49 protein-coding genes, 5 tRNA genes, 2 rRNA genes and 1 pseudogene are annotated in these 46,516 nt (G+C 35.2%); 39 read left to right on the top strand and 18 right to left on the bottom strand.

Annotated elements, in window-relative coordinates; all coding sequences use genetic code 11:
- The first annotated feature begins 23 nt into the window (after positions 1–23).
- From rrf (IKV95_RS01270) to IKV95_RS11170, 3 genes and pseudogenes are all read left to right on the top strand, one after another.
- A 5S ribosomal RNA gene (rrf, locus tag IKV95_RS01270) occupies positions 24–139 on the top strand.
- Positions 140–142: 3 nt separating this feature from the next.
- Positions 143–258, top strand: a 5S ribosomal RNA gene (rrf, locus tag IKV95_RS01265).
- A gap of 389 nt (positions 259–647) precedes the next feature.
- Positions 648–758, top strand: a pseudogene (locus IKV95_RS11170) (IS3 family transposase); the annotation flags it as partial.
- A gap of 134 nt (positions 759–892) precedes the next feature.
- On the opposite strand, the gene IKV95_RS01260 reads toward IKV95_RS11170, so the two are convergent.
- Complete coding sequence (locus IKV95_RS01260; RefSeq protein ID WP_029091348.1) at positions 893–1,357, bottom strand: helix-turn-helix domain-containing protein; 465 nt, start codon at positions 1,355–1,357, stop codon at positions 893–895.
- Between the two features lie 253 nt (positions 1,358–1,610).
- On the opposite strand from IKV95_RS01260, the gene trhO reads away from it, so the two are divergent.
- The gene (gene trhO, locus IKV95_RS01255) at positions 1,611–2,573 is read left to right on the top strand and encodes an oxygen-dependent tRNA uridine(34) hydroxylase TrhO (protein WP_029091349.1); all 963 of its coding nucleotides are present in this window, start codon (positions 1,611–1,613) and stop codon (positions 2,571–2,573) included.
- A 23-nt stretch (positions 2,574–2,596) separates the two neighbouring features.
- Here trhO and IKV95_RS01250 read toward each other — a convergent pair whose 3' ends face one another.
- From IKV95_RS01250 to hemQ, 5 genes are all read right to left on the bottom strand, one after another.
- A complete protein-coding gene (locus tag IKV95_RS01250; protein WP_287451324.1) occupies positions 2,597–3,133 on the bottom strand; it encodes a GNAT family N-acetyltransferase in 537 nt (178 codons plus the stop codon).
- 11 nt (positions 3,134–3,144) lie between these two features.
- Positions 3,145–3,699 (bottom strand): DUF420 domain-containing protein, encoded by a 555-nt coding sequence (locus IKV95_RS01245; RefSeq protein WP_029091350.1) that lies wholly within the window; start codon positions 3,697–3,699, stop codon positions 3,145–3,147.
- Between the two features lie 23 nt (positions 3,700–3,722).
- Complete coding sequence (thiD, locus tag IKV95_RS01240) at positions 3,723–4,535, bottom strand: bifunctional hydroxymethylpyrimidine kinase/phosphomethylpyrimidine kinase (RefSeq protein WP_069131418.1); 813 nt, start codon at positions 4,533–4,535, stop codon at positions 3,723–3,725.
- Positions 4,536–4,567: 32 nt separating this feature from the next.
- Positions 4,568–5,440 (bottom strand): Cof-type HAD-IIB family hydrolase, encoded by an 873-nt coding sequence (locus IKV95_RS01235; RefSeq protein WP_069136672.1) that lies wholly within the window; start codon positions 5,438–5,440, stop codon positions 4,568–4,570.
- 88 nt (positions 5,441–5,528) lie between these two features.
- Entirely contained in the window at positions 5,529–6,272 is a 744-nt protein-coding gene (gene hemQ, locus IKV95_RS01230; protein ID WP_029091353.1) for a hydrogen peroxide-dependent heme synthase, read from the bottom strand.
- A gap of 191 nt (positions 6,273–6,463) precedes the next feature.
- Here hemQ and hemH point away from each other — a divergent pair, with 191 nt between their 5' ends.
- The 3 genes from hemH (at position 6,464) to IKV95_RS01215 (ending at position 9,225) form a co-directional block, all read left to right on the top strand.
- On the top strand, positions 6,464–7,396 hold the full coding sequence (gene hemH / locus IKV95_RS01225) for a ferrochelatase (protein ID WP_029091354.1): 933 nt from the start codon (positions 6,464–6,466) through the stop codon (positions 7,394–7,396).
- A complete protein-coding gene (gene hemG, locus IKV95_RS01220) occupies positions 7,393–8,748 on the top strand; it encodes a protoporphyrinogen oxidase (protein WP_287451323.1) in 1,356 nt (451 codons plus the stop codon). Before hemH ends, hemG begins: the two co-directional genes overlap by 4 nt.
- Before the next feature lie 243 nt (positions 8,749–8,991).
- A complete protein-coding gene (locus tag IKV95_RS01215) occupies positions 8,992–9,225 on the top strand; it encodes a hypothetical protein (RefSeq protein WP_029091356.1) in 234 nt (77 codons plus the stop codon).
- A 249-nt stretch (positions 9,226–9,474) separates the two neighbouring features.
- Here the strand turns inward: IKV95_RS01215 and pta are convergent, their stop codons facing one another.
- From pta to IKV95_RS01200, 3 genes are read right to left on the bottom strand one after another with little or no spacing between them, the layout of a single operon-like run.
- Positions 9,475–10,452 carry a phosphate acetyltransferase gene (gene pta / locus IKV95_RS01210; RefSeq protein ID WP_036027201.1) on the bottom strand — a complete coding sequence of 326 codons (978 nt, stop codon included), beginning with the start codon at positions 10,450–10,452 and terminating at the stop codon, positions 9,475–9,477.
- Between the two features lie 21 nt (positions 10,453–10,473).
- On the bottom strand, positions 10,474–10,857 hold the full coding sequence (locus IKV95_RS01205; protein WP_029091358.1) for a DUF423 domain-containing protein: 384 nt from the start codon (positions 10,855–10,857) through the stop codon (positions 10,474–10,476).
- A 39-nt stretch (positions 10,858–10,896) separates the two neighbouring features.
- Complete coding sequence (locus IKV95_RS01200) at positions 10,897–11,154, bottom strand: hypothetical protein (RefSeq protein WP_029091359.1); 258 nt, start codon at positions 11,152–11,154, stop codon at positions 10,897–10,899.
- A 163-nt stretch (positions 11,155–11,317) separates the two neighbouring features.
- Between IKV95_RS01200 and IKV95_RS01195 the strand changes: the two genes are divergently transcribed.
- From IKV95_RS01195 to IKV95_RS01185, 3 genes are all read left to right on the top strand, one after another.
- Entirely contained in the window at positions 11,318–11,767 is a 450-nt protein-coding gene (locus IKV95_RS01195; RefSeq protein WP_069129093.1) for a thioredoxin family protein, read from the top strand.
- A gap of 80 nt (positions 11,768–11,847) precedes the next feature.
- Positions 11,848–12,897 (top strand): lactonase family protein, encoded by a 1,050-nt coding sequence (locus IKV95_RS01190; RefSeq protein WP_287451322.1) that lies wholly within the window; start codon positions 11,848–11,850, stop codon positions 12,895–12,897.
- A 12-nt stretch (positions 12,898–12,909) separates the two neighbouring features.
- Positions 12,910–13,383 carry a hypothetical protein gene (locus IKV95_RS01185; RefSeq protein WP_069126343.1) on the top strand — a complete coding sequence of 158 codons (474 nt, stop codon included), beginning with the start codon at positions 12,910–12,912 and terminating at the stop codon, positions 13,381–13,383.
- A 429-nt stretch (positions 13,384–13,812) separates the two neighbouring features.
- Here the strand turns inward: IKV95_RS01185 and IKV95_RS01180 are convergent, their stop codons facing one another.
- A complete protein-coding gene (locus tag IKV95_RS01180) occupies positions 13,813–13,968 on the bottom strand; it encodes a hypothetical protein (protein ID WP_162919442.1) in 156 nt (51 codons plus the stop codon).
- A 33-nt stretch (positions 13,969–14,001) separates the two neighbouring features.
- Entirely contained in the window at positions 14,002–15,780 is a 1,779-nt protein-coding gene (locus tag IKV95_RS01175; RefSeq protein WP_287451321.1) for a LysM peptidoglycan-binding domain-containing protein, read from the bottom strand.
- Between the two features lie 362 nt (positions 15,781–16,142).
- Between IKV95_RS01175 and IKV95_RS01170 the strand changes: the two genes are divergently transcribed.
- Complete coding sequence (locus IKV95_RS01170; RefSeq protein WP_287451320.1) at positions 16,143–18,563, top strand: preprotein translocase subunit SecA; 2,421 nt, start codon at positions 16,143–16,145, stop codon at positions 18,561–18,563.
- 146 nt (positions 18,564–18,709) lie between these two features.
- On the opposite strand, the gene IKV95_RS01165 is transcribed toward IKV95_RS01170, so the two are convergent.
- Positions 18,710–19,090, bottom strand: a complete 381-nt coding sequence (locus IKV95_RS01165; protein WP_029091363.1) for a hypothetical protein — start codon at positions 19,088–19,090, stop codon at positions 18,710–18,712.
- A 219-nt stretch (positions 19,091–19,309) separates the two neighbouring features.
- Here IKV95_RS01165 and IKV95_RS01160 point away from each other — a divergent pair, with 219 nt between their 5' ends.
- From IKV95_RS01160 to IKV95_RS01115, 10 genes are all read left to right on the top strand, one after another.
- The gene (locus tag IKV95_RS01160) at positions 19,310–19,789 is read left to right on the top strand and encodes a DUF6530 family protein (protein ID WP_029091364.1); all 480 of its coding nucleotides are present in this window, start codon (positions 19,310–19,312) and stop codon (positions 19,787–19,789) included.
- A 39-nt stretch (positions 19,790–19,828) separates the two neighbouring features.
- Positions 19,829–21,553, top strand: coding sequence for an ABC transporter ATP-binding protein (locus IKV95_RS01155; RefSeq protein ID WP_069118917.1), 1,725 nt, complete (start codon positions 19,829–19,831; stop codon positions 21,551–21,553).
- Positions 21,550–23,358, top strand: coding sequence for an ABC transporter ATP-binding protein (locus tag IKV95_RS01150; RefSeq protein ID WP_051535965.1), 1,809 nt, complete (start codon positions 21,550–21,552; stop codon positions 23,356–23,358). Before IKV95_RS01155 ends, IKV95_RS01150 begins: the two co-directional genes overlap by 4 nt.
- A gap of 167 nt (positions 23,359–23,525) precedes the next feature.
- Positions 23,526–24,257, top strand: coding sequence for a MurR/RpiR family transcriptional regulator (locus IKV95_RS01145; protein ID WP_029091367.1), 732 nt, complete (start codon positions 23,526–23,528; stop codon positions 24,255–24,257).
- A gap of 266 nt (positions 24,258–24,523) precedes the next feature.
- Complete coding sequence (locus IKV95_RS01140) at positions 24,524–25,969, top strand: glycoside hydrolase family 1 protein (RefSeq protein ID WP_069126354.1); 1,446 nt, start codon at positions 24,524–24,526, stop codon at positions 25,967–25,969.
- A 648-nt stretch (positions 25,970–26,617) separates the two neighbouring features.
- Complete coding sequence (locus IKV95_RS01135) at positions 26,618–26,923, top strand: PTS sugar transporter subunit IIB (protein ID WP_029091369.1); 306 nt, start codon at positions 26,618–26,620, stop codon at positions 26,921–26,923.
- A gap of 56 nt (positions 26,924–26,979) precedes the next feature.
- A complete protein-coding gene (locus IKV95_RS01130) occupies positions 26,980–28,317 on the top strand; it encodes a PTS sugar transporter subunit IIC (RefSeq protein WP_029091370.1) in 1,338 nt (445 codons plus the stop codon).
- A gap of 79 nt (positions 28,318–28,396) precedes the next feature.
- Positions 28,397–29,227 carry an ROK family protein gene (locus tag IKV95_RS01125; RefSeq protein ID WP_051535968.1) on the top strand — a complete coding sequence of 277 codons (831 nt, stop codon included), beginning with the start codon at positions 28,397–28,399 and terminating at the stop codon, positions 29,225–29,227.
- Positions 29,228–29,230: 3 nt separating this feature from the next.
- Positions 29,231–29,542, top strand: coding sequence for a PTS lactose/cellobiose transporter subunit IIA (locus IKV95_RS01120; RefSeq protein WP_029091372.1), 312 nt, complete (start codon positions 29,231–29,233; stop codon positions 29,540–29,542).
- A gap of 107 nt (positions 29,543–29,649) precedes the next feature.
- Positions 29,650–30,429 (top strand): GNAT family N-acetyltransferase, encoded by a 780-nt coding sequence (locus IKV95_RS01115; protein WP_119905266.1) that lies wholly within the window; start codon positions 29,650–29,652, stop codon positions 30,427–30,429.
- A gap of 46 nt (positions 30,430–30,475) precedes the next feature.
- Here IKV95_RS01115 and IKV95_RS01110 read toward each other — a convergent pair whose 3' ends face one another.
- Both IKV95_RS01110 and IKV95_RS01105 read right to left on the bottom strand, forming a co-directional pair.
- Positions 30,476–31,315: an alpha/beta hydrolase gene (locus tag IKV95_RS01110; RefSeq protein WP_069126357.1), complete on the bottom strand. Its 840-nt coding sequence runs from the start codon at positions 31,313–31,315 to the stop codon at positions 30,476–30,478.
- 17 nt (positions 31,316–31,332) lie between these two features.
- Positions 31,333–32,157 carry an alpha/beta hydrolase gene (locus tag IKV95_RS01105; RefSeq protein WP_081312172.1) on the bottom strand — a complete coding sequence of 275 codons (825 nt, stop codon included), beginning with the start codon at positions 32,155–32,157 and terminating at the stop codon, positions 31,333–31,335.
- A gap of 171 nt (positions 32,158–32,328) precedes the next feature.
- Here IKV95_RS01105 and IKV95_RS01100 point away from each other — a divergent pair, with 171 nt between their 5' ends.
- Both IKV95_RS01100 and IKV95_RS01095 read left to right on the top strand, forming a co-directional pair.
- Positions 32,329–32,952, top strand: a complete 624-nt coding sequence (locus IKV95_RS01100; RefSeq protein ID WP_287451319.1) for a copper homeostasis protein CutC — start codon at positions 32,329–32,331, stop codon at positions 32,950–32,952.
- A gap of 34 nt (positions 32,953–32,986) precedes the next feature.
- The gene (locus IKV95_RS01095; protein ID WP_029091376.1) at positions 32,987–33,448 is read left to right on the top strand and encodes an S-ribosylhomocysteine lyase; all 462 of its coding nucleotides are present in this window, start codon (positions 32,987–32,989) and stop codon (positions 33,446–33,448) included.
- A gap of 82 nt (positions 33,449–33,530) precedes the next feature.
- Here the strand turns inward: IKV95_RS01095 and IKV95_RS01090 are convergent, their stop codons facing one another.
- Positions 33,531–34,526, bottom strand: a complete 996-nt coding sequence (locus IKV95_RS01090) for a Gfo/Idh/MocA family protein (RefSeq protein ID WP_069126360.1) — start codon at positions 34,524–34,526, stop codon at positions 33,531–33,533.
- Positions 34,527–34,725: 199 nt separating this feature from the next.
- Here IKV95_RS01090 and IKV95_RS01085 point away from each other — a divergent pair, with 199 nt between their 5' ends.
- From IKV95_RS01085 to IKV95_RS01045, 9 genes are all read left to right on the top strand, one after another.
- Positions 34,726–35,262, top strand: a complete 537-nt coding sequence (locus IKV95_RS01085) for a YceI family protein (protein ID WP_069126362.1) — start codon at positions 34,726–34,728, stop codon at positions 35,260–35,262.
- Positions 35,263–35,598: 336 nt separating this feature from the next.
- Entirely contained in the window at positions 35,599–36,234 is a 636-nt protein-coding gene (locus IKV95_RS01080; protein ID WP_051457388.1) for a response regulator transcription factor, read from the top strand.
- Between the two features lie 269 nt (positions 36,235–36,503).
- Positions 36,504–37,019 (top strand): CDP-diacylglycerol--serine O-phosphatidyltransferase, encoded by a 516-nt coding sequence (gene pssA / locus IKV95_RS01075; protein ID WP_051457389.1) that lies wholly within the window; start codon positions 36,504–36,506, stop codon positions 37,017–37,019.
- Between the two features lie 3 nt (positions 37,020–37,022).
- A complete protein-coding gene (locus tag IKV95_RS01070) occupies positions 37,023–37,511 on the top strand; it encodes a DedA family protein (RefSeq protein WP_029091380.1) in 489 nt (162 codons plus the stop codon).
- Positions 37,504–38,268, top strand: coding sequence for an archaetidylserine decarboxylase (asd, locus tag IKV95_RS01065; protein WP_029091381.1), 765 nt, complete (start codon positions 37,504–37,506; stop codon positions 38,266–38,268). Before IKV95_RS01070 ends, asd begins: the two co-directional genes overlap by 8 nt.
- A gap of 15 nt (positions 38,269–38,283) precedes the next feature.
- On the top strand, positions 38,284–38,832 hold the full coding sequence (locus IKV95_RS01060; RefSeq protein WP_069126365.1) for a DJ-1 family glyoxalase III: 549 nt from the start codon (positions 38,284–38,286) through the stop codon (positions 38,830–38,832).
- A 207-nt stretch (positions 38,833–39,039) separates the two neighbouring features.
- Positions 39,040–40,770, top strand: coding sequence for a pyruvate oxidase (locus IKV95_RS01055; RefSeq protein WP_069126366.1), 1,731 nt, complete (start codon positions 39,040–39,042; stop codon positions 40,768–40,770).
- 151 nt (positions 40,771–40,921) lie between these two features.
- Positions 40,922–41,527 carry a TetR/AcrR family transcriptional regulator gene (locus IKV95_RS01050; RefSeq protein ID WP_029091384.1) on the top strand — a complete coding sequence of 202 codons (606 nt, stop codon included), beginning with the start codon at positions 40,922–40,924 and terminating at the stop codon, positions 41,525–41,527.
- The gene (locus tag IKV95_RS01045) at positions 41,520–42,860 is read left to right on the top strand and encodes an MATE family efflux transporter (RefSeq protein WP_287451318.1); all 1,341 of its coding nucleotides are present in this window, start codon (positions 41,520–41,522) and stop codon (positions 42,858–42,860) included. Before IKV95_RS01050 ends, IKV95_RS01045 begins: the two co-directional genes overlap by 8 nt.
- 71 nt (positions 42,861–42,931) lie before the next feature.
- On the opposite strand, the gene IKV95_RS01040 is transcribed toward IKV95_RS01045, so the two are convergent.
- Positions 42,932–43,105: a hypothetical protein gene (locus IKV95_RS01040; RefSeq protein WP_154657734.1), complete on the bottom strand. Its 174-nt coding sequence runs from the start codon at positions 43,103–43,105 to the stop codon at positions 42,932–42,934.
- Positions 43,106–43,270: 165 nt separating this feature from the next.
- Here IKV95_RS01040 and IKV95_RS01035 point away from each other — a divergent pair, with 165 nt between their 5' ends.
- Together IKV95_RS01035 and IKV95_RS01030 are read left to right on the top strand one after the other, a co-directional pair.
- A complete protein-coding gene (locus IKV95_RS01035) occupies positions 43,271–43,552 on the top strand; it encodes a hypothetical protein (RefSeq protein ID WP_069126369.1) in 282 nt (93 codons plus the stop codon).
- 23 nt (positions 43,553–43,575) lie between these two features.
- Positions 43,576–44,544, top strand: a complete 969-nt coding sequence (locus tag IKV95_RS01030) for an NAD(P)-dependent oxidoreductase (protein ID WP_069126371.1) — start codon at positions 43,576–43,578, stop codon at positions 44,542–44,544.
- 12 nt (positions 44,545–44,556) lie between these two features.
- On the opposite strand, the gene IKV95_RS01025 is transcribed toward IKV95_RS01030, so the two are convergent.
- Positions 44,557–45,042, bottom strand: a complete 486-nt coding sequence (locus tag IKV95_RS01025) for a GNAT family N-acetyltransferase (RefSeq protein ID WP_183117358.1) — start codon at positions 45,040–45,042, stop codon at positions 44,557–44,559.
- 229 nt (positions 45,043–45,271) lie between these two features.
- Here IKV95_RS01025 and IKV95_RS01020 point away from each other — a divergent pair.
- The 5 genes from IKV95_RS01020 to IKV95_RS01000 all read left to right on the top strand — a co-directional run bounded on the left by IKV95_RS01020 (position 45,272) and on the right by IKV95_RS01000 (position 45,724).
- Positions 45,272–45,343: transfer RNA gene (locus IKV95_RS01020), tRNA-Glu, on the top strand.
- 30 nt (positions 45,344–45,373) lie between these two features.
- Positions 45,374–45,446, top strand: a tRNA-Val gene (locus tag IKV95_RS01015).
- A 31-nt stretch (positions 45,447–45,477) separates the two neighbouring features.
- A tRNA-Tyr gene (locus IKV95_RS01010) sits at positions 45,478–45,558 on the top strand.
- A gap of 9 nt (positions 45,559–45,567) precedes the next feature.
- Positions 45,568–45,642, top strand: a tRNA-Gln gene (locus IKV95_RS01005).
- 9 nt (positions 45,643–45,651) lie between these two features.
- Positions 45,652–45,724 (top strand) — tRNA-Lys (locus IKV95_RS01000).
- Positions 45,725–45,900: 176 nt separating this feature from the next.
- Here the strand turns inward: IKV95_RS01000 and IKV95_RS00995 are convergent.
- Positions 45,901–46,516, bottom strand: a 616-nt coding sequence (locus IKV95_RS00995; protein ID WP_287451317.1) for an SDR family oxidoreductase, incomplete at its 5' end; no start/stop codon positions are given.

Raw genomic sequence — 46,516 nt, 5'->3', positions numbered from 1 at the left:
CTTAGATAAAATTCAAAAAAACGTTTGGTGACGATAGCAAAGAGGATACACCTGTTCCCATCCCGAACACAGTAGTTAAGCTCTTTAGCGCCGATGGTAGTTGGGGGTTTCCCCCTGTGAGAGTAGGACGTTGCCAAGCAAGTTTGGTAGTAATAGCAAGAAGGATACACCTGTTCCCATCCCGAACACAGTAGTTAAGCTTTTTAGCGCCGATGGTAGTTGGGGGTTTCCCCCTGTGAGAGTAGGACATTGCCAAGCAAACTTAAAATACCCTTATGGGTATTTTTTTTTCGAAAATATTAACCGCTCCCCAAAAAATTAGACCTGAAAATATTTATATATTATGAAAAAATAACTCAGGGAGTTTGCTTATTAAGAAACTTTATTTAAATCCATTCATGAAGATGTATAATAACGAGATTTTCTCTTCTGCAATTTCAGTGAAGCCAAGAGATCATTCGGTTATGACTGCATTGAAGTAAACAATTGAGAAAAAAAGTGATTGTACTTATCATTGAACTTTTTATTCAAATAAAGGATGGAGATAGCAAATGAAAGTTTTTAACAATGAACTAAAAAAAGCATATTTTTCAAAGTATGTCTCGTAAACGAAACTGCTTAGAAATTATCCATAGGAGAATTTCTTTAGCATACTCAAACTAGAACTTTACCAGGGCATTATCTATAAAAAATATCAGGAATTAAAATCAGGGATTGAAAATTATATAGCATACTATCATCATTCTCAAATGAAATAAAAATTAAACTAGCAAAGTGTGGCTCAATTCATAAAGAAAATGAGCGGAACTACGTAAAAAAACAGAGTAGAAAATCTACTCTGTAAAAAGTCTAGCTTTTTTGGTTACTACATTAAGTGTTTTTATTTTCTAAATTAATTAACTGGAGACATAAAATCAGTTTTGTTTAGTTCCCCGTTGAATTTTTGAATGAGGCCAGAGAATTGGAGGCGCTCTGCTTCAGACCATTCATCTAATAGGCTTTCATAAATTTTATGGCGTGCTTGATGAGCTTTCTTTAAAAAATAACGTCCGCTTTCTGTTAAAGAATATTTTTTTGACTTTTTATCTTCGATGCTAGTTTCGACACGAAGGACACCTTCACTAACCATATCTTTTAGTTGTTTTTTGACTTTTTCTAATTCTATATGATAAATTTCTGAAATTTTATCAGCAGATAATTTTGGTGTTTCAGCTAACAAATCAAGAATCAAATACGTAGACCATTTTAAGTTTGTTTCCGATTCATTAATTTTTGTTTTGAAAGTGCCCAATCTAAAAGTATGTGCTAATTCGTGTGCAATTTGTTCAGTACTATCATTATTTTTATATGATGACATATGTCAGTCTCCTTTTATTATCTTTATTATCATTGGATAGAAACTAAAAATACAGTTTAATTATAAGTATTTGAATGTTTCTAATAGTCTAGTACAGTATAGCAAAGTATCATTAGAATTACCAATTTAGCAACTGTACTTATTAGTAATACACAAAATTAATCTGGTGTAAAATATTAGTTGATTGTGACATTTTCATGGTATAATATATTGGTTGTAATCTATTATATATATAGTGAAAGGAGTTATTTTTATGCAAGAAACAAAAGAAGCTTACCAGGTTTTACTCTATTATTTATACACACCAATCGAAAATCCAACAGAATTCGCACAAAATCATTTGGCATACTGTAAGGATTTGGAATTGAAGGGTCGTATATTAATTGGTGATGAGGGTATCAATGGTACTGTCTCAGGTACTGTAGAGAAAACAAATCAATATGTTAAAGATATGCAAGCGAATCCACTATTTAAAGGCATAAAATTTAAAATTGATCAAGCAGACGGTCATGTTTTTAATAAAATGCATTGTCGTCCACGAACTGAAATTGTAGCTCTAGAGTTAGAGGATGATATTAACCCTCATGAAGTAACAGGTGAGTATTTAAATGCTGATAAGTTCCGTGAAGCATTACTAGATGAAAATACTGTTGTATTGGATGCTCGTAATGATTATGAATATGATTTAGGGCATTTTCGTGGCGCAATTCGCCCAGATATACGCTCTTTCCGTGAGTTACCTCAATGGGTTCAGGATCATAAAGATGAATTGATGGAAAAAAGAGTAGTTACTTATTGTACAGGTGGTATTCGTTGTGAAAAATTCTCTGGTTACCTTGTACGTGAAGGTTTTAAAGATGTTGGACAGCTTGATGGTGGTATTGCTACTTATGGTAAAGATGAAATGGTTAAAGGTGATTTATGGGATGGTAAAATGTACGTCTTTGATAAGCGCATATCAGTTCCAATCAACCAAGTAGAAGAAGTTATTGTTGGTGTCGATTATTTTGATGGTACACCTTGTGAACGTTATATTAACTGTGCGAATCCACGTTGTAATAAACAAATTTTAACTAATGAATCAAATGAATTAAAATACTTGGGAAGCTGTTCACATGAATGTCGTGTACATGAAGACAATATTTATACTAAACGCCATAATATGTCTGAAGAAGAGTATCAAGAACGTCTATTATTAATAACAGACGGTAAATAATAAAAAAGCAGTTTCTCTCAAAATTAGTTGAGAGAAACTGCTTTTTGCATTGTAGTAAATTCTTGATGCTTTTTTGTAACAGTGAAACCATTTATTGTATAGAACTGTTTTAAAAATTTATTGCTATTTAAGTAATCTAGTCTTAGTGAAGAGATAGATAAACTTTCTGCAATCTCTTCAATGTGTTTTAACATGTGTGAACCGAGATTCATACCATTAAATTCATTGCTAACCATTAAACGATGGATATAAAAGACTTTGGCTTTATCTTTTCCCCATAGTTGAGTGTCCCAAGTACTTTGATCTTGAAGTAATATCACAGCACCAATAATTTGACTATTATATTCATAAACCATAACTTCATTATTAGTTATTCGATATTTTGTATTATGAGAGTCAACACCATCTAACAACGCTGACCACTGACTAGAACCTGATTCTTTGAACGCTTTAGCTTTTTGCAGTAATAGGTTCCAAACAGAGTGATAGTCGTCTGGTGTCGCCCAGCGAGGTGTAATTTGATAAGAGCTATCATTTTTAGTAATTGTGATAGGTGTCATTACCAAGCACCTTAATAATAGGGTGCCATAAAGAGATAAACGATTACACCAGTTATACTAACATATAGCCATATAGGCATTGTCCAACGAACAATTTTTTTATGTTTGACTGTTTGCATTGACCAACCCCACCATGTAGAAAATAAAGCAAGTGGCACAACAAGTGCAGCTAATATACTGTGACTTACTAAAATAAAGAAGTAAATCGGACGAACAACACCTTGTCCACCAAATTTAGGTGGTTCACTTTGGAGAAAGTGAAATGTAAGATAAGAGAATAAAAAGAGCATTGTCGTTACCCACGCTGCTAAGATAAAGCCGCGGTGTAATTTAATGTTTTTCTTCTTAATAATCGCCCACAATGCAAAGCATAAGAAAATGAAAGTAAAACTGTTAAACACAGCGTTGAATCGAGGGAAAAGATAGAGATCGAATGATACTTTTCCACTGTATCCAACAAGTGGTGAGAAAAAGAGTAGTAGAATGAATATGTCGGCTAGAATAGAGACTGTTATGATTAAACCAACGTGATTTTTTTTACTCTTTGGGTGGTGTTCCTGAGACATTTAAATGTCCTCCTTAATTATAATTAGCTTTTTTGACGGTTGTATGCACCGTGCCATACAGGTCCAATAAATTGGTTAAGCGCAAAACCATCTTTAATTGCTGCAGTAACAAAGTCTTTTGCTTTAGCAACAGAATCAGAAACAGTCATACCATTAGCAAGTCCTGCAGTAATTGCTGCTGCAAATGTACAACCTGCACCATGATTATGATTACCAGGTACCTTTGGAGCTTCTAATACAGTATAGTTACTACCATCAAAGAGCAAGTCGATAGCTTTATCAGTTTGCAAGGCTTTTCCGCCTTTAATAACAACGTATTTAGCACCTAAAGCATGTATTTTGGCAGCCGCAACTTTCATACCTTCAAGATCGGTAATAGGAGCAGTCTGCGCTAGTTGGCTTGCTTCGAATAGATTTGGTGTCACCACTGTCGCTAAGGGAACTAATAAATCACGGATAGCAGCAGCGTTTTCTGGTTGCATAAGTTCGTCTTCACCTTTACAGACCATAACTGGATCAATAACAACATTTTTTAATTGATGTTGTTCAATTGCGTCAGCTGCGGCTTTTGTGTTTTCTACAGAACCTAACATACCTGTTTTCATTGCATCGACTGGCCCACCAGAAAGAACCGTTTTAAGAGCTGCCCTAACAACTTCAGAGTCAATGATTGTTACACCATGGCTCCAATTATTATCAGGATCCATGGTTACAATTGAAGTTACTGCAGAAAAACCAAATGTTCCATACTCCTGAAATGTTTTTAAATCAGCTTGTAACCCTGCTCCGCCACTAGAATCAGAACCGGCGATGGTTAGTGTTTTTTTGATTGACATTAAAAATCCCCCTATTAAATAATTCGATTGGTTTACTTTTTATTTAAAACATATTTATCGATTGCGTGAGCAACGCCACTTTCGTAGTTTGGTTTTGTAGTATAAAGCGCAGTATTTTTGACTTCCTGTACACCATTCCCCATAGCAACAGAATGCCCTACGATTGATAACATAGAAATGTCATTTAGATTGTCACCGAGAGCCATTACATTAGTAATATCAATTCCTAAATTATCGGCCAAGTTAGTTAAGGCAATTCCTTTTTGTGCATTTATATGTGTGATTTCGATATTATTTCCACCAGAAGCAGAAATAGCAATGTTTTCAATATGAGCTAATTTAGGACTCAAATAACCAATCATATCTGCATGATATCCTGAAACAATAATTTTCAAGAAACTATTTTCAGTATAGGTGTTTAAAAATTCTTGGAAGTCATCTACAAAATGAGGAATATGAGCATCGGTAAATTTTGTAGAAAGCTTCTCAGCACCATCTTTAGTCATTTCTTCATTGATACTTAAAAAATATTCAGTTAGTAGACTGATTGTTTCTTCGCGTTTTTCGCCAAAAACATCATCTGATGTGTAAACTTGAAAGATAACTTTCTCATTTTTAATAGCGTTATAGACAGCTAATATCTCTTTAGATGGAAGAACGATTTCCTCAATTAACTCGCCTTTTTCAGACCGCGTTTGAGCACCGTTTAAACAAATCATTTGAATGTTTTCCAATTTTTTTTCAGCTAAAAGCTCAGAAGCACTTGCGTATTCTCTTCCGGTTGCCACAACAACTTTAAAACCTTCTGCTTGAGCATCTCTAATAGCACGGGCATTATCATCAGTGATTTTAGCCTCACTTCCAAGCAATGTTCCGTCCATATCTGTTGCAATTAATTGGATCATAGAATCCTCCTTAAATTTTATGCATACCTATACCTAGTCTACCACGTTTCGTTAATATATAGGCAGTTAAGGATTCATTTTTTTAATTTTATAGTGAAAGAAAAGTGGGGATATTTTCTTTTGGTAAATGAACACCAACCATAAAATAAGGGAAATCTCCATATCGAGAACTCGCTTCATCAAAACGCATTTCATAGACGATTTTTTTGAATTGAAGAGCATCATTACTGAAAAGCGTAACACCCCATTCGTGATCATCAAAACCAATTGAGCCAGTAATGAATTGGCGTATTTGCCCAGCGTATTGTCTACCAATCATGCCATGATCATACATTAATTTTTGACGCTCTTCCATCGACAAACGGAACCAGTTATCATCGCCATCACGTTTTTTATTCATGGGATAAAAACAAACGTATTTATTTTTTGGCAACTGTGGATAAAGTCTATTTTGGATGTGTTTCATAACTTTGGGATTTGATGAATCTCCTGAGTAAGTACTCAATTCAATGACAGAAATATAGGAATGTGTGCGTACAAAATAATCAGCAATTTCCAATTTATTGAATTGATTTTCAACATTGTTTAAGTCGCTTAACTCAGGACGTAAAAGCATTAAACCTAGGTCTGCTTTGTGACCAGTAACATCAAAGAAATAGTGGCTACCATTATTTTCAGCACTAACGTTCTCAAGTGAAGTGATGAAGTTGATAAAATCATTTGTTAATTGTGAACGTTTTTCAGAACTTAAAATACGCCATTTTGCCCAATTTATTGTGCGAAAATCATGAAGGCAATACCAGCCATCGTGGGTTTTAACTGCTTCTACCATTATTATCTCTCCTCTATATATTAATACCTCAATTATAAAGGATAGCAGATTATAAAACCAAAATAGAGGGAAGTTCTCTGAAAAAATTTTGAATTTAGACACTAAATTGAAACATTTGACGGATATTTACTAATAATTATTCTAAATAAGTATGTTAAGCTAATGGTGATTAAAAATAAGGGGGCTATGTTTTGAAAAAAATTGGTTTATTGGTGATGGCCTACGGGACACCATATAAAGAAGAAGATATTTTAAGATATTATACAGATATTCGTCATGGTCATGCACCTACGCAAGAACTATATGATGATTTAGCAGAACGTTATCGTGATATTGGTGGGATTTCTCCTTTAGCACGTATTACAGATGAACAGGCTGCAGCACTTGGATCAAGTTTGAACAGTAAAAATGAAGATGTTCAATACCAGGTTTATATTGGGCTAAAACATATCGAACCTTGGATTGAAGAGGCTGTTGTCGAGATGGAAAATGATGGCATTAAAGAGGCTTATGGTATAGTACTAGCTCCACAATATTCTGGTTTTAGTACACAATCTTATCATTCTCGTGCTCAGAAAAAAATTGATGAAATTGGTTCGGAAATTAAATTAACAAAAATATTACGTTGGTTTGAAGAACCTAAATTCTTAGATTTTTGGGCAAATCAAATTAAAGCATTGAATCATTCATTTACAGATGAACAAAGAAAAAATGCAATGTATGTTTTTTCTGCTCATAGTTTACCAGTGAAAATTTTAAAAGATGGTGATTATTATCCTCAAGAAGTGAAACGAACTGCGGAATTAATTGCTGAACGAGCAGGTATTACGAATTTTGTTGTAGGGTGGCAAAGTGCTGGTAGAACAGCTGATGAATGGATTGGTCCAGATGTTTTAGATTTAACACGAGAACTTAGTGAAAATAATTATACGGAGTACATATACTTACCCGTTGGTTTTGTAGCAGAACACTTAGAAGTTCTTTATGATAATGATATCGAATGTAAAGATGTTGTAGCCGAAATCGGTGCAAATTATCACCGTTTAGAGATGCCGAATACAGATCCGCTTTTTATTGAAGCATTAACTGATATTGTTATGAAAGCCCGTGAAACTAACCTATGAAAAAAGTAGCTATTATTGGTGGCGGTTTGTCTGGATTAACGGCTGCTTTCTATTTAGCCCGTCAAAATAAAAACATAGATTGGCAAGTGTATGAAGCAAGTGCACGTTTTGGAGGTCATATAAAAACTGTTCATAAGCAAGGTTATATCATTGAAAAAGGGCCAGACTCTTTTTTAGCACGTAAACCAGCAGGGATGCAGTTGATTCATGACTTGAAACTAGATTCAGAACTAGTGAAAAATGCAACGGGACAGTCATACATTTATCAAAATAAAATTTTCCACCCAATACCTGAGGGTTCAATCATGGGTATACCTACAAAGTTAAAACCCTTTTTAAAAAGTAAACTGTTTTCGCCACTTGGTAAAGTAAGGGTATTATATGAACTAATCAAACCAGCAGATAGATCAAAAGAAGATCAATCATTAGGTGATTTTTTTGAGAAGCGATTTGGTAAAGAAATGGTTACTCATTTAATTGAACCTCTTTTTTCAGGTATTTATGCAGGTAATCTCTATCAAATGAGTTTGAGAGCAACTTATCCGGCAATGGAAACCCTTCTTAATGAAAATGGTAGTATACTAAAAGGTTTGCGAAAGCAACGAGTACAAACGACAGGAACAAAGCAAACAATTGGTGCATTTCGAACACTAAAGGGTGGAATGACTCAACTTGTTGATGAGTTGGTGAAACAACTTCCAGCAGAACGATGTCATCTTAATAAGGCAATTGAAAATATTGAAAAAAAAGAAGATAGATATCATTTACTATTCAAAAATGGAGAAATAGAAGTTGTAGATGAGATTATCTTTGGAATTAATCATTTAAGAGCATTAGAACTAATGCCTCAATATGAGTCACCATTAAAAAATCAAAAAATTGCTTCTTCAGCGACATTATCATTTGGTTTCAAGATAGATGATGTTCCCAGTCTACCTGAAGGAACAGGATTTTTAATGACACGTGAAAAAGACGAACATATGACAGCTTGTACATGGGTCCATACAAAATGGCCACATATGGTACCAGAAAATCGTGTATTATTACGTGTGTTTTTAGGCAGAAGCAATCTATCTAACGTTACTGAGTTAGCAGATGACGAATTAATCAGCTTAGCACGTACTTATCTACAAGATATAATGGGTGTTACGGCGGAACCAGAAGTTACTGAAATAAGTAAGATGAATATGGCAATGCCTCAATACGATATTGGACATACTGAAAGAGTAGCTTCGTTATTAGAAAAGACAAAACACCAACGAGAAGGACTGCATTTTATTGGTATGTCATACGAGGGTGTAGGTATTCCAGATTGTATTCAATTAGCTAAAGAAACAGTAAAGAATATGTGAACAAGAACTTTTTATTTGATTTGGAGATAATCTGAATCAGATGAAAAGTTTTTTTGAATGACTTATATTCGCTAAATATATATAGTGCATAAGAATAAATAAGGATAAAGTGATAACAAGGTGATTGTTTTTCCATAAACTGCTTCTTTTTAGGTATTTAATGAGCTATATGAGGAGGTGTTTCTATGTTAAAATCAAGTTGTATGAAGGTGGTATATATATAAATCAGAGAGGAGAATAAAGATGCGCATAGAAGATAATTGGGATGATGTTTTGATTTATTCAATCGTCTTTACTTCTAAAAAAGACTTAAATAAAGAAGTGAAAAAAATACATAGATATTGTATTTTTCCAGTCGATTGGACAAAAATACAAATAGAAAAGCGTTTTAGGGATACAATCCAACAAGATATTAACATTATTGGAATACACGAACATAATTTTGCTTGGCTACCTAAAAATCAAATATTTTCATAAAAATTATTTTAGGCTGTATATTGCCGATATTTGATGGTGATATACGGTCTTTTTTTGATAACTTTACTTTCTAATTTATAAGTAAGCGTATTATGGTATTGGTGAGTATTCACTGATGCCTATTTTTTGTGGGAAAAGAGAACCACTCAATTGGATTGATTGATATTCAATTGAAAATTTTGAATGTCGATACAAAAAAACAGCCACACAAAGTGCAGCTGTAAAAATACTGTAATATTGGGGTGTTAATTATTTAGCGACAGCTTGAGCTGCAGTAATTAATGCTAATTTATAAGCATCATCTGCAGTACAACCACGCGATAAATCATTCACAGGTTTGTTTAAACCTTGTAGAATAGGTCCAACTGCTTCTAATTTAGCAAAACGTTGTACTAATTTATATCCGATATTACCTGCACTAAGATTAGGGAAAACGAAAACAGAAGCATTACCTAATAAAGGTGAATCAGGTGCTTTTAATTGTGCAACTTCTGGAACAAATGCAGCGTCAAATTGAATTTCACCATCAACTATTAAATCAGGGCGTGCCTCTTTGACAAGGCGAGTTGCTTCAGCAACAGCTTCTGCTTCTGGAGATTTTGCCGAACCATGAGTTGAGAAACTCAACATAGCAATTTTAGGCTCGATGTTGAAGATACTTGCAGTTTCAGCACTTGCAATAGCAGTTTCAGCTAAGTCAATACTATCTGGACTGATGTTGATTGCAACATCTGAAAAGATAAAACGTGATGAACGACCAAGCATCATCATAGCACCAGAAGTTTTTTTGATCCCTGGCTTAGTTTTGATGATTTGTAAAGCAGGTCTAACAGTATCACCTGTTGAGTGAACTGCTCCACTTACAAGACCTTGTACTTTGTCAGTATGCACAAGCATTGTGCCAAAATAGTTTGGATCTAGTAGCATTTTACGAGCTTGTTCCTCAGTTGTTTTACCAGCGCGGCGTTCAACAAAGGCTGTTACCAATTCTTCAAATAATTCATCATTAGCTGGATCATGAGTTTCAATGTTATCAATAATAACACCAGCTTCTTTTGCTGTGGCTGCAATGACTTCAGGATTACCTAATAATACAGGGATAACACTTCCTTCTGCTTGTAAACGTGCAGCAGTTGATACAATACGTGTATCGTTTCCTTCTGGGAAGACAATACGAATATCTTTCCCTACAACTTTTTCTTTTAACTCATTGATTAATGTTTTCAAAATGTTGCCTCCTAAAATTTTTTAATAGTTAAAACGTGATGTGCGAATTCTAAAGATACCCAAAATTACAAATAGCCATGCAAGAATAAAAAAGACGCCACCAATAGGTGTAACGATACCAATTGCAGTGATTTTTATAAGACTAAGTGTATAAAGGCTACCTGAGAAAAATAAAGTACCTATAACCATCAACCATGCCGCAATCGAAAAAAACGAATCACGGAAGAGATGAAGTAAAATAGCAATTACTAATAGTGCGAGTGCATGAAACATTTGATATTGCACTGCAGTTTCCCAAACGGAACGAGAGCTGCCAAGTTGTTCTTTTAAGGCGTGTGCTCCAAATGCACCAAGTGCAACGGCTAGCATTGCAAATACTGCACCAATAATAGCAAATTTTTTCATGTGAGCTCCTCATTTCATGTAGCTTGAAATAAATGCGTGTTAGAAGTCTAGTAATGAACCTGATGAGTGATCGCTTTCTGAAGTGACAGTCAGAGATTCAGTTGGTGAGTGAGACGCAACAGTTGCGATTGGTTTAGGGAGTTCCATTGTGGACGTATTCGAGGGTGATGAAACATCCTCAATCAACAGTGCCAGTTGTTTGATAGTATAGAGGTGTTTTGCTTGTTCACTACCTGTGGCTTCTTTAGCCAAAAGACATTCTGTTTGAATGGCATCAATGATTTTAAACGTTGACATTGTAACACCTTCCAATTCTTATAAATTTGCCCCATAGTACAATTGTATCATAAAAAAGGTGATTAAACATCTAGAAATCAATGAAGAAACGATAAAAAATACAATTGCAATTAAGCATAATAAACGTTATTCTTAAAGCAGTTAAGAATAGGGAGGGAAAGTTGTGATTAACAAGATAAAATGGTGGATGATTATTGTTGTAGCAATACTTGTCATAGGTAGTGGAGTATTGATTTTCAAACCTTTTGCAACGAAAGAAATGGATACATCAACCTTCAAAGCGATTACAACAACTGAGTTTGAGACGATGAAAGAATCTAAAGATGGATTTGTTGTTTATATAGGTCGACCAACGTGTAAATATTGCCGAGCTTTTACACCTACGCTTGCAAAAATCGCAAAAGATAAAAAACTGACAGTTTATTATTACAATACAGATAAAGCGCGTAAAAGTGATGATAAATCGTTGACTAAACTGCTTAATAACTTAGATGTTTCCTCAGTACCGACACTTATGGTTATTAAGGATAATAAAAAACAGGCCTCTTTTAATGCAGCAGATAAATCAGCGACGCAAACAGAAAAATGGTTAGATACTAATAAATTAAAGTAAGCGCACCCATTATGAACAGACGGTAAGTTAAAATGATGTTATAATATAGAGGAAAACAGATTGTAAGGGAGAGATATACTATGAGTAATGAACGCGTTTATTTTGGAACATACACAAAAAAAGCAAGCCAAGGCATTTACACAGCGACGGTTAATACTGAAACAGCTGAATTAAGCAATGTTGCTGTTGCAGGTAAGGTAGATAATCCGACCTATTTAACAATTGATCCTACTAATAGTTACCTTTATTCAATTGCTAAGGTAGATGGTAAAGGTGGAATTCAATCATTTAAAATTAATGATGATGCAACCTTAACACCTTTAAATAATATTTCAGAAGAGGGAGCACCACCTTGTTATGTTGCAATTAATAATGCAGGAAATGTATTGTATACAGCAAACTATCACCGTGGTTTAATTGATTCAGTCGCTTTGAATGAGGATGGATCAATTGATCGTGTTGTTTCAAGAGATGCACATGAAGGTAAGAGTATTAATCCTGAACGTCAAGATAAAGCTTATGCTCACTATTCAGACTTAACACCGGATGGTAAATTTGTCTTAGGTGTAGATTTAGGAACGGATGAGATTTATTCATATAAAGTAAATGGAGCGGAATTAGAACGTGTTGCTATATTATCTGTTAAGCCAGGAAGTGGCCCTCGTCATCTTGTTTTCACAAAAGATGGTGAAACAGTGTATATCATGACAGAGTTATCTAACGAAGTAATTGTTGCTAAATTCAACAAAGAGACAGGTGGTCTTGTAGTAAAACAAACAATTTACTCACTCCCTGAAGATTTTAAAGGAGCTAACAAAGGTTCAGCTATCCGTATTACGCCAAACGAAAAAACATTATATGTTTCAAACCGTGGTTATGATGGGATTACTGCTTTTGATATCGCAGCGGATGGCACGTTGTCAGTGAAACAATTTATTTCATCATTCGGAGTTGGTCCACGAGATATTAATGTCAATGCAGCAGGAACTGTTCTGATTGCAGCGAATGAGGATACAGGAACTGCAACATCGTATAAAATTAATGCAGAATCTGGTGAATTAACAGCAGTCAGTAAAGAAGTGAGTGTCCCTGAAACAGTGGCAGTATCATTTTTAAATAACATTAACTAAAGGAGTCTCTCTATGTCAAATTATCAAGGTTTCCATATCCAAGTTTTACATCCAGCAGATGAAAATACAGTACGATCTGTATTTGAAAAAGCACCTAATTATTTTAAAGAAACAAAAAAACGTTTATTTACTGAAGCGGATATCGAACTAGTTCTTGGAACGAATAAACCGAATTTCAATAAGTATACGTTTGCACTTTTGGACGGTGAAGACAATGCAAAAGGCTTGTTGGATATTTTACAAGATCCAAGTGAAAGTACACATTTTACAATAGAATGGTTAGTTATTGCTGAAGATGTAGTTGAAGAAGGTCTTGATGAACTACTAGAAAAAGTTGCTCTTCAATGGGCAAAAGATGATGGTGGGAAGCAATTTGATATTACGCTTCCATCAAGTTACGACGTTGGTATTTCATTCTGGAAAAAATTAGGTTACTCTGTACTAACTGAGACGGAAGAGAATATCACATTAAGTAAAGCTCTCTAAGTTTAATAAATAGAGAACATGTTAGTGTTTCAATTAATAGACAGATTATGTATTACGAATTTTTATTCGTCAATAGATAGTCTGTTTTTTTAGTGTTATCATTTACAATGACTGTGTTTAAAGATTCTATCTATGGTGTGGCTGAAGTTTCACTGATGCCTATTTTTCACAAAAGAATACGTCGGCATACGGAATCATACATTATTAACAAAAGGAATGGTACTCAAGCAACTAGCATAAGGCGTGGTACTCAATCAACTACCAAAAGGTGTGGTACTCAATCAACTAACAAAAGGAATGGTACTCAATCAACTAGCATAAGGTGTGGTACTCAATCAACTAACAAAAGGAATGGTACTCAAGCAACTAGCATAAGGTGTGGTACTCAATTTCCTTTGGAAATTTCCGTCCCATACTGTCTTTGTAAGCTCATGTATTCGCAACAATGTCAGCACCCATACTATCCTCGTAAGCAAATAAATTTGCAACGATGATAGCAAAGGAGTGGTACTCGCTTTCGCTCCGTCCCATACTATCTTCGTAAGCAAATAAATTTGCAACGATGATAGCAACAAAAAAAGCCACACATTATGTGTGGCTTTTGAATAATAATTTAGTTTAGTTAAAGTTACCAACTGTTCCGAATCCAACAAGGAACTCGCCCCAGCCGTTTCCGTGAATGTTGTCAATTTTAACACCATTATTTTGAGCATTGATCATTTGGCCGTTACCCATGTAAATACCAACATGATCGATTGAAGAACCACCGTTGTAAGAGAAGAATACTAAATCTCCAGGTTTAGCTTGGCCTTCAGAAATTTTAGTTGATTGGTTCATTTGATCTCCAGCAGTACGGTTTAACGAAACACCTGAGTTTCCGTAAACATACTGTGTAAATCCTGAACAATCAAATCCAGATGGTGTTGTACCGCCCCAAACATAAGGAGTACCGCTGAATTGTTGAGCAAAACTAAATAGTGTATTAAAACTTAAGCCACTTGTTGAAGGTGCAGAAGGCTTAGAAGGTTTATAAGTTGTTGTAGGTGTAGTTGGTTTAGGTGTAGTTGGTTTAGGTGTTACTGATGAAGCAGCACCTTTAAGTTGAAGTACTTGTCCGACAGATAAATCGTTAGCATTTGAAAGATTATTGCGGTTAACAAGATAACTTACAGATACACCATATTGTGATGCGATTTTACCTAATGAATCACCAGATTTTACAGTATGAGTTGAAGCTGATACAGAAGGTTTTGCTACTGTTTGTGTTGAAGGTGTTTGTGTAGCTACTGTTTGTGTAGGTTTTGGTGCAGTAACTGTTGGTGCTGGAACTGAACCTTTAACTTTTAATGTTTGTCCTACTGTAAGCGAGTTAGCATTTGAAAGGTTATTAAGAGCGACTAATTTAGAAGTCGTTGTTCCAAATTGACTAGCGATAACTGCTAATGTATCACCAGCATTAACTTTGTAAGTTGAAGCATTAGTATTAACTGTAGCTTCCGTTTTTTCTTCGGCAACAGGTTTTGTTTCTTTTGGTGTTTCTGAAACTGTAGGGGCTTTAACTTCACCTTTTACAGCGAGAACTTGTCCGACAGATAAAGTTTCAGAATTTGTTAATTCATTGAGTGCGGCAATTTTATTCACAGATGTATTGAATAAATCAGCAATTTTACTTAATGAATCACCCGCTTTAACTTCATAAGTTGAAGCATTTGTATCAACTTCTTCAGCTGCTGGAGCAGTTTCTTCAGCAACAGGAGCAGTTTCTTCAGCGGCTGGAGCAGTTTCTTCAGCAACAGGAGCTGCTTTTTCAGCAACAGGAGCTGCTTTTTCAGCAACAGGAGCAGTTTCTTCAGCAACAGGAGCAGTTTCTTCAGCAACAGGAGCTGCTTTTTCAGCAACAGGAGCTGCTTTTTCAGCAACAGGAGCTGCTTTTTCAGCAACAGGAGCTACTTCTTCAGCAACAGGAGTTTGTGCAGAGGTTGAAACGTCTGATGTTTTTTGAACAACAGCTGTCGTATCCATTACATAATCAATTCCTGGTATCTCTAATTTTTGATTAACAAAAATAGTATTAGATGTTAACTTATTGATGTTTTTTAATTCTTCAACAGAAGTATGGTTTGCTTGAGCGATCTTCCAAAGAGAATCGCCACTTTTAACGACATATGTGTCTTTATTTTCTGCCACTTTTAATTGTTGACCGATTTGGATATTATCTGAGTCTAAATTGTTAATCTCTTTTAAATCTTTTACGGTTGTTTTATGTTTATTTGCCAAGTCCCAAAGTGTATCGTTCTTTTCAACTGTGATATCGGTTGAGGCTGCCGCTGCTGTTGGTGCTACAATAGATGTTGCAGCGATACTAGCTGAAGCTAAAGATAACGTTAATTTTTTCATGTTTTCTCTCTCCCTTTCATGCTCGTAATAGTGTGTTCATGTACAAATAATTGTAATGCTAATAATTTGAAATAAACCTATCTCATCATAACATTCAATCTACATACTAATTCTACAGTGAAAAGAACATAATTACAACGAATGTCACATACTTGAAATATTTAAGGGTCTTAAGACCTAATTAATTTCGACTTGAAATTGAATAATATGTCATATATTTATGAGTTATATCGCATTATTGTATTGAAAAGTATAATTATTGATGCAACAATGGTAAGTTATTAGATATTATAATATAAAAATACCATTTAAATTTTAATCATTGTATAATGAAAGAGTAGCAATCAGGAGGGTATTAAACTATGAACATTGGTAAACATAATAAACAGATGACAGAATACCGCCGTCTAGCCCGTCGTGTTTTGAAGCAAAGTAAACTCTATACTTATTTTGATGATAGTGAATTTAGTGAACAAACAGCCTTTTGGCGAATTAAATATAAAGAAGGTCAACCCTTAACTGAGGATGATCTTGTGAAATCTTTTGCCTTACTGCGTGAAGCGATCCACCGTGTTATTGGTTTTGAAGCGGCTTATGTGCAGCTTATAGGAGCACTTGCACTCGAGGATGGTTGTATTGCTGAAATGAAAACGGGTGAAGGAAAGACGCTCGTATCATTATTTGTATTGTATTCAGAAGTTTTAAAAGGGAATAAAGTACATCTTATGACTGCAAATACATATCTTGCTGAAAGAGACCGGGAAGAAATTGGACGTATCCTTGAATTTATGGGTTTAACGGTTACTTTAAATATAGCTGAAGCATCCATCGGAGAAAAAAAAGCGATTTATGAAGGTGATGTTATTTATGGCACGGCTTCAGAATTCGGCTTTGATTATCTGCGAGATAATATGATAAAAAACAACGAAGATCGTGTTCAGACTGGATTGGATTTTGTTTTATTAGATGAAGCAGACTCTATTCTAATTGACGAAGCACGGACACCGTTAATTATCTCAAGTACTAAAACAGAAGATTTATCTTTATATCAACGTGCCAACCGCTTGTTGTCAACATTTAATCAGTCAGACTATAATTTTGATGAAATTCATCATACAGTATGGTTGTCAGAAAATGGTATTGAAAAATCAGAGTATTTTTGGCAAGTGAAAGATTTGTTTTCTTCAGAGAATCAACATTTAATACGCGCAACAATGACAGCTCTGAGAGCACATATTTTAATGAAAAAGGATAAAAACTATGTTGTAATGGATGGTAAAGTTGTCATCGTGGATGAAAATACTGGTCGAGCAATACCAGGCCGTCGTTATAATGATGGTATTCATCAAGCGCTTGAAGCAAAAGAAAGTGTTGAAATTAACTATGAATCAACAACTTTAGCAACGATTACGATTCAAAACTATTTTAGAATGTATCAAAAAGTATCTGGTATGACTGGAACTGCATCAACAGAGGCAGAAGAATTTCATAATATTTATAATTTGGATGTTGTGGTCATCCCGACCAACATGAGAATAAATCGTAAAGATAAAGCAGAGGAAATATATCGAACACGAGAAGAGCAAGGAAAAGCAATAGTACAAGAAGTTTATCACAATTTGAAAGAAGGTAGACCGTCTTTAGTAGGTACTAATTCTATTCAAGATAGTGAGTGGCTTGGGGAATTACTTAACATTGAAGGCATCCCTTATAACATTTTAAATGCTAAAAATCATCGATTAGAAGCAGCTATTATATCAAAAGCTGGGACTGTAGGAACGGTGACCATAGCAACCAATATGGCAGGTCGCGGGACAGATATTAAATTAGATCAAGCATCTTTAAAACGCGGTGGCTTATGTGTGATTGGAGCTTCTCGTTTTGATAGTCGTCGCATTGATTTACAATTAATTGGTCGTTCAGGCCGTCGTGGTGATCCAGGTTACAGCAAATTTATTTTATCGTTAGAAGACGAGCTTCTGAAGCAATTTGATAGTAAACGATGGGAACGCTACAAATTAAAAAAACGAGAACTGACCTATCAACCACTTAAAGGTAAATTCATCAAAAAGTTAATGCGTAATGCTCAAGAAGCAATGGAAGCACATAATTTTGATGTGCGTAAACAATTGTTGCAATACGATGAAATTTTACATGTTCAAAGTCAGACAGTTTATGCTGAAAGACGCAAAATTTTAGATATGACAACAACAAAAGTTTTTACTGAAGCAATTATGGAAGAAATTTTGACAACGATATTTATAAAAGAAAAGACAGATGAAGCAAAAAAAGTTGCTATTTTTGATTTATTTGATGGTATCGCTTTGCCACTACCAGTCGATGAACTAGTTGATATGGGTAAACGTGAGGGTGTAACGTTTATGCTGAAATGGTATAATGAGAATCGTTTGCGTTTTAATGCTTATTCAATTAATCAAATGGAGCGTGAAATGTTTATTGAAACGATAGATGAACAATGGATCGATTATCTTTATCAAGTTGAGGCAATTAAGGAAGGTATTGGATTAAGAGCTTATGGGCAAATTGATCCATTAGTGACGTTCCAAAGAGAAACTAACATTCTTTATAACCGTTTTATTGAAGCATGCAATGCAGCTTATGTAACTAAAATCCTTACTCTACCAGTGCCTTCGTCACCAGCAGAAACGACATTGGCTTTAGATATTAATGAGGTTAAACGCGTGATGAAAGAGTTAGGGATTGAGGCAGACTCAGAAGAAGAATCTATTCGTATGCTACATGAATCGTATAATAAAAAATAAAATTAGCACCCTTCTAATAGTTATATCAGAGGGGTGTTTTTTAATAATATAAATTTCTAAAAAAGATAAGTTGTACTGTGAAAAGTAAATAAAAATAGTGTTGACGACAAAATGTCATCAACACTATTAAGTGAGCCGAATTTCTATTAAGCAATTTTTTTACGAGCTTGTCCAGGATTAGCACCGCGGATATAGTAGAATGTAACGCCTAAAATACCAACGAAAACGACACCTAATAAGCAAGTAAGTATCAACAAAGCCGTTGAGAGTTGGAATAAAGAAGCTACCAATAAACCAACAAAAAAACCATAAGCAGCGCCATACATTGCGAAACGTATAGGGGTACCTTTACGTAAACCGTAATATAATTCTGCAGCAGTTGCGCCAATAAAAACAACAGGTGCACTAATCAACACACACATCAGAATCCCGAGTGTGTAATTTTCTCTGAAAACAATCATATAAGCGATAAAAGCGAAGATGATAAACTGTACAATCGTCGCTAAAAAAGTTACGACAAAACGCATAAAAAACATCCCTTTCATAAATACATTATATGCTTATTGTAGATGAAAAACATGAAAGTTACAATGGCATAAAAAAATTGATATATACGACTGTATAATACCGTTTATTAGTTATTATTTAGTAGTATATTATTGTTTGCTTATCGAAAAAATAAATGGTATTATGCATTAGTGCTACTAAGTTTAGTGAAATTACTAATTTTAGTAAAGGAGGATGTTATGGAGATTCCAACAAATTTAAAGCATGCACCTGTGTTTACAGTAGAGAACTATGATGACATCGACGGAAGACTAACAAAAGAAGAAACTGATACTAAAGGGTTATCTTTAGGGATAGCACAGTGGAGTAAGCGTGGTAATTATGACGTTTCAGCTAAAGTATGGCGTTATACGGGAGAAAAGTGGTCTCGTCAATCAGAGGAATTACCTTTGCATCGGGTGTTAGATTTGGCAATTATGATTGCTGAAGCAAAAAAATATTTACAAGAGGCTTATCAACATGAAAAATTGTATGATCCTGAACAGGTTGAAATAGCTAAGGTAGCATTGCAAGGGAATGCGATGCGTTTAGGGATATGCACAAATAATGAACATATTGATGAAGATATTAAATTATTTAATGAAACGATGCGAAAAGACGATGAGTTGATTGGTGAGCGAATTCAACGTTTAAAAGAAGCATTAAAAGATGTTTTATAATTATCTTAAATAGAAACAATAACATGAAGAGGTGAAAAAATGATTAAACTACTCTCACGATTAAAAGTTTATAAGTGGTCGATTATGATTATTGTCATTTTGACTTTTGCGGAGGTTATTGCAGAATTGTACTTACCTACTGTAATGGCAAATATCGTTGATAAAGGAATTGTTCAAGCTGATACAGCTTACATTTGGCAAAGTGGTATTCAAATGATGGTGTTAACATTAATCAGTATCATATTAATGGTATTTATTGTATTTTTCTCAGCGAAAGTATCCATGTCATATGGCCGTGATTTGAGAGATGCAATCTTTAAGAAAGTGACATCATTTTCTTTGCAAGAATTTAATAAAGTTGGAACCGCGTCATTGATTACAAGAACATCGAATGATGTGGTACAAATGCAAACTTTAACAATGATGGTATTAAGAATGATGCTAACTGCGCCCATTATGTTAGTGGGAAGTATTGTAATGGCAGTATCACGAAATGCAAAATTATCATTAGTATTTTGCGTTGTATTGCCGATTTTGATTTTAGTAATGATATTTATAGGTATGAAAGTAACCCCAATATTTAAGAAATTGCAGTTAAAAACAGACGCATTAAACCGCGTTATTCGTGAAGGTTTAAATGGGATTCGTGTTATAAGAGCATTTAATAAAAGTGGTGATGAACGTCAACGCTTTGATGATGTTAACCGTTCATATTCTGATACAGCAATTTATGCAAACAAAGTCATGGCATTTGCAATGCCTGTTATTATGTTAATAATGAATGTAACAAGCATAGCAATTGTATGGTTTGGTGGTAAATTAATTGGACAAGGTGAAATGGAAGTAGGTAACTTGATGGCCTTTATCCAATATGGCATGCAAGTGTTATTTTCATTCATGATGTTAGCAATGATGTTTGTACTTATTCCTAGAGCAGCTGCTTCGGCACAACGTATTAATGATGTCTTAGCGTTAGAAACAGAAATTCATGATCCTAAACAACCTCAAACCACTAATAGTGTTGAACAATTAGTGTTTGACAATGTGTCATTTAATTTTGAAAATGCCGAAAAAGCAGCAATTGAAAACATCAGCTTTTCTGCAAATAAAGGTGATCAAATAGCGATTATCGGTAGTACTGGTTCAGGGAAAACGACTGTTATTAATATGATTACTCGTTTTTATGAAGCAACTACAGGTAAGGTATCGATCAATGGTGTGGATATAAAAAACTTAACTCAACTTGAATTAAGATCTAAAATCGGTCTTGTGCCACAAAAAGCGTTATTGTTCACGGGTTCTATTGCTGATAACTTACGTTACGGTAATCCCAATGCAAGCGACAGTGATTTATGGAAAGCTTTAGAAATTGCTCAGGCAGCTGATTTTGTGCGTGAATTAGAGCAACAATTAGAAGCACCAGTTGAGCAAGGTGGCGATAACTTTTCAGGTGGTCAGAAACAACGTTTGGCAATTGCAAGAGCGTTAGTTAAAGATGCTGGAATTTATATCTTTGATGATAGTTTCTCTGCATTGGATTTTAAAACGGATGCGAAATTGCGTAAAGCATTAACTGCTTATCAAGATGAAAAAATTATGATTACAATTGCACAGCGCATTACATCAGTAATGTCAGCAACAAAAATATTAGTGATGGACGAAGGTCATCTGGTTGGCGTGGGAACACATGAAACGTTAAAAAATACTAACCAAGTGTATCAAGAGATTATGCGTTCACAACTGTCAGAGGAGGAGTGGGCATGAGTCATGGACCTGGAAATAGTATGAATAAAGTAGAGAAGCCAAAGGATTTTAAAACGAGTTTTAAGCGATTGCTAGGTTATCTGAAACCTTATCGTCTGAATCTTATTATCGTGTTTATATTTGCAATACTCTCGACGTTATTTACAATTGTTTCACCAAAAATATTAGGTGAAGCAACAACTTTGATTTTTAAAGGTGTAATGAGTCCAGAACGTCATGTTGATTACGAGGCAGTAGGAACGATTGTTATTTGGTTAATTGCGCTTTACTTACTAAGCTCAATCTTTAGTTTTGTTCAACAGTACATAATGAGTTCAGTCGCGCAAAATACTGTATATGACATGCGTAAACAATTAAAAGAAAAAATGGATCGTTTGCCATTGAATTACTATGATCAACGTAATAACGGTGATTTATTATCAAGAGCTGTTAACGATATGGATAACATCGCTAATACATTACAACAATCATTAACGACTGCGATAACATCAATCGTGACCATAATTGGTATCACAATCATGATGTTTACGATTAACTTCAATCTAACACTGATTGTTTTGTTGACGGTTCCTTTGAGCCTCATTGTGGTTATCTTTGTTGCTAAAAAATCACAATCAGCTTTTAAATCACAACAAAAAGAGCTAGGTTTACTAAATAACCATATAGAAGAAATGTACAGTGGTCATCAATTAGTAAAAGCTTTCCAAAGAGAAGATGAATCTCTTACTGTTTTTAACGAAGGAAATGAAAAATATTTCAAAGCAGCACGTCGAGCACAATTTATTTCTGGTTTGATAATGCCGCTCATGCGTTTTGTAGGTAATCTTGGTTATGTTGGTGTGGCCTTAGTCGGTGGTTTTTATGCCTTAAATGGTCGCATCAACGTAGGTGATATTCAGGCATTCATTCAATATTCACGTCAGTTTAATCAACCCTTTGCAGATGTCGGAAATATTGCAAATATTATCCAATCAACTATTGCATCAGCTGAGCGTGTATTCGAAATGTTAGATGAACCTGATGAGATTGATACAAGAGCAACAGTACCAGCAGTTTATACACCAAAATATGCAGATGCAGTAGCATTTGAGAACGTTGCTTTTGGTTATAACGGTAAAGAATTATTGATGGAAAATCTTGATTTCACGGTTAATAAAGGCCAGACTGTGGCTATCGTTGGGCCAACTGGTGCAGGTAAGACGACGATTATCAATTTACTGATGCGTTTTTATGATGTGAACAAAGGCCATATTTTTATTGATGGCTACGATATTCAAAGTCAAACGCGTGAAGAAATTCGTGCGAAGTTTGGTATGGTGTTACAAGATACTTGGTTATTTAAAGGAACAATACGTGAGAATATTAGATACAGTAACAATGATGCAGATGATGAAACGATAGTCGAAGCAGCAAAAGCTGCATATGCTGATGACTTTATTCGAAAATTACCTGAAGGTTATGACACAGTACTAGATGAAGATGGTAATAATATTTCACAAGGTCAAAAACAATTGTTAACAATCGCACGTGCAATTATCGCTAACCGGGATATGCTTGTGTTAGATGAAGCCACTTCATCAGTTGATACACGAACAGAAGTTAACCTACAAAAAGCAATGGATAATTTACGAAGTGGTCGTACCAGCTTTGTTATTGCACACAGACTATCTACAATCAGAGATGCTGATTTAATATTAGTCATGAAAGAAGGCGATGTTATCGAACGTGGTAATCATCAAGAGTTAATTGAACAAAAAGGTTTTTATGCTGATTTGTATAATAGCCAATTTGGTGTAACTGAATAATTAGTATGACCGTCATTGAAGAATTAAAACTTCATGGCGGTTTTTTGTTGGAAATTTATGCGAACTATTATTAATAGAAGGCATTTAGAAATAAAAACATATTGTGATTGTTGTTTTGTCAGTTATAATTAAATAAAACAAGAGTGTAAGAAGGAGTGGGTGGCATGATGTTTACAAATGAAGAAGTTAGACAATTCACTGAAACGGAACATCACTTGTATCGCTATATCCGAGATAATCGAGATAAAGTGATGTTTATGCGAGTGCGTGAACTTTCCGAGGCAACTCATGTTTCTCCAGCGTCAATTGTTCGTTTTACACGTAAAGTAGGTTGTGAAGGTTTTTCAGAATTTAAAGTTAAATTAAAACAAGAAGCTGTCAAAAAAGAAAAAGCACAAACAATCGATACAGTTGAAGTGTTGGAAGAATTTTTTGAGCGAACAATGAACCGTGGTTATGATGAAATATTAGATGAAGCGGTTGATATGATTAATGAAGCTGATTTAGTGGTTTTCTTTGGTATTGGAACATCAGGCATTTTAGCGGAGTATGGTTCACGTTTCTTTTCTAATATGAAACAACGTACTTTTTTTATAAAGGATCCCTTTTATCCAAATGCAGGACAACAATTTAAAAATGCCGTCATGATTATATTATCCGTATCGGGTGAAACAGATCAGGTGTTGGAGCAGGCTCATAACATGTTAGATTACGGTAGTAAAATTATCAGTATTACAAATACAACGCATAATACATTAGCAGGGTTATCTGATGTTAATATTTCATACTATGTGACGCAAGAAATGGTTGATCGAACGAATATCACCACTCAAATTCCTGTCCTTTTTATTTTAGAAGCAATGGCTAAAAAGAATTACGATCGTGAGCATAATGATTAACGGGGTGCCAGTTACAGTGTATGAAATAGATACACTGTTTTTTATTTGACTGTATTGAAAACGCTTTAAAATGATGGAAACGTTAAAAAAAGACGATAGACCTTGGTAATAAAGGTTTTTGACAGTGAAACGCTGTGTTTCAGCTCTGAAATAATTTCCTAACGTGTGAAACAATCGTCAGAACCTTCAGAAACAGTTGTTCAAAGTAAAGAAAGCGTATACATTAAAGGAGCAAGGAAAATAAAGTTTTTTTGGAGGTACGAATTATGGAGCATAAACGTTTAAGTCCTTTTCCAAAAGATTTCTTATGGGGATCGGCATCAGCAGCCTACCAAGTAGAAGGTGCATGGGATAAAGACGGCAAAGGCCCATCAGTATGGGATGAATTTGTCCGTATTCCAGGTACAACATTTAAAGAAACAAACGGTGATGTAGCCGTGGACCATTATCATCGTTACAAAGAAGATGTAGCTTTAATGGCTGAACAAGGATTAAAAGCTTATCGTTTTTCTATCGCATGGAGCCGTGTTTTACCAACAGGTCGAGGTGAAATCAATGAACAAGGTTTACAATTTTATGATGATTTAATTGATGAATTAATTGCTCATAATATTAAACCTGTCGTGACTTTATATCACTGGGATATTCCTCAAGGTTTACAAGATGCTTATGGTGGTTGGGAATCACGTCAAATCATTGAAGATTTCACAACATATGCAGCAATTTTGTTCGAACGTTTCAACGGGCGAGTACATCACTGGGTAACTTTGAATGAACAAAATGTGTTCATCTCGCACGGTTATCAATTAGCGTACCATCCACCAGGCGTTTCAGATGAAAAACGTATGTATAATGCAAACCATAACGCAAACTTAGCAAATGCTTCAGCAATCAACAAGTTCCGTGAATTAGGGACATCAGGTAAAATAGGTCCAAGTTTTGCATATGGTCCTAACTATGCGATTGATGCACATCCTAAAAATGAATTAGCGGCTTTAAATGCAGAAGAATTTAATGCTAATTTCTGGATGGATATTTATGTATGGGGTGAGTATCCTAAGGCTATCTTCCACTGGTTAGAAGAACAAGGTTGGGCACCGGAGATATTACCAGGTGATACTGAATTACTGAAAAAAGGAAAGCCAGATTTTATGGGCGTAAACTATTACCGTACAATGACAAATGCCTTTAATCCAATTGATGGAGTCGGGCACGGTAAAATGAATACAACAGGTGAAAAAGGTACAAGTGAAGAAAAAGGTGTGCCAGGACTATTCAAGATACAAGATAATCCATATCTTGAAAAAACAAACTGGGATTGGGAAATTGACCCAACTGGTTTAAGAATAGGTTTGCGTCGTATCGCAAGTCGCTATCGTTTACCAATCTTAATTACAGAGAATGGTTTAGGGGAATACGATAGTTTGACAGACGATAAGGAAATTCACGATGAGTATCGAATTGATTACTTACGCCAACATTCATTAGCGATTCAAGAAGCGATTACAGATGGGGTTGAAATGTTAGGCTACTGTACATGGAGCTTCACTGACTTACTAAGTTGGTTAAACGGTTACCAAAAACGTTACGGCTTTGTATATGTTGACCGTGAAGAAAACGATGAGAAAGAGCTTAAAAGATATAAGAAAGACAGCTTTTATTGGTACCAAAAAACAATTAAAGAAAATGGTGCCAATTTAGTTGATGAGTAAAAGCATCTTCAACCTTGTAAAACACTGATAAATTGGAATCTTTAAAATGTTCAATACTCGTTAGACTAGAAATTTTAATGAGCGTCGACTGATTATTGAAAGAAAAATAAGCTCGTTCTACTTTATCCAAATTGGAATGGATTAGAAATATAACATATTAGACTAGAAATTTCAGTTAGGATAGACTGATTCACGTCTATTTAAAACTTAAATTTCAGGTCTCGTTATATTATTTAATCCCGTTATGAAATTTCGATAAAGACAGCTTAGTTTTTCTGGAAATGTTTCGACGTTATCATACAAATTTCAGGTCTAGTACTTGAGATTTTATAAGGGTATGAAATTTAAAGGTGTTTTAGGTTGAAGTGCTAGAGAAGAGTAAAAGCATCTTCAACCTTGTAAAACACTTATAAATTGGAATCTTTGAGAACGAAAACAACCTGGTTGGTGTTGAAGATATTGTAGAAAAATGAAGAAGGCTATCTGTGTCTAATGATTTTTTTGAAATAGCTAAAAACATCGGTTGTTGTAGTTTGAGAAAAAATGTTCAATACTCGTTAGACTAGAAATTTTATTTAGGATAGACTGATTCATAACGAATCAGTCTATCTATCAATCAATGAACATCACTTAGAGGAGGAATTTATTATGAAGGAAATATTATTAGTATGTGCAGCAGGAATGTCTACAAGTTTATTGGTTAACAAAATGAAAGCGCATGCAGACGAAGTTGGCGTTGAAGTATCGATTGAAGCTTTATCAATTTCAGAAGCATCAAAAAAAATTGATACAGCAGATATCGTAATGCTAGGGCCTCAAGTACGTTATCAAAAACCACAAGTTGATGAAATGGTAGCTGGTCGTATTCCTGTACTTGTGATTGAAATGAAAGATTATGGAATGATTAATGGGAAAGCCGTTTTAGAAACTGCATTAAAAGCAATCGAAGGCTAAAGGTGTAAATCATCAGTGATGATGAATGAAAATCAGACCTATGGGGGGTAATTGAAATGAGTATGATGACAAAGTTTGAACGTGGTATGGAAAAAATGTTGGTACCAGTTGCCAATAAATTAAACTCGCAGCGCCATATTGCTGCGATTCGTGATGCTTTTATCCTGGTGTTCCCGCTTATTATGGCAGGATCAATTGTTACATTACTAAACTTTGCAGTTCTTTCACCAGATGGATTTATTGCGAAAATATTGTTCTTAGGAAAGATTTTTCCGAATCTAGCTTCGGCACAGGCACTATTTACACCGGTTATGCAAGGTTCCACGAATATTATGGCAATATTAATTGTTTTCCTCGTCGCCCGAAATTTGGCGATATCATTTAAGGAAGATGATTTACTCGCAGGTTTAACAGCTGTTGGTGCGTTCTTTATTGTTTATACACCGTATGAAACAGTAAATAACCAAGCATATATGACAGTTAAGTTTTTAGGAGCTCAAGGTCTTTTCGTTGCTATTATTGTTGGTATTATTGTCGGCGAGGTTTTCAGTCGACTATCACGTTCTCCTAAATTACTAATAAAAATGCCTGATCAGGTACCACCCGCAGTCGCACGTTCGTTTAAAGTGTTAATTCCAATTGTAATTATCACAATTCTATTCTCAGTATTAAACTATTTAATCACATTGGTTTCACCAAAAGGGATCAATGATTTGGTTTATACAGTTATTCAATCACCATTAAAAGATATGGGTACCAATATTTATTCAGTCTTATTACTTGGATTCATTTCCAACATTTTATGGGTGCTTGGTATTCACGGCCCAAATACAATCGCAGCTATTCGCGATACTATTTTCACAGAGCCAAACTTAGAAAACTTATCTTATGTTGCAGCACATGGTACAGCTTGGGGCGCGCCATATCCTGAAACATGGGGTGGATTAAATGATGCATTCGCTAACTATGGTGGTTCTGGTATGACACTTGGTTTGTTAATTGCCATCTTCATTGCATCTCGTCGAGCGGATTATCGTGATATAGCAAAACTATCGATAGGACCCGGATTATTCAATATCAATGAACCAGTAATCTTTGGTTTACCGATTGTATTGAATCCAATCCTTATTATTCCGTTTATCATCACACCTGCAATTAATACGTTAATTGGTTTCTTCTTTGTATCAACAAAGATTATTCCGCCAATAGCCTATCAAGTACCTTGGACAACACCTGGACCGTTAATTCCGTTCTTAGGAACCGGTGGTAATTTCTTAGCTTTAGCTGTGGGTCTCTTATGTTTGGCAGTATCAGTTCTGATTTACTTACCGTTTGTAATGGTATCGAATAAAGTTAACGCAGCTGATGCAGAAGAACGTGCTTCTGAAGCATAAATTGTATTTTAAGTAATAGGATGTGATAGCAGTGAGTAGTAGTATTGCAGCATTCGATATTGGTGGCACAGCGCTCAAAATGGGCGTTGTACTAACCGATGGCGAAATTGTTGAAACAAAAGAAGTGACGATTCAGCATTTTGATGGTTTACATATTTTATCAGAGATGAAAGAATGGGTGATTGCACATCCAGAAGTTAGTGGAATTGCAATTAGTGCGCCTGGTTACGTTAATCCCAAAACGGGTGTTATTTCAATGGGTGGTGCTATTCGTGATTTTGATGAATTTAATATGTTAGAATGGTCAGAAAAAAATTTAAAGCTACCAACTGCAATTGAAAATGATGCTAATTGTGCATTATTAGCAGAAAAATGGTTGGGCAAAGCCAAACCGTTAGAAAACTTCTTGTGCTTAACAATCGGAACGGGAATTGGTGGCGGCATTTATGTGAATGATAAACTAGTTCGTGGCAATCGCTATAGAGCGGGCGAATTTGGCTATATGTTCACTGAAACACCGGGTACAGCATTGCCGGGTACACAAACACTTAATGATACAACGACGATTTATCGTATGAGAATGCAATATGCAGCATACACAGAACGTGCATTGGAAGATATTACAGGTGAAGAAATTTTTGCAGGGTATGATGCAGGTGATGTTGTTTGTACGCGATTGGTCTCTTCATTTTATAACGGTATTTGTACAGGATTGTACAATTTAATCTATCTCTTTGATCCATCACATATTTTTATTGGTGGTGGAATTACCAGTCGTCCAACATTTATTGAGGAGTTAAAGGAACAAATGACATGGTTTGGTTTACGTGACACTGTGATTGAGGCAGTGACGCATCGTAATCAAGCGGGATTGTTAGGGGCAGTTTATCATTATCTACAGGGGGAATAAAAGATGAATGAAATGGAAACGATTATATTTGGTATGATTAGCCATGTCGGCTCAGCACGTAGTAGCTATCTCGAGGGCTTGCGAGCAGCAAGAACCGGCGATTTTACAGAAGCTGAGAGTAAAATTGAAGAAGGAAACGAATCATTAAAAACAGGTCATAGTGTGCACCACCAATTGATCCAAAAAGAAGCATCGGGTGAGAAAGTCGAAATTCAACTTTTATTAGTACATGCTGAGGATCTTTTAATTACAACTGAAACATTACGCGAAGTCGTGATTGAGTTTGTTAACGTTTATAAACGTATGGAAAAATAAAAAATTAAGCTCTTGTAGAGATAAATTTGCTCTACAGGGGCTTTTTTTGTTAATATTGGTTATCGTGTTAAGTTATATGAAAATAATAGCGTTAAGGGGATGAAGAAATGAGGATTTGTAAAAGTTGTGGTTTAGGTAGAATTGATAGGACTCGGTGTGTCTGTGGTGACGAACAGTTTGATGAAATAAATAGTCGTATGAATGACTATGGACAGCCAGTGGGAGTCGCCTTAGCAGAAGATACCCTGACATTCAAAAAGCCTGAAAAAGTTGTTTTAACGGGTAAATACTGTCGTTTAGAGCCAGTTAATGCTGAAGCGCATGCAGAAAGTCTCTTTCACTCTTTTAGTCAGAACCAGTCACCACAACAATGGACTTATCTACCGAGCGCTGTACCAACAGTCTATTCTGAATTTAATGATTACGTATTGGGAATGGAAAACAGCAATGATTATGATTGTTTTACGATTATTAACGCAAACAATGAAGCAGTTGGAACATTTGCATTGATGCGTTTAGACATCGTTAACGGTGTTGTCGAAGTGGGAATGGTTACGTTTTCGGAAAAAATGCGACAAACAGTTGTCTCAACTGAGGCACATTATTTACTTGCGCGCTATGTATTCGAAACGCTTGGTTTCAGGAGATATGAATGGAAAGCTGATGCATTGAATGAACCTTCTAAAAAAGCAGCTAAACGCTTAGGATTTTCATACGAAGGTCTTTTTCAGCAAATTACGACGACACATGGACGTAATCGTGACACCACTTGGTATGCAATGACGGATATAGCTTGGCGTAATCAGGTAGAAAACTACGTAAAATGGTTATCACCCGAAAATTTTGATAACGAAGGTAAACAATTATCAAAATTGAAATTTAATTAAAAAAACCGTTGAACTCATTTATTTCCTGAGTTCAACGGTTTTATTTTTAGTCTCCGTATAAAAACGACATGACTGCTTTTTCGCTCGCTGTCGCATTAACAATGCCACTATGACTATATTGTTTTCCAGAGAAGATTTGTTCTTTATATGACTTGATTTTATCTTGATAAATGAGTCTTCCAGCTAAGGCGCTGTTAACGGGAACGACACTGTCAGAACCATGGTCAGAGTCGATATCACCTGTGATATTTAAGTACGAAATATTTTGCGGAATTGAATCATCATCGGTTAATAGTTCAGTCAGTAATTCATTATGAAATGGAAGAGGCGTCACCTTTTTTTCTTTTCCATTTTCGTCCATGCTTAAATAATTATAGGGTGTTGCTAAAGTGACCATTCGTCTAAGCTTGATTTTAGTTGTGTTAGCGTCGTGTTTTAGAAAATGTGTTAAAACTAAACCACCGTTAGAATAACCTACAGCATCAAAGTTTTTAAAAGAATACTTCTTTTCTAATGACATTAATGCCGTTTTTAGACGTTGAGACTGTTCTAATGTACCGTCTTCCGTCGCATTTTCAAACGCAATTACGATAAAAGGTCGATAGGCATTTTTTTTAAGAGGCTCATCACTGTGGATGATGCTATTATCTTCATTAACTGTTAGACGTAATATTTCAGGTTGATAATCATATATTTTTGAAACATCAGCTATAAAATCGTCGAAATCATTTGCTGTGCCATTTGTCCCGGGTACTAGAACAATCGGTTGGCTATTTTTGGTGACAGGCAATTGCTCGCGAGTCTTTTTTGAATCAGACTCTTTTGTACAAGAGGTAAGTATGAGTAAGGCTATCAAAGCAAAAAAGATCAGTTGATAATTTTTCAAAAAAGGTCACCTCATTATTATTTGAATAGAAAATGGATGATACGCGTTTGAACATGTTTATTAGATAAAATATCGCTATGTCCAGTATCGTTCCCATTATATATCTTACTCGAGTATGAACTGACAGTTCCTTTGTAGATTAGTTCACCAGCTAACGCACTGTTGACTGGGACTATTCCATCTGATACATGATTATTTTTTAAATCGCCAGTAATATTCAATACTGAAATGCTTTTTGGGATAAAACCTTTACGATCAATAAACGTCTGCAATAGATTAGTTTTTTTCGGTAATTTCTTCAAATCATGGGCGCTACCATTATCTTTTTCATCTGTGTCGTTATAAGGTGTTGATACAGTCACCAATTTACGGAGATGAGGTTCAATTTCGGTGCTATGGTATTCTAAAAAATTAGTTAAAACGAGACCACCATTAGAATGACCAATAGCATCAAAAGTAGAGAAATGATATTTTTCATAAAGATCATTTAGAGCAATCGCAAGCCATTCCGCTTGTTTTAAAATACCTTTCTCTGAGTTATCTTCAAAAGCGATTACAATAAACGGACGATGATTTTTAGATGTTAAAGCTTTTCCACTATATGATAATGTTTGATCTTTTTTAACAGTTACTTTAAGAGCATCGGCTTTATGTAAATAACTTATTTTTAAATCATCAGTAAATTCATCAAAACGATTTTCCGTTGCATTGGTGCCAGGCACTAAAATAATTGGAATCGCTGTTTCCTTTCTCGGAGAAAAAGCAGCTTCTGTTTTGTTTGATTGACAACCACTAATGAAGAGAAGCAGTAGACTTATCATAATAAGAAACTGTTTTTTCATATAATTCCGACCTCCTTGCAGTAGATTGTAAGTTGAGCTAATTATAACATAAATTGCTGACTGTTATAACAATATTTGTTGTATGTGACATCTCAATGTTAAGGAGCGAAAATATTTTTTTTAGAAGAGAAATTGAGCTATAATAAAACAAACTATAAAGGAGGTTAGTCTGTGTTATTAAAAGAAGTTTGTGTAGAAAATTTTGAACGATTACCGAAAATTATTGGAGAAGTTGATCGCATTGAATTGTGTGATAATTTAGCAGAAGGCGGAACGTCTGTTAGTATCGGTGTTGCTAAAGAGGCACTTGTTATTAGCAAGAAACATAAAGTGCCGGTAATGGCTATGGTACGTCCACGTAAAGGTAATTTTGTTTTTTCAGAAGCGGAGTTACGTAGCATGCTTACAGATGTGGCGGCTTATCGTGAACTTGGTATGGATGGTATTGTTTTTGGCTGTTTAACAGCTGATAATAACTTAGATTTAGCAGCCAATCAAGCAATTATTTCAGCTTCTCAGGGTGCTTTATTAACTTTTCATATGGCGTTTGACGAATTAAACGAGCCACTGGCGGCAATTGATTGGTTAGCTGAGCAAGGAGTACATCGTATCTTGACACATGGAGGTCCACTAAATACTGCACTTTCAGATAATTATGACAGATTACGCCAATATCAAGAATATGCTGGTAATCGCCTAATTATATTACCTGGTGGTGGGATTACGAAAGATAATATGGCATCTGTAGCAGAAAATTTAGCTGTTCACGAAGTTCATGGTACGCGTTTAGTTTAACAATTTTAAAATACTAGAAAAGAGGATGAGCGATATGGCGAGAGTAGAGAGTTTTGAATTGGATCACACGATTGTAAAAGCACCTTATGTTAGAGCAGCAGGTGTGGAAACAAGCCCGCAAGGAAGTACTGTTCAAAAATATGATTTACGTTTTTTACAACCTAATGAAGATTCACTACCAACAGCTGCAGTTCATACCTTAGAACATTTACTTGCTACTTATTTACGGGACGAAGTAGAAGGCATTATTGATATTTCGCCAATGGGATGCCGTACAGGCTTTTACTTAATTTTATGGGATTTACATGAACCTGAAGAGATTGCTGTCGCTTTAGAAAAAACATTGAAACGTATCATTGAAACTGTGGATGTACCTGCGGTTTCAGCATTAGAATGTGGTAATTATAAAGATCATTCTTTATTTTCTGCTAAAATTTATGCCGAGAATGTTTTAAATCAAGGTATTAGTCGCGATCCTTTTAAACGTATTTTTTAGAAATAAAAAGCAACTCACTAAAAAGTGAATTGCTGAGTTGTAGTAAATCGTTCATAACGGTTTACTATTTTTTTATTTTCACTTAATCGTATACAATACCAGCATCTTTACGTAAACTTTCTACTAAAGTAGTAACGTTAAGGCTTAATTCTGACCATTCACGATAATCCTCAAGAGCTTTAGCATCTGTTGGATTATTAATAACACTTGCAAAAGCAATCGCTTCATCATAAAGCAATAGCTCAGGAGCTTCTACGCCTTTAGCTGTTGTAGTATCTGTTTTTCTGTCCCAAACATCAATTGTTGTGATTGCATTCACAGCATCCAATAAAATGGTTGACTGGTTGCTGTAAATTTCAGAACCTAGGTATGATTGAACTATTTTACCTGTAAGTAAAGTGACATTGAAATCAGGATATTCTAAAATGATTGTGCCAGAACCATCAACACCAGTTACAATTTTTTTGGCAAAATAATGTGAACGCTCGGGAACACCGAACCACGCAACAGCTGAATAAACAAGATAAATACCTAAATCGACTAATGCGCCACCTGCAAATTTAGTGGTAAAGATATTAGGTTGTTCACCGTTAAGTACTTGATCATAACGAGATGAATATTTTGAATAGGCAAATGTAGCGCCTTCTATGTTAGGTGTATTTGCTACTAATTCTTTAACAATTTTAAAGTTAGCTTCATGAATATGACGTGCTGCTTCAAAAATGAAAACATTATTTTCTTTAGCGATACGTTGTGCCTCTTTTAATTCGGCAGCAGTAGGAAAAATTGGTTTTTCAACAACAACATTTTTCTTTGCTTTTAAAAGAGCAATTGCTTGTTGAAAATGGATACTATTTGGTGAGGCAATATAAACGGTTGAAAAATGAGTAGAATTTAAAAAAGCATTCCAGTCCGTTTCAATTGTAATATCCTTTAAAGCTTCTGAATCTATAAAGTTCTCTGCTTTTTCTGCAGTTCGTGAATAAATTGTTGTGAGGTCCCATTTATTTGTTGCTTGTGCGGATTCAATGAACTTTCCTGTAATCATACTTGTTCCAATAACTGCATAATTTATCATATAATCGCCTCGTTTCATATTTTACATAATTATAGCATAAAATTTTTCGGAAATAGGTACTTAGAAATTATAAAAATGTTTAGTGTCAATAAAAAGAGGGAAAATAACATAGTGTATACTATAAATAACTTGCTTACATAAAGTAAGTGTGTTATTATACATATATAAACAGATAACAAACAAATTAGGAGGAATTAAAATGACAAAAAGTAAATATATCTTAGATGCAGCACATTCTTCAGTGGATTTCCAAGTAAAACACATGATGATTTCAAAAGTAAAAGGAACATTCGAAAAATTTGGTGCAGATATCACAATGGATGTTGAAGATTTAACTACTGCAGATATTAGTTTTACTATTGAAGCAGATAGTGTTAATACAAAACAAGAACAACGTGATGGACACATTAAAGGTGAAGATTTCTTTAACGTTGAAAAATTCCCTACAATTGATTTCAAAGCAACTGAAATCACAAAAAAATCTGGTGACAAATATAACATGGCTGGTGAATTAAGTTTAGCTGGTGTGACTCAACCAGTGACATTTGATGTCACTTTTGAAGGTCAAAGTAAAAACCCGATGGATGGCACTACAGTTGCAGGTTTTTCAGCAAATACAACAATTAGCCGTAAAGATTTCGGTATTGTCTACAATTCACCATTAGAAACAGGTGGCGTGCTTATTGGTGATGATATTAAAATTAGTGTTGAAATTGAAGTTTCAACTGCTGAATAATTAAATAATTTTCTGAAACCTCAGGATGGGAGTATCGTTACTCATCTTGAGGTTTTTTTTATAAAATTTTTTTCTTTAAAAAAATTAGGTCTAATGACACAGAAAAATTAATAAGGGTGAATCAAGCGGCTGTTGTTCTTTAACAATGGACTTTCAAGACTCATACTGTTAGTATTTTAAGAGGATAGACTTAAAGAGGAAGCGGATTTTAAAATAAAATTTACGAAAAATGGCTAGTAATAAGTTTCTTTTTCTAAAAAAGGGGAATGTACCTAAGTACGAGGGTAAATGTAATTTTATTTTTTAAAATTTTAATCTTTATGGGGAGGCAAAAAAATGATTTATATTGAGCTGCGAGGACGTAATATTTTTTGTGAGGGCATAAAGAGTATGTTGGATGAGTCACTGGTTAATGTTATTCAGGAAAATCATATAAAAACAAAGCATTATAGAGCGTATGAAGATGTAAGAACAGCAGAGGCGAAAATTTGTGTGATAGATGCTGAATATTCAGGAAGTAATCGGGTCGATTACAATGAAGCAAAAACAAAGTACGTGCTTTTTTCACAATCATTTAATTCGAGATCATGCAACAATAAAGTAAAAGGGTTCTTTTCTTTTAGTATAAGCAAAGAAAATTTACATAGTGGTTTAGAGGCTGTGCTAAATAAAGAAACTTTTATTGATCCTTTTTTTATGAATAATGTTATAGAATTGAAAAAAGATCGAGGTCTTAATGGTGCAATACGCTATAAGCTTACTGCGCGTGAAAGTGATGTATTACAATTAATCATTGGACAGTTCAATAATGAAAAAATTGCTGATAAGTTAGGTTTAAGTGAAAATACGGTGAAAAATCATGTCAGTCATATTTTGCAAAAAATGAATGTTAAAAGTCGTAATCAAGTCATCTTAAAAGTTCGTTCACATAGTGATATAAATCCAACAGAAGAATATGAGTATTCATTATAAAGGCGTAATTTTTCTTGCAAGCATGTGTTATTTAATAACAATGATGAATATAAAATAAATAGTAGAGCATCTTATAAAAATTAATGCAGAAATGAAAACTGCTGATTTTTAGCAGATGTTCTTTTTTATTGAATGAATAATCTCTGTTGAATGAGCTCATGTACTATTTTTTTTGCTTACAACGTATATATTACTGCAAAATCATTAAAGCGGTATGAAAGAACTATAGAAAGGTATATAATGATAGGGAGATTAGGAAGGAGGTGTCGATGGTGAAATATGTTCCTTCGATACTTACAATCAGTAATTTTATAGCTGGAATCAGTGCTATTTTATTTGCGTCACACGGTTATATATTCTATGCAGTAGTGATGATATTAATGGGAATGCTGTTTGATTGTTTTGATGGTTACTCAGCTCGGCTTCTTAATGTGTGTTCTCCGATTGGAAAAGAACTCGATTCGTTAGCTGATGTTGTGACATTTGGTGTAGCGCCGATGATTATCCATTTTGCAGTCAACGGCATGGGATTTTGGACGATATTAAGTATGTTTGCATTTTCTATTGGAGCGATTGTGAGGCTTGCACGTTTTAACGTGGCACAGTCACAATTGAATTATTTTATTGGTTTACCAGTTCCGGCTGCTGCATTAGTTGCATTACTTATTGTTCAAATATTACCGAGCATTTTATGTGGGTTAGTTATCGTAGTACTCGGTGGTTTAATGGTTAGTAACATCCATGTTAAAAAATTAGGGCATGCGAAAGAAGAAATAGAGGTCTAAGTAATGGATAAAATTGAATGGTTTATTCTTAATTATGGGTATCTTGCAATTTTTGTTTCACTTTTTTTAGGCCTTATTGGACTGCCGGTACCCGATGAAGTTTTAATGACGACGATCGGATACTATTGTAGTGTCGGTTTTTTAAGTACACCAGTTGCAATACTGATTGCAACTTTAGGTTCTTTTTTAGGGATGGTTGTCAGTTACTTTGTTGGGTCTAAAATAGGCCGCCCAATTATTTATCGTGTGGGGAAGTGGATTGGTTTAACCACCAAAAGACTTTTACGTGTTGAAAAATGGATGATGAAGTTTGGTTATTACACAGTAACCTTTGGTTATTTTATTCCTGGTTTTCGACACGCAATTTGTTATTTCTGTGGAATTTCTAAGATTTCATTAAAAAAATATATGGTTTTTGCCTTTGCAGGTGCTCTTATATGGAGCTCGTTTTTTATACTCATTGGTAAATTTATAGGAGTTTTAAATGTTTAATAAATTATTAATTATAGGTGCACGTATTCTTTCATTAGGCTTTTTTTCATATCCGTTGAAGGCGCTAACTTTATCAAAAATAAGTCGTCCATTGATCCCTGTTTTTGCAAAGCATTATCAAATAAATCAAGGTGATATGGTAGCAGATATAAAAAGTTACAAGAGTTTATCTGCATTTTTTGCACGCGAAATTAATTTAGAGAAACGTCCGATAGCAGCAAATGATTGGGTAAGTCCTGTAGACGGATTTGTTCAAGAGTTTGGTGAAATTGATAAAGAACAAACATTTACTGTCAAAGGAACAAAGTATCGATTAAATGAGTTGTTAGATGATCGAACTGCTGGGAAATTTGGTAATGGAGGCAGTTTTATTATCGTTTACCTCAGTCCAAGTCAATACCATCGATATCATTCTCCAGTAACGGGTAAAGTAAAGAAGCTTGCTGAATTTGGTAAGGTCAGTTTTCCTGTCAATGATTGGGGACTTGATAACGTTGATAAATTATATGTTAAAAATCATCGTATTGCTTATCAAATTGGTGAAGAGACCCTATTGATTGCTGTAGGTGCATTGAATATCAATTCGATTGTTGATAGTTATGAGGCGGGTTCTGAAAAACAAGGGCAAGAAGTAGGCTACTTTACGTTTGGATCAACGGTGGTATTACTGTCACCAGATAAACAACTAGAATGGCAGCAAGATCTTGCGCCAGGTAAATTTATTAAAGTACGAAGTGGGATTGCTGACTATAAATAAAGGGGTGTTGATAACATGACAGATGTATTGGTATTTTTAGCTGAAGGTTTTGAGGAAATAGAGGCTATTAGCGCAATTGACATTTTTAGACGAGCAGAGTTTGATGTACAAGTGGCCTCATTAACCAATGATATAACGGTGAAGGGTGCGCATCAAATTGAGGTGAATGCGGATATTACATTAGATACAGTCGCAGAAAAACAATTTGATCTCATCTACCTTCCAGGTGGTGGCGGCAGTGCAGAAGCATTGCGCTCAGATCCTGTTGTGCAACAGATAATTAAACGTCATCACCAAGCGAAATTGAAAATCGCAGCAATCTGTGCGGCACCGATTGCATTGGAAGAAGCGGGTATTTTAAAAGGGCACCATGCTACCAGTTTTCCAGCGATGAAACCGCAAATAGTGACACCAATTTATGAAGAAAAGTCAGTGGTTATTTCAGGGCATATTATTACATCACGTGCTGCTGGAACAACAATTGAATTCGCTTTAACACTTGTTTCAGAATTAGGTTATCCTGATGTAGCGAATGAAATTTCGTTAGCGATTTTGCATAAATAATAAGTTTTAAAGTGAACGATAGTAGGTAACTACTATCGTTTTTAATTTGTGAAAAACAGGGTATTTAACTGTTATAACATAGTATTATCAATGTGTTTGTAAAGTGAGATTGTGAATTGAATTGTTGAAAAATAAAAATATTGTTGTTAGTATGAGGGTGTAATCAAGGAAGATAGAATAGGTTTTCAACTTGAGGAGGAATATAAAATGGCGAAAATTAATGCAGGTAGCGCAGTAGTGAATGTATTGAAAAATTGGGATGTAGACCATGTTTATGGACTACCAGGAGATTCAATTGATCATATCGTTGATGCGTTACAAAAAGAACAGGAAGCTATTAAGTTCATCCATGTGCGTCATGAAGAAGTTGCTTCACTTTCGGCAGCAGCCTATACAAAATTGACAGGAAAAATCGGAGTTGCGTTATCAATCGGTGGTCCTGGGGCGATTCATTTATTAAACGGAATGTATGATGCGAAAATGGATAAAGTACCGCAATTGGTGTTAGTTGGTCAAATACCGAGTGACCTTGCAAATAGCGATTATTTTCAAGAGGTAAATACTTCAGCAATTTTCGAAGATGTTGCTGTCTTTAATAAGGAAATTACTCGTCCAGAACAATTGCCACTTATTGTTGATCAAGCGATTCGTACAGCATATGAGAAACGAGGCGTAGCAGTTGTTATAATTCCTGATGATATTCCTGCTAACAAAATTGTTGATACAGTAGAACGTGTTAAAGAAGCTAAAAAGCCAACACAAGTAGGGTTAAATACGCCTGATTTAGAAGCCGCAGTGGCATTGATTAATGAGTCAAAAAAACCGGTAATGTTAATTGGTACGGGTACAAAAAAAGCGAAAGCTGAAGTTTTGGCTTTTTCAGAACGATTTGATATTCCAGTGATGTCAACCTTGCCAGGAAAAGGAATTATGCCTGATGAACATTCAAATTATTTAGGGAACATTGGGAAAATTGGAACAAAACCAGCTTTTGAAGCAATGCAAGAAGCTGATTTATTATTAATGGTAGGTAATGATTATCCATACGGAACTTATTTACCTAAAGATGTTAAATGTATTCAAATTGAAATAGAACCTTCACGCATGGGGAAAAGACATGATGTTACAGTCGGTATTGTAGGCGATTCCAAAGAAGCGTTGGCGTACTTAACAGCTCATGGTGAAGAAGTAACCAACCGTCCGTTCTTACAAGCTTGTACTAAAAATATGCAAACGTGGTGGAAATGGATGGAAGAGCATATGGCTCGTGACACTTCACCAATCGCACCACAAGCAGTCATTAAACAAATGCAACGTATCGCTGATGAGGATGCTATTTTCTCAATAGATGTTGGGACTTCAACTGTATGGAGCACACGCTATTTGAAGCTAGGCCAAAAAAATGATTTTCTTGTGTCTGCTTGGTTAGGCACAATGGGTTGTGCTTTACCAGGAGCAATTGCTTCTAAAATAGCTTATCCAGATAGACAAGTTATCTCCTTACAAGGAGATGGTGCATTCTCAATGGTAATGCAAGATTTTGCTACAGCGGTTTATTATGATTTACCAATAATTAATGTAGTATTAAGCAATAAACAATTATCGTTTATTAAATATGAACAACAAGCTCAAGGTCAGTTGAATTATGGAATTGATCATGGCGATATCAATTTTGCCAAATACGCAGAAGCGTGTGGTGGTAAGGGCTACCGTGTTGAGAACACCGCTGATTTAGAAGCGGTGTTTACAGCAGCGAAAGCAGATAATTGTCCAGTAATTATCGATGTTGTTGTTGATCCTGAAGCAGCGCCACTACCCGGTAAAATTGTGATGGATGAAGCAAAAGGTTTTGCGAAATTTGAGATTAGAACGGCTTTAGAGGAAAAACGAATTGCGTCAATGCCACCGTTAAAAGATGTAATGCGCCAATTCTTTTAAAATGATGAGTGTTTAATTTTTAATAGAGCAATTGTGATGAACGTATGTGAAATTGGAGCTATCTTCTAAAGATAGTTCTTTTTTTTATTGACATTTTTTTATAAATATCATAAACTGAACAGGTGGTCAGTTTTTTTGAGGAGGTTAATTCATGAAAAAAGAATTGAAAAAGCAAGCGATTCTAGTAGCGGCACAGCGTCTTTTTGTTGAGAAAGGTTATAACGACGCATCGTTGCAAATGATAGCAGATGAAGTGGGGACAACCCGTAGCAATATTTTGTATCATTATAAAAGTAAAGCAGCCCTTTTCGAAATCATTTTAAAAGACTGGGAAGATGAATGGGTTGTCACTTGGGAACGGATTAAAGCGGAAACTTGTCATCCTAGCGTGCAGTTGCAAGGTTTTTTTCATGTGTTTATTTACGAAGATTTACGCCATCCCTTACGCAAAGCCTTTGATGAATTTTTAGGTGATGCAGATTCTAAGCAGAAAGAAAAGGAACGCTGGGTCGAATGCGATCAAGAATCTATTGCTTTTATATTGTCTCGCGGTGTGAGTGAAGGGTACTATAATATCGAAACGGGACAGATGAATACGCATGTGAACCTCATCGTTGGCAGTCTTTATGGCATGTCAGATACAATGCGTCAAGAAAGCGATGAGCAGATAATGTCTGCTTTTAAATTGTTCTTAGAGATATATCTTAAAAAAATAGAAACAGATGTTAATGGGTTTGAAGGAGGAGACAATGAATAAATTAGATGCTATGAAAGATAAAAATCCATTGTTGGTATTTGCGAAATATGCGATACCTTCAATGTTCGGAATGATGCTGATGGCGATAAATGTCGTGATGGATGGTGTTTTTGTCGGTCATGCTTTAGGCGCAACTGCTTTAGCAGCAGTTAATATCGTTATTCCAGTGTACAGTTTTTATGTTGCAATGTCATTATGGATTGGTGTAGGAGCGACGACTCGATACTCACAAGCAATGGGCGAGGGTGATAGAAAAAAAGCACAGACAATTTTCACTCAAGCAGTGTTTTTAATTGTTAGTATATCAATAGTAGTGAGTTCAACTTTAGGATTATTAGGTGATAATTTATTATCATGGTTGGGTGCAAATGCAGAAATTACACCCATGGCATCAGAGTATTTACATATCTTTTTACTATTCGGATTTGTATTAACCTTAGAGAATATGTTGAGTTTATTCGTTAGAAACGATGGTTCTCCGATGTTAGCGATGATTGCATTAATTGTTACTGCTGTTGTTAATATTGGTTTGAATTACTATTTCTTGATTGTATTGAAGTGGGGCATTATGTCTGCGGCATTAGGTTTGATTATCTCTGCAGCAGTAGGTATCCTCGTATTACTTACCCATTTTGTGCACAAATCTAATAATTTGAAGTTTAATTTTAAATTTAAAGGCAATTGGTATTTAAAGAGTTTCTTTTATATCGGTTTCCCGAGTTTCTTAGCTGAAATGGGAATTTCAGTTTTCACGATTGCATATAACATTGCGATTGTAAGTGCAGCTGGAACGATGGGTGCGGCGGCATTTTCGATTGTGAATTACACACACAGTATCGCCTTATTACTATTCCTAGGTTTAAGTTCAGCAACACAACCACTTATTTCGTATTATCAAGGTGCGAAAATGTATAAGGAACAAAAAGCGATTGTGAAGTATGGGATTACGTCATCAGTGATCATTGGTCTTGTGATTATTGTTATAGGTCAAGTGTTCACGACACAGATTATCTCGTTATTTGGTTCATTTACGCCAGAATTAATTGCGTTAGGAACTGAGAGTATTCGTATATTCTTCTTCGCCTATTTATTTATGGGAACTAACTTTGTATTGATTACATTTATGCAAACAAGTGGCCATGTGAATTTTGCGATTTTTATTACGGCTATTCGAGAATTCGTGTTGGTTATTATATTCTTACTTGTTTTAACACCGTTATTAGGAACAGTAGGTGTTTGGTTAGCGGTACCAATTGCAGAGTTTATTATCTGTATTTTACTCAGTGTTTATTTTATAGTTATCAAGCGCAAAGATAAATTAACGGCGTTATAATAAATAAAAAAACGACTACTCCATATGGAGTAGTCGTTTTTATTTATAAAAAAGTACAGATGATGTTTTTTTTAATAATATCGATTGGTTCTTTTTGGTTGATGTTTAAATAATAGAATTGTACCGATAATAACAAAGCAAAAGCCAGCTACACATACAATTAAACCAGTGATGTGTGCAATGCTAAATGAAATTGAGATGGCGGCAAGACCAACGATTAATAATATAATGCCGAACCATTTCATACGACTCCCTCCTCTTAGACAGGTTTGAACTGCTTATCCTGATGTTGTCATAATGATAATCATAAGGTAAAAGCTTAAAATTGTCAAACCTGAATGCACGGCTGTTGCTATCACTTTAAGCAGTGCTTATAATATAAGAGAACGTAGTCATAGAGGAGGGATATTGTGAAAGTAACAGATGAAGCACAAGCTTTTTTAGCACCAATATTAGCAGCTTACGAAGCGTTAGACACCATCTGTGTGTTTGACTCTTCGTGTGATTGTGGGAGTGAACACGGTGACGCAACCCATCATCACCTTTCATTGTCATTAGAAGCGCCTTTGCCAGATGATATTGTGATGCCAATTAATGGGCATTTAAATGTCGCCTGGAACAAAGAACTTAATGAAAAAGTAGCTAATATTATTATTGATTACAACGACGCAGGTTTGTTTGTGCGCCAATAAATTTGCTTGAGGAGGAGAAGAAAATGAAGAATATCATTGTCTATCGAACAATTCAAACGCATTTATTAGAAGAATTGAAAAAGAGTTTTAACGTGAAATACTTACCAGATTATTTAACCACACAAAAAGCAGAATTTGAAGAGGCTCTTCCAACTGTAAATGGTCTTTTAGGTGCAGGGATTGTAATGGGTGCAGAGGAATTGCAAAAAATGCCTCAATTAGAAGTAGTAAGTAATATAACAGCTGGTTTTGATACGCTTGATTGGGATGCCTTTGATAAAGCAGAGGTGAGTATTACTAACGCGCCAGATGCACTAACTCAAACTGTGGCGGATTTGGCGATGGGATTATTACTTGCAGCGGCACGTAGGATAACAACTGTTGATCGTGCTATAAGGGCTAATGAATGGATAAAAGGCCCCCTCGATACAGCAACAGGCCTTTACGGAACAGATGTTTATCAGAAAACAATCGGTATTATTGGATTGGGGCGCATCGGCACAGCGGTGGCACAACGCGCTCATGCTGGGTTTGGAATGGATGTTATTTATCATACTAGATCTCGTCATGAAAATGCTGAAGTAGCATATGATGCCAAACATTACCCTGATTTAGATGGTTTTTTAGAGGCAGCTGACTTTGTTGTCATGCTTGCGCCATACAGTGAAGAAACACATCATTTAATGAATGAAAAAACTTTTTCGAAAATGAAAGATAGTGCTTTTTTCATTAATGTTGGTCGAGGTAAAACAGTGGATGAAACAGCGCTGTATGAGGCTTTAAAAACAGGTGTAATTGCCGGTGCGGGTCTTGACGTATTTGAGAAAGAACCGATCAATCAAAATCATCCGCTATTAACGTTGGATAATGTGGTCGTAACAGCTCATATGGGCTCAGCTACATTGGCAACGAGAAATCGAATGGAACGTGATGCAGTGGCTAACTTAACCGCAGTATTGAACGGTGAAGAACCTCAAAACCGAGTGTTGTAAACTTACATATTTTCACAGAAAATAACTGAGTAAATAATCATCAACAAATTTTCCATCAATATAAAATTCATCTTTGAGATGTCCTTCAATCACAAATTGATGTTTTTGATAAAAAGCTAATGCGCGTGCATTTGATCCTAAAGCACGTAGTGTTAGCTTTCTATAATTATGTTCACGTGCATAGTCTTTTACACGGTTCATTAAAGCGGAACCAGCACCAGCATTTTGAGCTGTCTGAGAAACGGCGATACTTAAACTCAATGTTTTATTACTTGTGGGTAAAGGGGTCGCATTTTCATATTGTAAAACACCTAGAACATGATTATTTTCGTCAACAGCGACAAAATTTGATCCAACAGGGTAACGACTCATATATTCAGAAGTATTATTATAGTGAACAATCCCCGGGGTGTTTTCGACAGTCCACACACTATTTTCAATTGCAACTAATTGTGGATAATCTTCTTTTTGTATTTTTCGAATCGTTAAATTTTTCACTATAATCAGCTCCTTTAAGTTATATAAAATTATATCAGATTTAACAAAAAAAGGGCTTTTAGAAGAGAGTTTGGAAAATTATATAAAAGAAGGAACCCATATACATCAAGGGTAAAAGCTATTTTAAAAAAGAAAAAGATTTATTTTGTTAAAAAGGGTTTACAAATGTGTTTATTCTTTATATAATAGATTTTGTGTTAAGGAACAAATGACACATCAAAAAATCTTAGGCCCGTTGGTCAAGCGGTTAAGACACCGCCCTTTCACGGCGGTATCACGGGTTCGAATCCCGTACGGGTCATTGCTTATATATTAGTTATATTTAGCAGCAGGGGGATTAGCTCAGCTGGGAGAGCATCTGCCTTACAAGCAGAGGGTCGGCGGTTCGAGCCCGTCATCCCCCATTGTTTTTTTAAAACAACTTTAATTTTATATGGAGGAGTAGCGAAGTGGCTAAACGCGACGGACTGTAAATCCGTTCCTTAGGGTTCAGTGGTTCGAATCCACTCTCCTCCACTCTTATAATGGGGTGTAGCCAAGCGGTAAGGCAATGGATTTTGATTCCATCATGCGTAGGTTCGATCCCTGCCACCCCAGCCATTATAATAAGAGCCGTTAGCTCAGTTGGTAGAGCATCTGACTTTTAATCAGAGGGTCGCTGGTTCGAGCCCAGCACGGCTCATATAGTATCTCGGCAGTAGCCGAGGTATTTTTTTGTCTTTTTTTATCACATAGAAATTAGGATGAAAAAATAATAGGGATACACAGCCAACGATTAGTGCTAAAACTTGTAATCGTCTTTTTTTATAAAAAAAGCATTGATGAGTTATCACCAATGCTTTAATCAATAATAGAAGGTTACATGTTCAATAAATAGTCCGATAAGGAAAGTTCACCATTACGAATCGTTAAAATTTTACGGTAGGTATTCTCCTTGAACAGAATTGCTGTAAGGAATGACGCAACGTCAGCACGAGTAATTGCATTATTGCCCTCGTTTGTAAAAGTCGCAAACTTGTTCGTAGCACCGTCATCTGTTAATGTGCCGGGTCTTACTATGGTGTAGGCTAAATCACTTGCAAGAACAGCTTGATCAGCAATACCTTTTGCTTCCATGTAGTAAGCGAGCGCTTCAGGCACTTTATCACTTTCACCGGAGTGGATAGTGCTGACAAGTATAAAGCGTTGTATGCCTTTTTCTTGGGCAATGGTGGCGGCTTTAATAGCGGCTTCTTGATCGATTTTTTTTGTTAATTCAGGACCGCCTTTGCCACCACTACCTGCTGTGAAAATAACCGCATCCATATTGTTGTAGGCAAAACTAAAATCTTCGAGTAAATCACCAATGATAATTTCAGCACCTAATGCTTCTAAGTGACCTCGCTGTTTTTCATCACGAATCATTGCGAAGGGCGTATGTTTTGTTTTTTTTGCAATGTTAGCAACTAATTGTTGCCCAATTTGACCATTTGCT

It is taken from the genome of Brochothrix sp., from assembly GCF_017549435.1.
GTDB classification, from domain to species: Bacteria; Bacillota; Bacilli; order Lactobacillales; family Listeriaceae; genus Brochothrix; species Brochothrix thermosphacta.
The sequence above is the reverse complement of the archived record's forward strand: the minus strand, read 5'-3'. Positions and strand labels throughout refer to the sequence as shown.

Coding starts and splice junctions, on each gene's coding strand:
- IKV95_RS01260 (WP_029091348.1), bottom strand. CDS start 1,357: ATGTCATCATATAAAAATAATGATAGTACTGAACAAATTGCACACGAA.
- trhO (WP_029091349.1), top strand. CDS start 1,611: ATGCAAGAAACAAAAGAAGCTTACCAGGTTTTACTCTATTATTTATAC.
- IKV95_RS01250 (WP_287451324.1), bottom strand. CDS start 3,133: ATGACACCTATCACAATTACTAAAAATGATAGCTCTTATCAAATTACA.
- IKV95_RS01245 (WP_029091350.1), bottom strand. CDS start 3,699: ATGTCTCAGGAACACCACCCAAAGAGTAAAAAAAATCACGTTGGTTTA.
- thiD (WP_069131418.1), bottom strand. CDS start 4,535: ATGTCAATCAAAAAAACACTAACCATCGCCGGTTCTGATTCTAGTGGC.
- IKV95_RS01235 (WP_069136672.1), bottom strand. CDS start 5,440: ATGATCCAATTAATTGCAACAGATATGGACGGAACATTGCTTGGAAGT.
- hemQ (WP_029091353.1), bottom strand. CDS start 6,272: ATGGTAGAAGCAGTTAAAACCCACGATGGCTGGTATTGCCTTCATGAT.
- hemG (WP_287451323.1), top strand. CDS start 7,393: ATGAAAAAAGTAGCTATTATTGGTGGCGGTTTGTCTGGATTAACGGCT.
- IKV95_RS01215 (WP_029091356.1), top strand. CDS start 8,992: ATGCGCATAGAAGATAATTGGGATGATGTTTTGATTTATTCAATCGTC.
- IKV95_RS01205 (WP_029091358.1), bottom strand. CDS start 10,857: ATGAAAAAATTTGCTATTATTGGTGCAGTATTTGCAATGCTAGCCGTT.
- IKV95_RS01200 (WP_029091359.1), bottom strand. CDS start 11,154: ATGTCAACGTTTAAAATCATTGATGCCATTCAAACAGAATGTCTTTTG.
- IKV95_RS01190 (WP_287451322.1), top strand. CDS start 11,848: ATGAGTAATGAACGCGTTTATTTTGGAACATACACAAAAAAAGCAAGC.
- IKV95_RS01185 (WP_069126343.1), top strand. CDS start 12,910: ATGTCAAATTATCAAGGTTTCCATATCCAAGTTTTACATCCAGCAGAT.
- IKV95_RS01175 (WP_287451321.1), bottom strand. CDS start 15,780: ATGAAAAAATTAACGTTATCTTTAGCTTCAGCTAGTATCGCTGCAACA.
- IKV95_RS01170 (WP_287451320.1), top strand. CDS start 16,143: ATGAACATTGGTAAACATAATAAACAGATGACAGAATACCGCCGTCTA.
- IKV95_RS01165 (WP_029091363.1), bottom strand. CDS start 19,090: ATGCGTTTTGTCGTAACTTTTTTAGCGACGATTGTACAGTTTATCATC.
- IKV95_RS01160 (WP_029091364.1), top strand. CDS start 19,310: ATGGAGATTCCAACAAATTTAAAGCATGCACCTGTGTTTACAGTAGAG.
- IKV95_RS01155 (WP_069118917.1), top strand. CDS start 19,829: ATGATTAAACTACTCTCACGATTAAAAGTTTATAAGTGGTCGATTATG.
- IKV95_RS01150 (WP_051535965.1), top strand. CDS start 21,550: ATGAGTCATGGACCTGGAAATAGTATGAATAAAGTAGAGAAGCCAAAG.
- IKV95_RS01145 (WP_029091367.1), top strand. CDS start 23,526: ATGTTTACAAATGAAGAAGTTAGACAATTCACTGAAACGGAACATCAC.
- IKV95_RS01140 (WP_069126354.1), top strand. CDS start 24,524: ATGGAGCATAAACGTTTAAGTCCTTTTCCAAAAGATTTCTTATGGGGA.
- IKV95_RS01135 (WP_029091369.1), top strand. CDS start 26,618: ATGAAGGAAATATTATTAGTATGTGCAGCAGGAATGTCTACAAGTTTA.
- IKV95_RS01130 (WP_029091370.1), top strand. CDS start 26,980: ATGAGTATGATGACAAAGTTTGAACGTGGTATGGAAAAAATGTTGGTA.
- IKV95_RS01125 (WP_051535968.1), top strand. CDS start 28,397: ATGGGCGTTGTACTAACCGATGGCGAAATTGTTGAAACAAAAGAAGTG.
- IKV95_RS01120 (WP_029091372.1), top strand. CDS start 29,231: ATGAATGAAATGGAAACGATTATATTTGGTATGATTAGCCATGTCGGC.
- IKV95_RS01115 (WP_119905266.1), top strand. CDS start 29,650: ATGAGGATTTGTAAAAGTTGTGGTTTAGGTAGAATTGATAGGACTCGG.
- IKV95_RS01105 (WP_081312172.1), bottom strand. CDS start 32,157: ATGAAAAAACAGTTTCTTATTATGATAAGTCTACTGCTTCTCTTCATT.
- IKV95_RS01095 (WP_029091376.1), top strand. CDS start 32,987: ATGGCGAGAGTAGAGAGTTTTGAATTGGATCACACGATTGTAAAAGCA.
- IKV95_RS01090 (WP_069126360.1), bottom strand. CDS start 34,526: ATGATAAATTATGCAGTTATTGGAACAAGTATGATTACAGGAAAGTTC.
- IKV95_RS01085 (WP_069126362.1), top strand. CDS start 34,726: ATGACAAAAAGTAAATATATCTTAGATGCAGCACATTCTTCAGTGGAT.
- IKV95_RS01080 (WP_051457388.1), top strand. CDS start 35,599: ATGATTTATATTGAGCTGCGAGGACGTAATATTTTTTGTGAGGGCATA.
- pssA (WP_051457389.1), top strand. CDS start 36,504: ATGGTGAAATATGTTCCTTCGATACTTACAATCAGTAATTTTATAGCT.
- IKV95_RS01070 (WP_029091380.1), top strand. CDS start 37,023: ATGGATAAAATTGAATGGTTTATTCTTAATTATGGGTATCTTGCAATT.
- asd (WP_029091381.1), top strand. CDS start 37,504: ATGTTTAATAAATTATTAATTATAGGTGCACGTATTCTTTCATTAGGC.
- IKV95_RS01060 (WP_069126365.1), top strand. CDS start 38,284: ATGACAGATGTATTGGTATTTTTAGCTGAAGGTTTTGAGGAAATAGAG.
- IKV95_RS01055 (WP_069126366.1), top strand. CDS start 39,040: ATGGCGAAAATTAATGCAGGTAGCGCAGTAGTGAATGTATTGAAAAAT.
- IKV95_RS01050 (WP_029091384.1), top strand. CDS start 40,922: ATGAAAAAAGAATTGAAAAAGCAAGCGATTCTAGTAGCGGCACAGCGT.
- IKV95_RS01045 (WP_287451318.1), top strand. CDS start 41,520: ATGAATAAATTAGATGCTATGAAAGATAAAAATCCATTGTTGGTATTT.
- IKV95_RS01040 (WP_154657734.1), bottom strand. CDS start 43,105: ATGAAATGGTTCGGCATTATATTATTAATCGTTGGTCTTGCCGCCATC.
- IKV95_RS01030 (WP_069126371.1), top strand. CDS start 43,576: ATGAAGAATATCATTGTCTATCGAACAATTCAAACGCATTTATTAGAA.